The 47279-nt window shown below is 72.3% G+C and carries 44 protein-coding genes, 3 tRNA genes and 1 pseudogene; 30 read left to right on the top strand and 18 right to left on the bottom strand.

Annotated elements, in window-relative coordinates:
- The 10 genes and pseudogenes from JWQ92_RS07650 to JWQ92_RS07605 all read left to right on the top strand — a co-directional run.
- A pseudogene (locus JWQ92_RS07650) lies at window positions 1-202 on the top strand (DNA polymerase III subunit beta); the annotation flags it as partial.
- Between the two features lie 26 nt (window positions 203-228).
- Window positions 229-1146, top strand: coding sequence for a phosphogluconate dehydrogenase (NAD(+)-dependent, decarboxylating) (gnd, locus tag JWQ92_RS07645; protein ID WP_297343865.1), 918 nt, complete (start codon window positions 229-231; stop codon window positions 1144-1146).
- 44 nt (window positions 1147-1190) lie between these two features.
- Complete coding sequence (gene recF / locus JWQ92_RS07640) at window positions 1191-2300, top strand: DNA replication/repair protein RecF (protein WP_297343864.1); 1110 nt, start codon at window positions 1191-1193, stop codon at window positions 2298-2300.
- Window positions 2297-2785, top strand: coding sequence for a DUF721 domain-containing protein (locus JWQ92_RS07635; protein ID WP_297343863.1), 489 nt, complete (start codon window positions 2297-2299; stop codon window positions 2783-2785). Before recF ends, JWQ92_RS07635 begins: the two co-directional genes overlap by 4 nt.
- A gap of 110 nt (window positions 2786-2895) precedes the next feature.
- Window positions 2896-4983, top strand: a complete 2088-nt coding sequence (gyrB, locus tag JWQ92_RS07630; RefSeq protein WP_297343862.1) for a DNA topoisomerase (ATP-hydrolyzing) subunit B — start codon at window positions 2896-2898, stop codon at window positions 4981-4983.
- 123 nt (window positions 4984-5106) lie between these two features.
- Window positions 5107-7617, top strand: coding sequence for a DNA gyrase subunit A (gyrA, locus tag JWQ92_RS07625; protein ID WP_297343861.1), 2511 nt, complete (start codon window positions 5107-5109; stop codon window positions 7615-7617).
- Window positions 7562-8017, top strand: a complete 456-nt coding sequence (locus JWQ92_RS07620; protein WP_297343860.1) for a DUF3566 domain-containing protein — start codon at window positions 7562-7564, stop codon at window positions 8015-8017. The genes gyrA and JWQ92_RS07620 overlap by 56 nt, the downstream gene beginning before the upstream one ends.
- Window positions 8018-8074: 57 nt before the next feature.
- Window positions 8075-8148 (top strand) — tRNA-Ile (locus JWQ92_RS07615).
- Between the two features lie 242 nt (window positions 8149-8390).
- A tRNA-Ala gene (locus JWQ92_RS07610) sits at window positions 8391-8463 on the top strand.
- 325 nt (window positions 8464-8788) lie between these two features.
- Complete coding sequence (locus JWQ92_RS07605; RefSeq protein WP_297343859.1) at window positions 8789-9763, top strand: fibronectin type III domain-containing protein; 975 nt, start codon at window positions 8789-8791, stop codon at window positions 9761-9763.
- 92 nt (window positions 9764-9855) lie between these two features.
- Here JWQ92_RS07605 and JWQ92_RS07600 read toward each other — a convergent pair whose 3' ends face one another.
- Complete coding sequence (locus tag JWQ92_RS07600; RefSeq protein ID WP_297343858.1) at window positions 9856-13251, bottom strand: proline dehydrogenase family protein; 3396 nt, start codon at window positions 13249-13251, stop codon at window positions 9856-9858.
- A gap of 127 nt (window positions 13252-13378) precedes the next feature.
- On the bottom strand, window positions 13379-14059 hold the full coding sequence (locus JWQ92_RS07595; RefSeq protein WP_297343857.1) for a hypothetical protein: 681 nt from the start codon (window positions 14057-14059) through the stop codon (window positions 13379-13381).
- Between the two features lie 155 nt (window positions 14060-14214).
- On the opposite strand from JWQ92_RS07595, the gene JWQ92_RS07590 reads away from it, so the two are divergent.
- Together JWQ92_RS07590 and JWQ92_RS07585 are read left to right on the top strand one after the other, a co-directional pair.
- Window positions 14215-14754, top strand: a complete 540-nt coding sequence (locus tag JWQ92_RS07590; protein ID WP_297343856.1) for a peptidylprolyl isomerase — start codon at window positions 14215-14217, stop codon at window positions 14752-14754.
- The gene (locus JWQ92_RS07585) at window positions 14751-15491 is read left to right on the top strand and encodes a rhomboid family intramembrane serine protease (protein ID WP_297343855.1); all 741 of its coding nucleotides are present in this window, start codon (window positions 14751-14753) and stop codon (window positions 15489-15491) included. The genes JWQ92_RS07590 and JWQ92_RS07585 overlap by 4 nt, the downstream gene beginning before the upstream one ends.
- Window positions 15492-15678: 187 nt before the next feature.
- Here JWQ92_RS07585 and JWQ92_RS07580 read toward each other — a convergent pair whose 3' ends face one another.
- Window positions 15679-16317, bottom strand: a complete 639-nt coding sequence (locus JWQ92_RS07580) for a class I SAM-dependent methyltransferase (protein ID WP_297343854.1) — start codon at window positions 16315-16317, stop codon at window positions 15679-15681.
- A gap of 23 nt (window positions 16318-16340) precedes the next feature.
- A complete protein-coding gene (locus JWQ92_RS07575) occupies window positions 16341-16589 on the bottom strand; it encodes a cell division protein CrgA (protein WP_297343853.1) in 249 nt (82 codons plus the stop codon).
- 89 nt (window positions 16590-16678) lie between these two features.
- Here JWQ92_RS07575 and JWQ92_RS07570 point away from each other — a divergent pair, with 89 nt between their 5' ends.
- A complete protein-coding gene (locus tag JWQ92_RS07570; protein ID WP_297343852.1) occupies window positions 16679-17332 on the top strand; it encodes an aminodeoxychorismate/anthranilate synthase component II in 654 nt (217 codons plus the stop codon).
- On the opposite strand, the gene pknB is transcribed toward JWQ92_RS07570, so the two are convergent.
- From pknB to JWQ92_RS07535, 7 genes are read right to left on the bottom strand one after another with little or no spacing between them, the layout of a single operon-like run.
- Window positions 17304-19034 carry a Stk1 family PASTA domain-containing Ser/Thr kinase gene (gene pknB, locus JWQ92_RS07565; RefSeq protein WP_297343870.1) on the bottom strand — a complete coding sequence of 577 codons (1731 nt, stop codon included), beginning with the start codon at window positions 19032-19034 and terminating at the stop codon, window positions 17304-17306. The two genes, JWQ92_RS07570 and pknB, sit on opposite strands and share 29 nt — an antisense overlap.
- A gap of 2 nt (window positions 19035-19036) precedes the next feature.
- Window positions 19037-20869, bottom strand: a complete 1833-nt coding sequence (locus JWQ92_RS07560) for a serine/threonine-protein kinase (protein ID WP_297343851.1) — start codon at window positions 20867-20869, stop codon at window positions 19037-19039.
- Entirely contained in the window at window positions 20866-22323 is a 1458-nt protein-coding gene (locus JWQ92_RS07555; RefSeq protein ID WP_297343850.1) for a penicillin-binding protein 2, read from the bottom strand. Before JWQ92_RS07555 ends, JWQ92_RS07560 begins: the two co-directional genes overlap by 4 nt.
- Window positions 22323-23687: an FtsW/RodA/SpoVE family cell cycle protein gene (locus tag JWQ92_RS07550; RefSeq protein WP_297343869.1), complete on the bottom strand. Its 1365-nt coding sequence runs from the start codon at window positions 23685-23687 to the stop codon at window positions 22323-22325. Before JWQ92_RS07550 ends, JWQ92_RS07555 begins: the two co-directional genes overlap by 1 nt.
- Window positions 23688-23706: 19 nt before the next feature.
- Window positions 23707-24951 carry a Stp1/IreP family PP2C-type Ser/Thr phosphatase gene (locus JWQ92_RS07545; protein WP_297343849.1) on the bottom strand — a complete coding sequence of 415 codons (1245 nt, stop codon included), beginning with the start codon at window positions 24949-24951 and terminating at the stop codon, window positions 23707-23709.
- Between the two features lie 4 nt (window positions 24952-24955).
- Entirely contained in the window at window positions 24956-25489 is a 534-nt protein-coding gene (locus JWQ92_RS07540) for an FHA domain-containing protein (protein ID WP_297343848.1), read from the bottom strand.
- Window positions 25486-26160 carry a DUF3662 and FHA domain-containing protein gene (locus JWQ92_RS07535; RefSeq protein WP_297343847.1) on the bottom strand — a complete coding sequence of 225 codons (675 nt, stop codon included), beginning with the start codon at window positions 26158-26160 and terminating at the stop codon, window positions 25486-25488. Before JWQ92_RS07535 ends, JWQ92_RS07540 begins: the two co-directional genes overlap by 4 nt.
- 167 nt (window positions 26161-26327) lie before the next feature.
- Here JWQ92_RS07535 and JWQ92_RS07530 point away from each other — a divergent pair.
- The 3 genes from JWQ92_RS07530 (at window position 26328) to JWQ92_RS07520 (ending at window position 27126) form a co-directional block, all read left to right on the top strand.
- A tRNA-Leu gene (locus JWQ92_RS07530) sits at window positions 26328-26411 on the top strand.
- Window positions 26412-26542: 131 nt separating this feature from the next.
- Window positions 26543-26797, top strand: a complete 255-nt coding sequence (locus tag JWQ92_RS07525) for a DUF6458 family protein (RefSeq protein WP_297343846.1) — start codon at window positions 26543-26545, stop codon at window positions 26795-26797.
- Window positions 26798-26820: 23 nt separating this feature from the next.
- Window positions 26821-27126, top strand: coding sequence for a Dabb family protein (locus tag JWQ92_RS07520; protein ID WP_297343845.1), 306 nt, complete (start codon window positions 26821-26823; stop codon window positions 27124-27126).
- Window positions 27127-27140: 14 nt separating this feature from the next.
- On the opposite strand, the gene JWQ92_RS07515 is transcribed toward JWQ92_RS07520, so the two are convergent.
- From JWQ92_RS07515 to nucS, 6 genes are all read right to left on the bottom strand, one after another.
- Window positions 27141-27359: a hypothetical protein gene (locus JWQ92_RS07515; RefSeq protein ID WP_297343844.1), complete on the bottom strand. Its 219-nt coding sequence runs from the start codon at window positions 27357-27359 to the stop codon at window positions 27141-27143.
- Between the two features lie 9 nt (window positions 27360-27368).
- A complete protein-coding gene (locus JWQ92_RS07510; protein ID WP_297343843.1) occupies window positions 27369-27632 on the bottom strand; it encodes a hypothetical protein in 264 nt (87 codons plus the stop codon).
- Between the two features lie 120 nt (window positions 27633-27752).
- Window positions 27753-29027 carry a serine/threonine-protein kinase gene (locus tag JWQ92_RS07505; protein ID WP_297343842.1) on the bottom strand — a complete coding sequence of 425 codons (1275 nt, stop codon included), beginning with the start codon at window positions 29025-29027 and terminating at the stop codon, window positions 27753-27755.
- A 31-nt stretch (window positions 29028-29058) separates the two neighbouring features.
- Window positions 29059-30525 (bottom strand): glucose-6-phosphate dehydrogenase, encoded by a 1467-nt coding sequence (gene zwf, locus JWQ92_RS07500; protein WP_297343868.1) that lies wholly within the window; start codon window positions 30523-30525, stop codon window positions 29059-29061.
- 69 nt (window positions 30526-30594) lie between these two features.
- Window positions 30595-31266, bottom strand: a complete 672-nt coding sequence (locus JWQ92_RS07495; RefSeq protein WP_297343841.1) for an HAD hydrolase-like protein — start codon at window positions 31264-31266, stop codon at window positions 30595-30597.
- A gap of 164 nt (window positions 31267-31430) precedes the next feature.
- Window positions 31431-32126: an endonuclease NucS gene (gene nucS, locus JWQ92_RS07490; protein ID WP_297343840.1), complete on the bottom strand. Its 696-nt coding sequence runs from the start codon at window positions 32124-32126 to the stop codon at window positions 31431-31433.
- Between the two features lie 190 nt (window positions 32127-32316).
- Between nucS and JWQ92_RS07485 the strand changes: the two genes are divergently transcribed.
- From JWQ92_RS07485 to JWQ92_RS07475, 3 genes are read left to right on the top strand one after another with little or no spacing between them, the layout of a single operon-like run.
- Entirely contained in the window at window positions 32317-34269 is a 1953-nt protein-coding gene (locus JWQ92_RS07485; protein WP_297343867.1) for a M13-type metalloendopeptidase, read from the top strand.
- On the top strand, window positions 34233-35177 hold the full coding sequence (locus tag JWQ92_RS07480) for a serine hydrolase (protein WP_297343839.1): 945 nt from the start codon (window positions 34233-34235) through the stop codon (window positions 35175-35177). The genes JWQ92_RS07485 and JWQ92_RS07480 overlap by 37 nt, the downstream gene beginning before the upstream one ends.
- A 53-nt stretch (window positions 35178-35230) precedes the next feature.
- Window positions 35231-35878, top strand: a complete 648-nt coding sequence (locus JWQ92_RS07475) for a dihydrofolate reductase family protein (RefSeq protein WP_297343838.1) — start codon at window positions 35231-35233, stop codon at window positions 35876-35878.
- 174 nt (window positions 35879-36052) lie between these two features.
- Here the strand turns inward: JWQ92_RS07475 and JWQ92_RS07470 are convergent, their stop codons facing one another.
- Window positions 36053-37333: a glutamyl-tRNA reductase gene (locus JWQ92_RS07470; protein ID WP_297343837.1), complete on the bottom strand. Its 1281-nt coding sequence runs from the start codon at window positions 37331-37333 to the stop codon at window positions 36053-36055.
- 97 nt (window positions 37334-37430) lie between these two features.
- On the opposite strand from JWQ92_RS07470, the gene hemE reads away from it, so the two are divergent.
- The 11 genes from hemE (at window position 37431) to hemL (ending at window position 47098) form a co-directional block, all read left to right on the top strand.
- Window positions 37431-38447 carry a uroporphyrinogen decarboxylase gene (hemE, locus tag JWQ92_RS07465; protein WP_297343866.1) on the top strand — a complete coding sequence of 339 codons (1017 nt, stop codon included), beginning with the start codon at window positions 37431-37433 and terminating at the stop codon, window positions 38445-38447.
- A complete protein-coding gene (locus JWQ92_RS07460) occupies window positions 38444-39784 on the top strand; it encodes an FAD-dependent oxidoreductase (protein ID WP_297343836.1) in 1341 nt (446 codons plus the stop codon). The genes hemE and JWQ92_RS07460 overlap by 4 nt, the downstream gene beginning before the upstream one ends.
- Before the next feature lie 187 nt (window positions 39785-39971).
- Entirely contained in the window at window positions 39972-40301 is a 330-nt protein-coding gene (locus tag JWQ92_RS07455) for a YtxH domain-containing protein (RefSeq protein ID WP_297343835.1), read from the top strand.
- A gap of 10 nt (window positions 40302-40311) precedes the next feature.
- The gene (locus JWQ92_RS07450; protein WP_297343834.1) at window positions 40312-40761 is read left to right on the top strand and encodes a phage holin family protein; all 450 of its coding nucleotides are present in this window, start codon (window positions 40312-40314) and stop codon (window positions 40759-40761) included.
- Entirely contained in the window at window positions 40751-41020 is a 270-nt protein-coding gene (locus JWQ92_RS07445) for a DUF3618 domain-containing protein (RefSeq protein WP_297343833.1), read from the top strand. The genes JWQ92_RS07450 and JWQ92_RS07445 overlap by 11 nt, the downstream gene beginning before the upstream one ends.
- A gap of 206 nt (window positions 41021-41226) precedes the next feature.
- Window positions 41227-41892 (top strand): hydrogen peroxide-dependent heme synthase, encoded by a 666-nt coding sequence (gene hemQ / locus JWQ92_RS07440; protein WP_297343832.1) that lies wholly within the window; start codon window positions 41227-41229, stop codon window positions 41890-41892.
- Window positions 41892-43061, top strand: a complete 1170-nt coding sequence (locus JWQ92_RS07435; RefSeq protein ID WP_297343831.1) for a ferrochelatase — start codon at window positions 41892-41894, stop codon at window positions 43059-43061. Before hemQ ends, JWQ92_RS07435 begins: the two co-directional genes overlap by 1 nt.
- Window positions 43058-44014 (top strand): hydroxymethylbilane synthase, encoded by a 957-nt coding sequence (gene hemC / locus JWQ92_RS07430; RefSeq protein ID WP_297343830.1) that lies wholly within the window; start codon window positions 43058-43060, stop codon window positions 44012-44014. The genes JWQ92_RS07435 and hemC overlap by 4 nt, the downstream gene beginning before the upstream one ends.
- Window positions 44011-44811 (top strand): uroporphyrinogen-III synthase, encoded by an 801-nt coding sequence (locus JWQ92_RS07425; RefSeq protein ID WP_297343829.1) that lies wholly within the window; start codon window positions 44011-44013, stop codon window positions 44809-44811. Before hemC ends, JWQ92_RS07425 begins: the two co-directional genes overlap by 4 nt.
- The gene (gene hemB / locus JWQ92_RS07420) at window positions 44808-45788 is read left to right on the top strand and encodes a porphobilinogen synthase (RefSeq protein ID WP_297343828.1); all 981 of its coding nucleotides are present in this window, start codon (window positions 44808-44810) and stop codon (window positions 45786-45788) included. The genes JWQ92_RS07425 and hemB overlap by 4 nt, the downstream gene beginning before the upstream one ends.
- Window positions 45785-47098: a glutamate-1-semialdehyde 2,1-aminomutase gene (gene hemL / locus JWQ92_RS07415; protein ID WP_297343827.1), complete on the top strand. Its 1314-nt coding sequence runs from the start codon at window positions 45785-45787 to the stop codon at window positions 47096-47098. The genes hemB and hemL overlap by 4 nt, the downstream gene beginning before the upstream one ends.
- The last annotated feature ends 181 nt before the right edge of the window (window positions 47099-47279 follow it).

Raw genomic sequence — 47279 nt, 5'->3', positions numbered from 1 at the left:
AGACATGGTCGTCTCGCTGAAGCCCCAGTTCCTGCTCGACGGACTCTCGGGAGTGCACACCGAGTTCGTGCGACTCTCGTTCACGAAGACGGAGAACCCGAACAAGCCCGGGCCGGTGCTCATCACCGGTCAGCGCTCGAAGGACGAGGCCGGCGCGGAGGACTACCGCTACCTCCTCCAGCCGAACCTGCTGCTCCGTTGAACCGCCCCACGGATACGGAGAACGGTATGAAGATCGGCCTGGTCGGGCTCGGCAAGATGGGCAACAACATGCGCGCCCGCCTCAAGAAGGCGGGGATCGACGTGGTGGGCTACGACACCAACCCCGACGTCAGCGACGTGGAGGACTACGCGGCGCTCGCCGAAGCCCTTCCCGCGCCCCGGATCGTCTGGGTGATGGTGCCGGCCGGCCGGATCACGGACTCCGTGGTCGACTCCCTCGCCGGGGTGCTCCAGCCGGGCGATCTCGTCATCGACGGCGGTAACACGAAGTTCACCGACGACGAGAAGCATGCGGAGCAGCTCCACGAGCTCGGCATCGACTTCATGGACGTCGGCGTCTCGGGTGGCGTGTGGGGGCTCCAGAACGGCTACGGCCTCATGGTCGGGGGCAGCGACGAGCAGGTGGCGAACGTTCTGCCCGTCTTCGACGCGCTCCGTCCCGAGGGACCGCGCGAGGAGGGCTTCGTGCACGCCGGCCCGGTCGGCGCCGGCCACTACACGAAGATGGTCCACAACGGCATCGAGTACGCGATCATGCAGGCGTACGCCGAGGGCTACGAGCTGCTGCACGCGTCGCCGCACGTCGCCGACGTGCCCGGCACCTTCAAGGCCTGGCAGCGCGGCACGGTCATCCGGTCCTGGCTGCTCGAGCTCATGGTGCGGGCCCTCGACCAGGACCCCGACTTCGAGGACATCGACGGATGGGTCGACGACTCGGGCGAGGGACGCTGGACGCTCGAGGAGGCGATCGAGAACGCGGTGCCCATGCCCGCCATCAGCGCGGCGATCTTCGCGCGGTTCGTCTCCCGCCAGGACGACTCGCCCTCCATGAAGGCGGTCGCGGCCCTCCGCAACCAGTTCGGCGGCCACGCGGTGAAGGCGCACGAGGCGAAGATCGCCCAGGACCTGCATCCGACCAAGTAGGACGGCACCACGGTCGACGCGAGGAGGACGAGGAAGGAGGCGGAGTGCGAGTACTCCGCCTGAGCCTCACCGACTGGCGCAACTACCGCACCGCCGAGATCGAGTTCGTTCCCGGGGCGAACGTGCTCGCCGGCAGCAACGGCCAGGGCAAGACCAACCTCGTCGAGGCCGTCGGCTACCTCACGACCCTGTCCTCGCACCGGGTCGCGGGCGACGCCGCGCTGATCCGGGCGGGCCAGGACAGCGCCGTGATCCGCGCCGTCGTCGTCGCCGGTGACCGGGAGGTGCTGGCGGAGGTGCTGCTCAACCGGACGGGACCGAACAGGGCGCAGGTCAACCGGAGTGCGGTGCGGCCGCGCGAGGTCACGCGGAACGTCTCGAGCGTGCTGTTCGCGCCGGAGGACCTCGCACTCGTGCGTGGCGAGCCGTCGGCCCGCCGGCGGTTCCTCGACGAGCTGCTCGTGCAGCGCACGCCGCGGCTCGCCGGAGTGGTCGCCGACTACGAGCGCGCTGTCAAGCAGCGCAACGGGCTGCTCCGGATCGCACGTGGCGGCGGTGACTTCGGCACCCTCGACATCTGGGACGAACGGCTGATCGCCACCGGCGCGGAGCTGCTCGACGCCCGAACCGAGCTGGCCGCCGAGCTGCAGCCCTACGTGGCCGAGCAGTACGCCGTGCTCGCGGGCGACGACGAGCGCGTGGCGCTCGCGCCGATCCGGTCCATCGACGCCGACGGCACGGAGGGGACGACCGCCGAGCGGTTCGCCGCCGCACTCGCCGCGGCGCGGCGCCGGGAGCTCGACCGCGGGATCACGCTCGTCGGGCCGCACCGCGACGACGTGGCGATCACGGTCAACGAGCTGCCGGCCCGCAGCCACGCGAGCCACGGGGAGTCGTGGTCCGTCGCGCTCGCGCTCCGGCTCGGCTCGGTCGAGCTGCTGCGCCGGGTCCTGCCGACGGGCGACCCCATCGTGATCCTCGACGACGTCTTCGCCGAGCTCGACGAGAAGCGCCGCACCCGCCTGGCCGGCCAGGTCGGTTCCTACGAGCAGGTGCTCATCACCGCGGCCGTGGAGGGGGACATCCCCGGCGTGCTCGCGGGCCGCGTCACGCAGATCCGTGCGGGTGAGATCGTGGGGGAGGTGCCCGCGTGACGGAGACGCCCGGCGGCCCGATGGACGAGGGTCAGCGCGTCTGGCTGCGGCTCCGCGCCGTGTTCGGCGCACCTCGCAAGCGCCGGGAGCCCGCGAAGCCCAAGGGCGAGAGCCTTCCGTTCGGTCGGGGCCGGGATCCGCTGCCGGCCGCGTCGGTGCTCGCCGGCGTCACGGAGGCGCTCGGCTGGCGAACCCCGCTGGCCCAGACCGACCTCACCGCCGCATGGCGGTCGATCGCCGGCGAGGAGACCTCGCGCCACGCGGAGGTCGAGGGCTTCCAGGACGGCGTGCTGCTCGTCCGGTGCGACTCGACGGCCTGGGCGACCCAGCTCGGTCTGATGCGCTCGCAGATCGCGGAACGCATCGCCGCCGACTTCCCGGACGCCGGTGTCGAGAGCATCCGCTTCCTGGGCCCCAACACCCCCAGCTGGAATCACGGTCGCAGATCGGTCCCAGGGCGCGGTCCGCGCGATACCTACGGCTGAGTGGGCTGATTCGGTCACTGCCGGATTTCCGTGGCCGCAGACGGCCGAATCGGGTCGGCCCGGACACGCTGAGGCGGTAGACTGGAGCCGACGATCGGAGTACGGATTCGATGACGGATGACGGACGCGCCGGGCTCGGCGGAGACGGCCTCGAGGACCTCGAAGACACCCGCCAGGACGGTGCGACCGTCGAGGGCGCCCCGAGCGGCGAACCTCTCGCACCGGTGCGACCGGGCGACGACTACGGCGCCGGTTCGATCCAGGTGCTCGAAGGGCTCGAGGCGGTTCGCAAGCGCCCGGGCATGTACATCGGCTCGACGGGCCCCCGCGGACTGCACCACCTCGTGTACGAGATCGTGGACAACGCGGTCGACGAGGCCCTCGCCGGCTACTGCGACACCATCGACGTGCGCATCCTCGCCGACGGCGGGGTGCGGGTCGAGGACAACGGCCGAGGCATCCCCGTCGACGTGCATCCCGTCGAGGGACGCTCCACCGTCGAGGTCGTGCTCACCGTGCTGCACGCAGGCGGCAAGTTCGGTGGCGGCGGATACGCGGTCTCCGGCGGCCTGCACGGCGTGGGCAGCTCCGTGGTCAACGCGCTTTCGGCGCGGCTCCACGTCGAGGTGAAGCGGCAGGGCCACGTCTGGCGGCAGTGGTACGAGAACGGCGTGCCGCTCGCACCGCTCCAGGCCGACGAGGAGGCCGAGGGCACAGGAACCACCGTCACGTTCTGGCCCAACGGCGAGATCTTCGAGACCGTCGAGTTCGACTACGAGACGCTCCGCACCCGGTTCCAGCAGTACGCGTTCCTCAACAAGGGCCTCACCATCCGGCTCGCCGACGAGCGCACGACGCAGCCCGTCGAGGGCGAGGTGGACGAGAACCGGATCGACCGCTCCGTCGTGTTCCGCTACGAGCGCGGCCTCGTCGACTACGTCGAGTACCTCAACTCCACGAAGAAGACGGATCTGGTCAACCCCGAGGTCATCTCCTTCGAGTCCGAGGACACCGAGCGGCGCATCTCGCTCGAGGTCGCCATGCAGTGGACCACCGCGTACAGCGAGAGCGTCCACACCTACGCGAACACGATCAACACGCACGAGGGCGGCACGCACGAGGAGGGCTTCCGTGCGGCGCTCACCACGTTGATGAACCGGTACGCCCGCGAGAAGGGCCTGCTCAAGGAGAAGGACGACAACCTCTCCGGCGACGACGTGCGCGAGGGCCTCACCGCGGTCATCTCCGTGAAGCTCGGCGAGCCGCAGTTCGAGGGGCAGACCAAGACGAAGCTCGGCAACACCGAGGCGAAGACCTTCGTGCAGCGCGTCGTGAGCTCCCAGCTCGTCGACTGGTTCGACAGCCATCCGGTGCAGGCGAAGGACATCATCCGCAAGGCCCAGCAGGCCGCGACCGCGCGGCTCGCCGCGCGCAAGGCGCGGGACGCCACCCGCCGCAAGGGCGTGCTCGAGAGCGCGTCGATGCCCGGGAAGCTGAAGGACTGCCAGACACGGGACGCCTCCCAGGCGGAGATCTTCCTCGTCGAGGGCGACTCGGCCGGCGGCTCGGCGGTGCGTGGCCGCAATCCGGAGAACCAGGCGATCCTCGCCCTCCGCGGCAAGATCCTGAACGTCGAGAAGGCGCGGCTCGACCGCGCGCTCGCGAACCAGGAGATCCAGGCGATGATCACGGCGTTCGGTTGCGGTATCGGCGACGACTTCGTGGCCGAGAAGGCGCGGTACCACAAGATCGTGCTGATGGCGGATGCCGACGTCGACGGCCAGCACATCACCACGCTGCTGCTCACGCTGGTCTTCCGATTCATGCGGCCGCTGATCGAGCTCGGCTACGTGTACCTCGCGCAGCCGCCGCTGTACCGGCTGAAGTGGAGCAACTCCGCGCACGAGTACGTCTACAGCGACCGGGAGCGCGACGCGATGCTCGCCGACGGCGTCGGCCGGGGCAAGCGGATCCCGAAGGAGAACGGGATCCAGCGCTACAAGGGCCTCGGTGAGATGGACTACCAGGAGCTGTGGGAGACCACGATGAACCCCGAGACGCGCACGCTGCTCCAGGTGACGCTCGAGGACGCGGCGGCCGCGGACGAGACCTTCTCGACCCTCATGGGCGAGGACGTGGAGTCGCGTCGCACCTTCATCCAGAAGAACGCGAAGGACGTGCGCTTTCTGGACATCTGAACGCGGACAGCGTTCAGGCATCCAGGGGTCGAGGAGCGGCGCACGATCGCGCCGCGTCACGAAACCCGGAAGGCCGAGCCCCGTCATCAGCGACCACGGCTCTAGAGCAACGAAGGAACTCTCATGACCGACCGCATCGAACAGGTCGACCTGCAGCTCGAGATGCAGCGGTCGTACCTCGACTACGCGATGAGCGTGATCGTGCAGCGCGCGCTGCCCGAGGTGCGCGACGGCCTGAAGCCCGTGCACCGCCGCGTCATCTACGCGATGTACGACGGCGGCTACCGGCCCGACCGGGCGTTCAGCAAGTGCGCCCGCGTGGTCGGCGACGTGATGGCGCAGTTCCACCCGCACGGCGACAGCGCGATCTACGACACCCTCGTGCGGCTCGTGCAGGACTGGAGCCTGCGCTACCCGCTCGCGCTCGGGCAGGGCAACTTCGGCTCACCCGGCAACGACCCGGCGGCCGCCCCGCGGTACACCGAGACGAAGATGGCCCCGCTCGCGCTCGAGATGGTGCGGGACATCGAAGAGGACACGGTCGACTTCCAGGACAACTACGACGGCCGCACCCAGGAGCCCGTCGTCCTGCCGAGCCGGTTCCCGAACCTGCTCGTGAACGGGTCCGCCGGCATCGCCGTCGGCATGGCCACGAACATCCCGCCCCACAACCTCCGCGAGGTCGCGGCCGGTGCGCAGTGGGCGCTCGAGCACCCCGACGCCACTCGCGAGGAGCTGCTCGCGGCGCTGATGGAGCGCATCAAGGGCCCGGACTTCCCGACCGCCGCCCAGATCCTCGGCACCAAGGGGATCCAGGACGCGTACCGCACCGGCCGCGGCTCGATCACGATGCGGGCTGTCGTCAACGTGGAGGAGATCCACGGGCGCACCTGCCTCGTCGTCACGGAGCTGCCCTACCAGGTGAACCCGGACAACCTCGCGATCAAGATCGCGGAGCTCGTGAACGACGGCCGGATCAACGGGATCGCCGACATCCGTGATGAGACCTCCGGCCGCACCGGGCAGCGGCTCGTCATCGTGCTCAAGCGCGACGCCGTGCCGAAGGTCGTGCTGAACAACCTCTACAAGCACACCCCGCTGCAGGACAACTTCGGCGCCAACATGCTCGCTCTCGTCGACGGGGTGCCGCGCACCCTCGCCCTCGACGGCTTCATCAGCGCCTGGGTCGACCACCAGGTCGAGGTCGTCGTGCGGCGCACGAGGTTCCGGCTGCAGAAGGCCGAGGCGGACGCCCACATCCTGCGCGGCTACCTCAAGGCGCTCGACATGCTCGACGAGGTCATCGCGCTCATCCGCCGGTCGCCGACCGCGGACGAGGCCCGCGACGGCCTGATGACCCTCCTCGACGTCGACCAGGTGCAGGCGACCGCGATCCTCAGCCTCCAGCTGCGCCGGCTCGCCGCCCTCGAGCGGCAGCGGATCATGGACCAGGCCGCCGAGCTCGAGCGGCTCATCGCCGAGTACCAGGCGATCCTCGCGTCGCCGAGCCGCCAGCGGGAGATCATCTCGGAGGAGCTCCAGGCGATCACGGACCGGTTCGGCGACGAGCGGCGCACCGAGATCCAGTACGGCTTCGACGGCGACATGACCATCGAGGACCTCATCCCGGACGAGGAGGTCGTGGTCACCGTCACCCGCGGTGGCTACATCAAGCGCACGCGCAGCGACCAGTACCGGTCGCAGCGGCGCGGAGGCCGTGGCGTGCGCGGCGCGCAGCTGCGGGCCGACGACGTCGTCGAGCACCTCTTCGTCACCTCGACGCACCACTGGCTGCTGGTCTTCACGAACGCGGGCCGCGTCTACCGGGTGAAGACCTGGGAGGTGCAGGAGTCGAGCCGCGACGCGAAGGGGCAGCACATCGCGAACCTGCTCGCGATGCAGCCGGACGAGCGCGTCGCGCAGATCCTCGACATCCGCGACTACACCGTCGCGCCGTACCTCGTGCTCGCCACCCGCGGCGGCCTCGTCAAGAAGACCGCCCTCGCGGAGTACGACACGAACCGAACCGGCGGCATCATCGCGCTCAACCTGCGCGAGGGCGACGAGCTGATCCAGGCGTTGCTCGTGGGCGAGGCGTCGGACGTGCTGCTCGTGTCCCGCAAGGGCATGTCGGTGCGGTTCCGCGCCGACGACGACGCCCTGCGCGCCATGGGACGCAGCACCTCCGGTGTGATCGGCATGCACTTCCGGGGCGACGACCAGCTGCTCGCCGCCCGCGTCGTGTCGGACGAGGGCTTCGTCTTCGTCGTCACGGAGGGCGGGTTCGCCAAGCGCACGGCCGTCGACCAGTACCGGCTGCAGGGTCGCGGCGGGCTCGGGATCAAGGTCGCGAAGCTCGCCGAAGCGCGGGGCGATCTGGCTGGCGCCCTGATCGTCGACGAGACGGACGAGGTGCTCGTCGTGCTCGAAAGCGGTAAGGTCGTGCGCTCGGCTGTCTCCGAAGTTCCCGCCAAGGGCCGCGACACGATGGGCGTGGTGTTTGCGCGGTTCGCTGAGGATGACAGAATCATCGCCATCGCCCGGAACAGCGATTCGACACTGGAGGCGCGCGAACCTGATGACCTCGGTCAAGACGTCAAGTCGCCCGTCGGGCACGACCTCGTCGGCGAGTAGTGTCGGCGAGAAGCTCTCGCTGAAGTCGTCGAAGCCGATGCCGCCCAAGCAGGTGCGCCTGAAGCTGGTGTACATCGACTTCTGGTCGGCGGTGAAGTTCTCCTTCCTGATCTCCGCCGCGATCGGTGTCGTGATCTTCGTCGCGGTCATCCTGATCTGGACCGTGCTCGCCTCCACCGGCATCTTCGACTCCATCAGCAAGCTCGCCGGCGACGTCTCGGGGCAGAAGAACTTCTCGCTGAACAGCGTGATCTCCTTCGCGCAGGTGATGGGCTTCACGCTCGTCATCGCGGCCCTCAACGTCGTCGTCGGCACCGTGCTCGGCGCGATCGCCTGCCTGCTCTACAACCTGAGCGTGCGGGTCTCCGGCGGGATCCTCGTCGGTTTCACCAACCAGTGACGGACTGGTAGATTCGATTCCCGGCCCGCGAGGGCCGCGCGGCTCCCAGCCGCACTCGGGGCTATAGCTCAGGCGGTTAGAGCGCTTCGCTGATAACGAAGAGGTCCCAGGTTCAAGTCCTGGTAGCCCCACGCGTTGATGGTCTTCGATCCGTACACGGATCGAAGACGTCGCGGGCAGTCCGCTTCGGGCCGGCGCGGCGGCCCTCCGCTCCTATCGCTAGGACGGCACACGGTATCGCTCGGTGCTCTTCTCCTTCGTGGTGGCTGGTGGCCGGAACGTATGCTGGGTCCGTAGGTCGAGCGACTTGTTCGCTCGACCGGAGTGCCGACGACGTCTTGGACGCGCTTGCGTGTCCAAGACCGACAAGCACGGGGGCATAGCTCAGTTGGTAGAGCACCTGCTTTGCAAGCAGGGGGTCAGGGGTTCGAGTCCCCTTGTCTCCACCGGTCGGTTCTTCGGGTCTCGGAGATGCGGCCGCCGCGTCGGTCGCATCGGAGCGTCGGCGGCGTGCGCCGCAGGAGCGGCGGCGCACCGGTCGGCGCAGTGCACCTGCTTTGCAAGCAGGGGGTCAGGGGTTCGAGTCCCCTTGTCTCCACCGCGGGACGGCCGTCCGGAAGGGCGGCCGTCCCGCGGTGGTCGCGAGTGATCGAGAAGCGTGGGTCACGGCGTCAGTCGATCCACCGTCGACCCGCCTGCACGGGTTGCCCTTTGCCGATCCCCTCGTCATGCTCGAAGTCCGTCTCCCGTCGACCGCGAAGAGGAATCGAGATGTCCCGACTCGCGTGGGTGGCGCCCGCGTGCGTCCTCGCCGCCGTCGTGGCCGTACCCCTGCTCGGGACCCCGGCGTTCGCGGACGATCCGGCGTCCTCGCCGTCGCCGTCGGTGACCTCGTCGGCACCGCCGGTTCCCGTGCTGCCCACGCCGTCGCCCAGCGCGTCGCCGGCGGCCCCGGTCACGCAGCTGCGGGCGGCCGTCGACACGGCAGGCAACCTCGTCGTGACCTGGCACGCCGGACCCGGTGACACCTCGTTCACGGTCACGGCGACGGCCGCCGCCCACCGCCATCGCGTCGACGCGACCGGCACCAGCGCGTCCTTCTCCGGACTCCCGGCCGGAGCGACGGTGCAGGTGGCGGTCGTCGCCCACGGCGCCGGCGGCGACTCCGCGCCCGTGATGATCACGGGCGCGATGCCGTCCGCCGTGCCCGTCGTGACCGGTGCGACGATGAAGGCGGTGGCCGCAGGCCTGCTCGTCTCCTGGCAGCCGTCCCCGCACGTGGCCGTGGGCACGCGCTACCTCGTCGAGCTCCACGGCGCCGACGGCACGGTGCGCTCGCGCATGGTGACCGGCACCGGCGTCACCGTCACCGGGCTGACCCCCGGGCGCCTCTACACCGGCGCGGTCACGGCGGTCACGGATTCGGGGCGGAGCTCCGCCGTGCCGCTCGACGGCGTCGTCTGGGCCCCTCCGACCGCGCCCGCGGCAGGACCGATCGCCGCGCAGCCCCCGTCCGCGACTGCGGCCCCGTCCGCGACTGCGGCTCCGCACACCGCGGCCCCGGCGCTCGCGGACGCTCCCACCCGGCGCACCCTGGTCTCGTCGCCACTCGCCGCCGCTGGTCTCGCCGGCCTGGCGGTGCTGCTCGGCGGCATCGCGATCGGCCTGCTGCTGCGCCGACCGAGGAGCGGTCCGTCCACCCCCGCAACAGGGACGAGCCCGCTCGTCCGCGCACCGCACCCCTGACCCGTCGCCTGCTCGACGGAGATCCTGCCGTCGATCGGATCGGCTCCGAGCGTCGCCGTGCGGCAGGATCTCCGCCGGTTGCGGGCAGCGGCTCAGATCAGGGCGTCGGTGAGGTGGTTCGGGGTGCCGAAGCGGTGCGCCGTGATGCTGATCGACTGCTCGTGCAGGAACGGCAGCAGCTCGAGACGTCCGGCGGTCGTGACGGGATCGGCCCAGACGGCGAGATCCGGATCACCCCGGGCCGCGGTGAGCAGCGCGGTGGCCGTCCCACCGATCACCCGCACGCGGCCGGTGAGCACCGGCGACTCCTCCACCGGGTGGGAGATGTGGAGTCCGTCCAGCAGCGCGGTGACGGCGGCCGGGAGCGGCGTCGCGCTCGACACGGCGAGCGCAGCGCCGGACCGGGCACCTGCCGCCAGCACGCGCAGCACGTCGCGCTGCGCCGCTTCCGCCTCGATGCGCACGGTGACCGGCACCGGACGGTACCGGAGCAGGTTGCGCTCCGCGGAGAGCCCCTGCAGCTCGCGCGCGACCCCGAACTCCTGCCGCCAGGCCTGCTCGTCCGAGCGGGCGCCCGCGGCGACGAACTCGTCGGCGGCCACGGTCACGATGCGCTTCACGGGACCGGCGAGGGTCACCTCCGGCACATCGGCGACGCCGTCCGGCGCCCAGGAGCCGAGACCGATGAGATAGTTCGGACCGCCCGCCTTGGTGCCGGGGCCCACCGAGGAGCGCTTCCAGCCCCCGAACGGCTGGCGGCCGACGATCGCACCGGTCGTGCCCCGGTTGACGTAGCAGTTGCCCGCCTGCACCGCGTCGAGCCAGGTGGCGATCTCCTGCGGCTCCAGGGACTGGATTCCCGCCGTGAGACCGAACGCCACAGCGTTCTGCAGCGCCACCGCCTCCTCCACGGAGCCGGCGGTCATGAGGCCGAGCACAGGGCCGAAGTACTCGGTGCGGTGGAAGGGCGATCCGGGACGGACCCCGGTCCGGATGCCGGGGGACCAGAGCCGGCCCTCGGCATCGAGCTGCTTCGGCTTCAGCAGCCACCGCTCGCCGGGACCGAGCCGGGTGAGCCCCTCCAGCAGCTTGCCCACGGCGGGCTCGATCACGGGGCCCATCTGCGCCGTCGGCTCCCACGCCGGTCCGACGGTGAGCGAGCCGACGGCGTCGACGAGCTGCCCGAGGAAGCGCTTCGACTCGGCGACCGGTCCGACGAGGATCGCGAGGCTCGCCGCGCTGCACTTCTGGCCGGCGTGGCCGAAGGCGCTGCTCACCATATCCTTGACGGCGAGGTCGAGGTCGGCGGACGGCGTGATCACCATCGCGTTCTTGCCGCTCGTCTCGGCGAGCAGGCGCAGATCCGGTCGGAACGAGCGGAACAGCTGCGCGGTCTCCCACGCGCCGGTGAGGATGACCCGGTCGACCCGCGGATCCGCGATCAGCGACGATCCGAGCTGCTGCTCCTCGACCTGCACGAAGGCGAGGACGTCCTCCGGGACGCCCGCCGCCCAGAGCGCCTCCGCGAGCACCGCTCCGCACCGGCTGGCGGGGCCGGCCGGTTTCAGCACGACCGCGCTACCGGCGGCGAGGGCCGCCAGCACGCCGCCGGCCGGGATCGCGACGGGGAAGTTCCAGGGCGGAGCGACGACGGTGAGCCGCGCCGGGGTGAACCGGGCGCCGTCCACCGCCTCGAGCTCGAGCGCGGTCGCGGCGTAGTAGCGGGCGAAGTCGGTCGCCTCGCTCACCTCGGGGTCGGCCTGGTCGATGGTCTTCCCGGCCTCGCTCATCATCACCTCGACGAGCTCGCCGCGGCGCTCCGCGAGGAGGTCGCCGGCGCGCTGGAGGACCGCGGCCCGCTCGGCTGCGGGCCGGGCTCCCCAGGCCTCACCTGCCGCACGAGTGCGGTCGAGCACGGCGTCGAGCCGCGCCTGCTCGGTCACGGTGTGCGATTCGAGGGTCTCGACCCCGAGCCGTGAGTCCTTCGCGCGGCCGTGGATCCCCTTCGCCCAGTCGCGGTGCTCGTCGACGGACGGGTCCGTGTCGACGGCGTTCCTGAAGGGGTCGTCGACGCCGTGCGGCCGGTCCTGACGGGGCACGCGATGCGGCGCCGGCACCTGCTCGTCGAGCAGGGCGAGGGAGGTGAGGAAGCGCTGCCGCTCGCGCTCGAAGAGGTCTTCGCGGGTTGCGAGGTCGAACACCGAGGACATGAAGTTCTCGTCGCTCGCCCCCTCCTCGAGGCGGCGGATGAGGTAGGCGATGGCCACGTCGAACTCGCGCGGGTGCACGACGGGTGTGTAGACGAGCAGCCCGCCGACGTCCCGGCGAACCGCGTCGGCCTGGCCGGTCGCCATGCCGAGCAGCATCTCGAAGTCGATGCCGTCGCGCACGCCACGATCGCCCGCGAGCAGCCAGGCGTGGGCGACGTCGAAGAGGTTGTGCCCGGCGACCCCGACCTTGACGGCGTCGATCCGCTCCGGCGTGAGGGCCCAGTCGAGCACGCGTTTGTAGTTGGCGTCGGTCTCGGCCTTCGTGTGCCAGGTGGCGAGCGGCCAGTCGTGCAGCGACGACTCGACGCGCTCCATCGGCAGGTTGGCGCCCTTGACGAGCCGCACCTTGACGGGCGCTCCGCCGCGGCCGCGCCGTGCGGTCGACCAGTCCTGGAGCCGGATCATCGCGCCGAGGGCGTCGGGCAGGTACGCCTGGAGCACGATGCCGGCGGAGTAGCCGAGGAACTCGGGCTCGTCGAGGAGGCGCTGGAAGACCGCGAGCGTGAGGTCGAGGTCCTTGTACTCCTCCATGTCCAGGTTGATGAAGGTGCTGCGGCGCTGGGCCTCCCGGTAGAGCGGGCGGAGGCGGTCGACGATGTCGGCGACCGCGGCGTCGAACGCCCATGGGCTGTGCGGCGTCACGGCGGCCGAGACCTTGATCGACACGTAGTCGACGTCGGGCCGCTGCACGAGCGCCGTCGTGCCCGCCAGGCGCCGGTCGGCCTCGGCGGCGCCGAGGACCGCCTCGCCGAGGAGGTTGAGGTTCAGGCGCACGCCACGGGAGCGGATCCGCTCGATGGCCGGTCCGAGCCGCTTCGGCGTCGCGTCGATGATGAGATGCGACACCATGCCGCGCAGGGCGATCCGCGCGGCAGGCACGACGATGCCGGGGAGCACCGGCGCCAGGAGGCCGCCGAGACGGACGGCCAGCTTCAGCGGCAGCGGCAGGAACGACGGCACGTCCGGCGCGATCGCCGCCAGCCGCTTGGCCGCAGCCCTGAGGTCCTCCGGCCGCACCACGCCGTCCACGAACCCGACGGTGAAGCCGAGCCCCTTCGGGTCGCGCAGCACGCCGGCCAGCCGCGCCGCGGACGCGTCGGGCTTCTCGGCCGCAGCACGAGCGAGCCAGCTGCGGACGAGCTCCGTCGATCGGGCGGCGAGGTCCTGCTCGGACTCAGGGACGTCTGATGAGGCGCGCGGGCCCGAGACGGTCGTCATGCATCCATTGTGCGATGCCGGAGGTGGAGGCGCTGAACACCGGGCACGTTCCTGCCGCGCGGCGCAACGGAACGTCCGATCGAGGTCGGATCGCGATGTTTCGTGGCGCGGCCGGAACCGCTGCGGATCAGGCCGCGGGCGTGGTCGGCGCGGAGGTGTCGGGCTCGTCGTCGGCGACCCAGAGGTCGTCGTCCGCGCGGAGCGTCTGCCACACGGCGTAGGCGATGCCGGCGATCGCGGCGATGCCGAGCAGGACGCCGATCGTGCCGCCGACGCCGAGGCCGCCACCCGACCGGCCCTTGGCCGCCTTGGCGGCACCCTTCGCGGCCAGAACGGCCGCCGCGGTCTTCGCCGCGGCCTTCTTGTCGGCCTTGTGGCCCTGCTTCGTGATCGCGCTGACGGCGGCCGCGGCCTTCTTCGCCCTGTCGCCGGTGAAGCCGAGACGGTTGGACGCCTCGTCGGCGAGCGTGAGGGCCGCTGCGGCGGCGCTGCTGACAGCCGGCACGACCGTGCCGAAGACCGTGTCCTTCGCGGTCGAGGCCGCGACCTTGCCGGCGGCCGCGCCGACGACGGCGCCCCGCTCGACGAGCGGCCTCACCCGGTCCTCGTAGACCGTCGCGGCGGTGGGCCCGACGCGACCCTTCGCGTACTCCGTGGCGTGCGGCCAGGCCACCTTCGCGACGACGTTGGCCCGATTGAGCAGACGCTGCTGATCGCTCCACAGCTGCTGCTGGTCGGCCCAGAGCTGCTGGGCGTCGTGCCTCAGCTGCTTGAGCTGCTTCTGCTTCTGCTTCTCGCGCGAGGCCATGACATCTCCTGCTTCCTCGTCGGTGCCGTGGGCACGGCGTGGCGATCGATCGAACCCATCCTGGCATCGAGGCCGCTGCGCGGCACCTGAAAGTTCCGGATCCGTATCGACTGCTCGCGCGGGACGCTACCCCGCCCGGATGGGAGACTGACCGCATGACGAACACCACCGCCACCGCTGTGCTGCACACCACCCAGGGTGACATCCGGGTGAACCTGTTCGGCCTCCATGCGCCGAAGACCGTCAAGAACTTCGTCGGCCTCGCGACGGGCACGCAGTCGTGGCGCGACCCCCGCACGGGCGAGGAGCAGACCGGACCGCTCTACAAGGACCTGGTGTTCCACCGCATCATCCCCAACTTCATGATCCAGGGCGGCGACCCGATCGGCACCGGTACCGGCGGCCCCGGCTACGAGTTCGACGACGAGATCACCTCGGAGCTCGACTTCACGAAGCCGTACATGCTCGCGATGGCGAACGCCGGCAAGCGCGGCGGTCGCGGCACGAACGGCTCCCAGTTCTTCATCACGACTGCAGCCACGACCTGGCTGCAGGGCGCGCACACGATCTTCGGCGAGGTCGCCGATGCCGAGAGCCGCGCGGTGGTCGACAAGCTCGCCGCCGTTCCCACGGACCGCTCCGACCGACCGCTCGAGCCGCAGATGCTGTCCGGCGTCACCGTCGATCCGACGTGAGCGGCGTCCGCGCCGACGCCCGGCGGGCCTGGCGTCGCAGCGCGAAGTACCGCCCGCACACCGCGACCGGCTGGATCGTGGTGATCACGATCGTCGCCTACCTGATCGAGCTCGCCGCGGTCGGCCCCGTCCTCGGCGCCTTCACCTACGCCCCGGCGTACTCGCTGCCGTCGACGGGTGTGCCGTTCGAACCGTGGCGGATGCTCACCTCCGTGCTGCTGCACGCGCCGATCGGCCCAGGGCTCGGGGTGATCGGGCTCACCCACATCGGCTTCAACATGTACGCCGTCTACCTGTTCGGCCGGCCGCTCGAGAACCTGATCGGCTCGGGCCGCCTCGTGGCCCTCTACGTGCTCTCGGGCCTCGGGGGCTCGGTCGCCGTGCTGTACGCCGCCTTCGTCGGGCTCATCGGCGCGGGCACCAGCGTGTACGGCGCATCCGGCGCCGTGTTCGGCATCCTGGGGGCCTCGGCCGTCATCCAGCGGCGCCTCGGCATCGACGTGCGCTACCTGTACCTGCTGATCGCCATCAACTTCGCGCTCGCGTTCTTCGTGCCCGGCATCGCCTGGCAGGCGCACGTGGGCGGCCTCGTCGTGGGGGCGGTCACCGGCTGGGTGTTCGTCGCCAACCGCGGTCCACGGCGGCGCAACCGCGCCGCGCTCGCCGGCGCGGCGATCGGGGCCGTCCTGGTCGTCCTGGCGGTGGCCCCCGCGGTCGTGTCCGCGGCCGTCGCCTGATCGGTCTCCACGGCGGTTCCCCAGCCCGTCCACGAAGTTATCCACAGGTCCACCCACAGTGTGGACGGAATCACAGGGCTGGGATTCGACCCCTGTTCGAGGGGCCGCCGCCGCTTCGGTCGGGGGAACCTCGCACGGCACAGGCCGGAGACCGGGCCGTTCCGCCGGGGAAGGGGAGCTACGCCGGTCACGCGCCGGCGAGGTGGGCGCGCACGAAGCCCTGGTCGTGCCGTTCCCGGGCCGCCGCGCGGCGCACGACCTCATCCACAGCGAATCCGCCCCCGCCGAGGCGGTTCGCGACGTCCTGTGGATCGTGCAGCACGGCGGTGGTCGTCGCCTCGGTGCCGTACCCGCGCTCGATCCTGCGGGTGCCGGTCCCTGCCTGGAACCCCAGCAGCACGACACCGCCCGGCCGGAGCACCCGGGCCAGCTCGCTGACCACCGGGTCGAGCCGCGCGGCTGGGGTGTGGATGATCGAGTACCAGGCGAGGACGCCGTCGACGGTCGCATCGGGGACCGGCAGCGCGGCGAGCCCGCCGACCTCGAACCGCGTCTCGGGGAACCGAGCTCGGGCGATCGCGAGCATGCCCGGGGACGGGTCGAACCCGATCGAGCGCAGCCCGGCGTCCTGGAGCAGCCGGGTGAGGCGGCCCGTCCCGCAGCCCGCGTCGAGCACCACCGCGTCCGCCGTCGCGGCGACGTCGCGGGCGAACGCCGTCAGGAGACCGAGATCGACCGGTTGCTCCGCCGTGGGTCCCGGGAGCAGCTCGGCGTACCGCGGTGCCACGGCGTCGTAGAACCGCCGGACCTCGTCCTCCGAGCGCATCCCTCAGCGAGGGTGCAGGACGGTCAGCGCCACCAGAGGGTCATCAGGAACCCGACGAAGGCGATCCCGAACCCGACGAGGATGTTCCAGCTGCCGATGCCCGCGATCGGGAACTGCGCGCTGCTGATGTAGAAGACGACGATCCAGGCGAGCCCGATGAGCATGAAGCCGAACATGATCGGCTTGAACCACACCGGGTTGGGCGCGTCGTCGCCGGCGAACCGGCGCTCGTCCCGCTTCGCGGGCGCTGTCGTCCGAGGGGTGCGGGCCATGACGGGGAGTGTAGCAACGCCCCCGGAGGGGGTCGCGGGCACGGCTCGTGCGTGTCCGGCCCTCGAAGGGGGCGCCTACGATGGCGAGGATGACCCGGGTGCTCGTGATCGACAACTACGACAGCTTCGTCTACACGTTGAACGGGTACCTCCGGCAGCTCGGCGCCGAGACCGAGGTCGTCCGGAACGACGTGCTCGCGGCGGACGGGCTCGCCGTCGCCCTGCACGACTTCGACGGCGTCCTCGTCTCACCCGGACCGGGCAGGCCTGCGGACGCCGGCGTCTCCGTGCCGATGGTGCACGCGGCGGTCGAGGCGGCGGTGCCGCTGCTCGGCGTCTGCCTCGGCCATCAGGCGATCGCCGAGGCCTTCGGCGGCGTCGTGACCAACGCCGAGGAGCTCATGCACGGCAAGACGAGTCAGGTCGTCCACGACGACAGCCGGCTCTTCGACGGCGTCCCGCAGCACTTCACGGCGACTCGGTACCACTCCCTCGCGGTCGTCGACGGCACCGTACCCGACGAGCTCACCGTCACGGCCCGCACCGAGGGCGGCGTGATCATGGGGCTGCAGCACCGCAGCGCCCCCGTCTACGGCGTCCAGTTCCACCCGGAGTCGGTGATGACCGAGGGCGGCCACCGGCTGCTCGCCAACTGGCTCGCGGCGGTCGGGGACGATCAGGCGGTCGCGCGCGCCGAAGGGCTCGACCCGCGGCTCACGAGCCGTCGCAGACGTTCAGCGTGACCGTCGAGCCCTGCGGCACGGCGCCCGCAGGCTGCTGCTGACCGATGATGACGTCGGAGGCGGCGCCGCAGCCCCCGATCCCCACGACGTCCGGCGTGAGGCCGAGGTCGGTGAGGTCGGCCGAGGCCTCGCTCTTCGGCTTGCCGATCTCGCTGCTCAGCTGCACCTGACCGTCGGAGATCGTGAGGTTCACGGACGACCCGGTCGGTACCGACGTGCCGTCGGAGGGATCGGCGCCGATGACCACGTTCTTCGGCACATCGGGCGAGTGCTGCGTCGTGATCGACCCGTTCGTGAGGCCCGCGGTGGTGATCGCCTGCTGGGCGGCCTCGAGGGAGAGGCTCTTCAGGGTCGGGACGGTGACCTTGGGCACCCCGGTCGACACCCACACCTCGACGGTCGTGTTCTGCTGCACCGCCGCGCCGCCGCCGGGACTGGTGCGCACCACCTCGCCCGACGGCACCTCGGTGTTCGCCGTGTGATGGACGAGCGGATGCAGGTCGAGCTTGTCGAGGGCCGTCACGGCGCTCGTCTCGGTGGACCCGGCGAGGCCGGACGGGACCGTGCGCCGATCCGCCCCGAACCCGCCGGTGGAGAGGCTGATCACCCAGAGCGCGACCGCGAGCACGACGACGGCGACGCAGAGCACGCCCGCCCAGATCCACGCGATCGGCGGCCGGTTCGACGTGGTCACGTGCTCGAAGTCGTCGAACGCGAGCTGGCGCACCGTGGACTCCGGCGTCTCCACCGCGCCGCCGAAGAGGTCCGTGGTCGGATCGATGACGGGCAGCCGGGCCGCGGGTGTCCGGCCGGCGACGACGGCCTCCACATCCGCCCGGAACTCGTCCGCCGACTGGTAGCGGTGGTTCTTGTCCTTCTCGAGCGCCCGGAGCACGACGGCGTCCATGCCCTCGGTGACGCGCGGGTTCAGCGCGGAGGGCGGCATGGGCGGCTCGCTCACGTGCTGGTAGGCCACGGCGATCGGGCTGTCGCCGCGGAACGGCGGCACCCCGGTGAGCATCTCGGAGAGCACGATGCCGGTCGAGTAGAGGTCGCTGCGAGGATCGACCGTCTCGCCCTTGGCCTGCTCGGGCGAGAAGTACTGGGCCGTGCCGAGGATGGCGGTCGTCTGGGCGACCGTCGCCGACGAGTCGCTGATGGCCCTCGCGATGCCGAAGTCCATGACCTTGACCTGCCCGGACCGGGTGACCATCACGTTGCCGGGCTTGATGTCGCGGTGCACGACGCCGGCCTCGTGGGAGTACTCGAGGGCGGTGAGGATGCCCGACACGATGTGCCCGGCCTCGGCGGCCGTCATCGGACCGTCCTTGATGAGGTCCTTCAGCAGCTTGCCGTCGACGAACTCCATCACGATGAACGGCAGCTGGGCCTCGCCGCCGCCGGACTCGAGCACCGTCTCCTCGCCCGCATCGAAGACGCGGACGATCGTCGGATGCGTCATGCGGGACGCGGACTGGGCCTCCTGGCGGAACCGGAGGCGGAAGGTCGGGTCGTTCGCGAGGGACGAGCGCAGCAGCTTGATCGCGACCCGCCGGCCGAGCCGCTGGTCCATGCCGAGGTGCACCTCGGCCATGCCGCCGCGCCCGAGGAGCTGCTCGACGCGGTAGCGGCCGGCGAGCAGCCGTTCGCCGGATTCGAGGTGCGCGATCCGCCCGCCGGGTGCGCTCCCGAGATCGCTCATGCTCACTTGGGGAGGATGCCGTCGGACTTGCTCGGGGCGGGGGTCGGCGTGGTGGGCGCCGGGGTGCTGGCCGGCTGCTCGACCTGCACCGAGAGGGGGGGCGAGTAGGCCGAGTCCTTCGATCCGCAGTAGACCTTGTACTTGACCTTGATCGGGCCGCTGCCGGCGTTCCCGGTCGGGATCGTGATCTCGGTCGCGTTCCGGCCCTCGGCCGTGTCACCGTTCGACGCCGCACCGCTCACCGTGACCGTGTAGCCGGAGCGGGACTGCCCGGCCGGGCAGGCGTTGTAGACGGGCCAGGAGACCGTGATGCTGCTGTTCGCCTTCACGGGCTGGGACGACGGGTCGGCCAGGACCGGCGCGGAGGACGGCGCCTGCGCGGTGGCGGTCTCGCCGTAGTAGGTCACCGTGATGGAGGACCCCTTCGGTACGTTGCCGGACCGGCTCAGGTCGTAGACGTTCCCGACATCGGCATCGGTGGGCGCCGCGTCGCCCTTCTGCGGCGTCGGGTCGAGGCCGAGGGCCTTGAGGTTCGACACGACCTGCGCGTAGGGCTTGCCCACGTAGTCGGCCTGGTTGATGGTGACGTTGCCCGAGCCGGTCGAGCTGGCAGAGACGCTCGCGGATGCGGACGGGCGGGTGGAGGCGGACGGCGAGGTGGAGTTCTTCGCCGCCGTGTTCGAACCCGCGAACTGCGACACCGCCCACGCGATCACGACGATCACGAGCAGCAGGATGAGCGCGACGAGCGGCCAGGTCCACGGGCTGCGGCGGCGCCGCGGCTCCTCGGGTCCGCCGTCCGCGGGGAACGGGCTCGTCGTCGTCGCCGTCGGCGGTCCGGCGTACGCCGCACCCGCCCCGGCGGCGCCCGCCGCCGGCACACCGAGCAGCGTGGTCTCGAACCCCGGCGCCTGCGTGGGCAGCACGGTGGTGGCACCCTCGGCCTGCAGCGCCATCGTGGGTGCGGCGACACCGGCGGGCAGCACCGCGGGCACGGCGGAGGCGGCGGCGAGCACGTCGCCGCGACGCAGGGCCTGCGCCGCCCGGGCGAGCAGCGCGGTCGTGGTGGGCCGCTCGGACGGGGCCTTGGCGATGCACGCCATGACGAGCCGGCGGACGGGCTCGGGAATGCTCGTGGGCAGATCGGGCGGGGTGTCGTTGATCTGGGCCATCGCGATCGCGACCTGCGACTCCCCGGTGAAGGGGCGGTGGCCCGCGAGGGCCTCGTAGGCGACGATGCCGAGGGAGTAGATGTCCGTCGCGGGTGACGCGGGCTGGCCGCTCGCCTGCTCCGGCGACAGGTACTGCACCGTGCCCATCACCTGGCCCGTGGCGGTGAGCGGCACCTGGTCCGTGATGCGGGCGATGCCGAAGTCGGTGATCTTCACGCGGCCGTCGGGCGTGACGAGCAGGTTGCCCGGCTTGATGTCGCGGTGCACGAGGCCCGCGGCATGCGCGGCCTGCAGGGCCATCGCGGTCTGCGCGACCACGTCGAGCACGCGGTCCGGCGGCAGGGTGTGCTCCCGCTCGAGGATCGAGGACAGCGGCTCACCGGGCACGAGCTCCATGACGAGGAACGCGGAGCCGTCCTCCTCGCCGTAGTCGTAGACGTTGGCGATGCCCTCGTGGTTCACGAGTGCGGCGTGGCGCGCCTCCGCCCGGAAGCGCTCGAGGAACCCCGGGTCGCCGAGGTACTCGTCCTTCAGGATCTTGATGGCGACGGGACGCCCGATGACGAGGTCCGTGGCCTCCCACACCTCGCCCATGCCGCCGATGGCGACGCGGGACGACAGCTCGTAGCGGCCCCCGAAGGTGAGCCCGGCGACCGGTCTCATTTGTTCAGCACCGCCTCCATGACCTTCTTGGCGATGGGCGCGGCAACGAGGTTGCCGTACCCGGACTGGCCGAGCCCGCCACCGTTCTCGATCACGACCGCGACCGCGACCTTCGGGCTCTTCGCCGGAGCGAAGCCCGTGAACCAGAGCGTGTAGGGATCGTTCGCCCCGTTCTGCGCGGTGCCCGTCTTGCCGGCCACGTCGACCCCGTTGATTCTGCCATTGGTCGCCGCCCCCGTGGCCACCGACGAGACCATCATGTCGGTCACGGCGTTCGCCGTCGCGGAACTCACCGGTTGCGAGAGCTGCTGGGGCGTCATCTGCTCCACCGTGTCGAGGGTCGGGCTCAGCACGCGCTTCACCAGGTTCGGCTTCATCAGCACGCCATCGTTGCCGATCGCGGCCGAGACCATGGCCATCTGCATCGGCGTGACGCGATCCTCGAACTGGCCGAAGGCGGTCTGGGCGAGCTGAGCCTTGTCGAGGCCCTTCGGGTACACCGACGGCGTGACGCTCAGGGGGATGGACAGCGGCTTGCCGAATCCGAACTTCGCGGCCTGCTGGGCGATGGCCTGCTCGCCGAGCTGGTCGCCGAGCTCGGCGAAGGGGATGTTGCAGGAGAGGCTCAGGGCCAGCTTGAGGGTCGCCTTCGGGCCGGTGCCGCACACCTCGCCCTGGGAGTTCTGGATCACGAGCGAGGTGCCCGGCAGCGTCAGGGAGTTCGGGCTGTCGAACTGGCTCGACTCGGTGTACTTCCCGCTCTCGAGCGCGGCGGACGACACGACGAGCTTGAAGGTCGATCCCGGCGGGTTGAGGGCCCCGGCGATCGCCCGGTTCGTCAGGGGGCTCGGGCTCTGGTTCAGCAGCTGGTTGTAGGCCTTCAACGCGGCCGAGTCGTGCACCGCGATGCGGTTCGGGTCGAAGGACGGCTTGGACACCATCGCGAGCACCGCTCCGGTCGACGGGTCGAGCGCCACGACCGCGCCGCGCTGCGTGCCGAGCGCGTCGAAGGCGGCCTTCTGCACCTTCGGATCGATCGTCAGCTCCACCGAGTCGCCCTTCGGATCCTGTCCGGTGACGATGCTCTGCAGCCGGTCGAAGACCTGGTTGCTGCCGGTGCCCGCGAGCTTCGCGTCGAGCGCGCCCTCGATCCCGGTCGGTGCACCGTTCACCGGGAAGTAGCCCGTCACGGCGGAGTAGAGCGGCCCGTCGAGATAGGTGCGCTGGAACTGATACTCGTCCTTCGACTCCTTCTTCGACACGACGATCGCCTTGCCGTCCGACGTGAGGATCTGGCCGCGCTGGATCTTGTACTCGTCTGCGCGGGCCCGGGCGTTGCGGGAGTCGGAGCCGAGGGCGTCGGCCTGGAAGACCTGGATGATCGACGAGGCCGCGAAGAGGGCCACGAACATCACGATCACGAGGGCGCTGATGCGCTTGAGTTCCCGATTCATCAGATCACCGTCCTGGGGGAGCTGCGGATGGTGTCGGAGATGCGCAGCAGCAGCGCCGCGATCATCCAGTTCGCGACGAGCGAGGAGCCGCCCGCCGCGAGGAAGGGTGTGGTGAGCCCGGTCTCGGGGATCACCCGCATCACGCCGCCGATGACGATGAAGCACTGCAGCGCGAACACGAAGGACAGGCCGACGGCGAAGAGCTTGCCGAAGTCGTCCGGCCCCGAGAACCCGATGCGGAGGCCGCGGGAGACGAAGAGCAGGTACAGGCAGAGCACCGCGAAGAGCCCGACGAGCCCGATCTCCTCGCCCAGGGAGGCGATGATGAAGTCGCTGTCCGCAGCAGGCGTGAGGTCGGGACGGCCCTGGCCGAGGCCCGTGCCGAAGAGGCCGCCGTGGGCGAGGCCGAAGATCCCGTTCACGATCTGGTAGCTGCCGCCCACCTCGTTGTAGAGGTTCCCGGAGAACGCGTCGAGCCAGTTCGTCACCCGGCCCTGCACGTAGGTGAGCACCTGCGCAGCGGCCCACGCGCCGGCGCCGGCGAGCAGCAGGCCCAGGACGATCCAGCTCGTGCGGCCGGTCGCGACGTAGAGCATCGCGACGAACATGCCGAACAGCAGCAGACCGGTGCCGAGGTCGTGCTCGAACACGATCACGGCGAGGGCGAGCGCCCACACCACGACGATCGGGCCGAGGTCGCGGCCGCGCGGCAGGCGGACGCCGAGCACCTTGCGGCCGACCATCGCCAGGGAGTCCCGGCGCGCGACGAGGAAGCCCGCGAAGAACATCGCCAGTGCGATCTTCGCGATCTCGCCCGGCTGGAAGTTCAGGGGTCCGACGTGGATCCACACCGCGGCGGTCACGTTCGACAGCTTCAGGCCCGGCACGAGCGGAAGCAGCAGCAGCACGATGGCCACGAGCATCGCGATGTACGTGTAGCGCTGCAGAGCGCGATGGTTGCGCACGAGCAGGACGGTGACGATCGCCGCGCCGACGCCGAGCGCGGTCCAGAGGATCTGCCTCGTGCCGTCGTCCGAGTGGTTCGCGACGCCGGTCGGCGTGAGGTCGATCCGGTAGATCTCGGCGATGCCGAGCCCGTTCAGCGTGGTCGCGATCGGCAGGATGAACGGGTCCGCATCCCTGGCCGTGAATCGCAGCACGACGTGCATCGCGAGCACGAGGCCGGCGAGGCCCGCGGCGAGGGTCAGCAGATGGGTGTCGATGTGGCCGCGGGCGCCGAGCTGCACCAGCAGGATCGCCGACGCCGACACCGCGAGGGCGAGCAGCAGCAGGCCGAGCTCGATGTTCCGCAGCCGGGTCGACGGCTTGGTGACCGGGACGCGGTCGTCCGCGACCCTCGTCAGCGTGGTGGTGGCTCCCGGGTCAACCACTCGAGCCCTCCCTCGCGTTCTCGACGATGCGCTGGGCGGCCGCGAGGCTGTCGGCGCTGATGGTGCCGTCGATCTGCTCGAGCGCGTAGCCCGACAGGGCCGACCGGGTGAGGTCGGTGTCCTGCACGACGTGGCTCAGCGCGACGGGACCGACCGACGCCTGCACGCCCTGGTAGATCGCCACACGGTCGCCGTCGAACCCGACGTAGTACCGGGTCTGGGTGTAGCGGTAGGCGGTGACGACGCCGACGACGAGCGCCGCGAGCAGCGCGGCGATCGCCGCCAGCCAGATCAGGCGGCGTCGCCAGATGCGGCGGCGGTCCTCGCGGACGAGGGCGTCGAGGTAGTCCTCCGAGTCGGGCACGAAGCTCGCCTCCGGCGGCTGCGCCCGAAGCGGGTGGAGGAGCAGGGCCGGCAGGCGCCCGTGCTGCCGGGCGCCGTCGCCGGTGTCGAACTCGAGAGGCTCTGCCGCCGCGCCGACGATCGCCGCCCGCGACGCGTCCTCGCCGCCGTGGTCGATGTCGACGACGATCGCCGTGACGTTGTCGGGGGCGCCGCGGTCGAGCGCCTCCTCGACGAGGGCCTCGCAGGCGCCGCGGGCCGAGTCGGCGTCGGCGAGGAGCGCACGGATCCGCTCCTCGCTCACGTAGCTGGACAGGCCGTCGGAGCAGAGCATCCAGCGATCGCCCGGAACCGTGCCGAGGATGCCGGTGTCGATCTCGGGGGACTGGTCGATGTCGCCGAGCACGCGCATCAGCACGCTGCGGCGCGGATGCACGGCCGCCTCCTCCGGCGTGATGCGGCCCGTCTCGACGAGGCGCTGCACGAACGTGTGGTCGTTCGTGATCTGGCTGAGCTCGCCGTCACGGAGCAGGTAGATGCGGGAGTCGCCGATGTGGGCAGTGGCGACCGCGTCGCCCACGCGCACGAGGGCGCTCACCGTGGTGCCCATGCCCGTGAGCTCGGGATGCTCGTAGACGGCCTCGCTGATGAGCTGGTTCGCGGCGACGAGCGACGCCTGCAGGGCGAACTCGGCCTCCTGCGGGTTCGCGAAGTCGAGCCGGTCGGTCTGCGCGATGCGGTTCACCGCGATCGCGGAGGCGACGTCGCCGCCCGCGTGCCCGCCCATGCCGTCCGCGACCACGAACAGCTGGACCCCGGCGTATCCGGAGTCCTGGTTGTTCGTCCGCACGCGACCGACGTGCGAGACCGCTGCGCCTGCGGTGACGATGGTCATGCCCTCACGCACGGAGCTCGAACGTGGTCGCGCCCACCTTCACCGGTACGCCGAGGGGCACCTGCGTCGGCGAGTCGATGCGCTGCCCGTCGACGAACGTGCCGTTCGTCGAGTCGAGGTCCTGGACCACCCAGTCGGACCCCCAGAGGAGCAGCCGGGCGTGGTGGGTGGACGTGTAGTCGTCGCGGATCTGCAGGCCCGCGTCGCTCGCCCGGCCGATCGTGAGGGGCTCGGCGCCGAGCGGGATCTCGAGTCCCGCCTTGCCCCCGGACGTGATGACGAGCCGGGTCGCCGGGCCGGTGTGCGCGGGCTCCTGGACGGGGATGCCGGCGCCCGGTGTGACGGGCGAGGTGGGCAGGGACTGCACCGCCGGCGGGGCGGCGGCGGGGGCCGCGCCTGCGAACCGCGCCTGCTCGGGGAGCCGGCGCACCCGGCCGCCGAAGAGGTCGCTGCGCAGCGCGTACACGACGGCGAACACGAACACCCAGAGCAGTGCCAGGAACGCCACCCGGAGCACGAGCAGCGTGAGCTCGCTCACCGGCCGCTCCGGGGGTGCGCGACGAGCCGGAACACGATCGTGGTGCGGCCGATCTGGAGCACGGAGTCGTTCGGCAGCGCGGCCCGCGTGAGCCGGGCGCCGTTGAGTGTGGAGCCGTTCGTGGACCCGAGGTCGCGGGCCTCCGCCTGCCGTCCGTTCCACAGGACCTCGAGGTGCTTGCGGCTGATGCCGGTGTCCTCGACGGTGATGTCGGCGTCCGTGCCCCGCCCGATGACGGTGCGCGCGCCGATGGGGTAGCGCCGGCCGTCGATCTCGAGCACGGGCGCCCAGTCGACCTCGACCCGCTCGGTGGACGACTCCACCTCGAGCATCCCGACGGCGAACGACTCCGTCGGCTCGAGGGTGATGACGGGCGGGGAGGCCATCTGGTAGCGCTGCTCGGCCACGTAGCGGGTGAGCAGCTCGGTGAGCTCGTCGATCAGCGGCTGCCCGAGCGCGGCCATCGCCAGATGGTCGGCCTCGCTCATCCGCACGACGAACCGGTTCGGCACGAGGATGCGGTCGCGTGCCACCGGTGACGCGTGCGTGTCGACCTCGCGGCGCAGCGCGGCGGTGATCTCCACGGGCTGCAGCCCGGAGCGGAACGTCCGGGCGAAGGCGCCGTTGACGGCACGTTCGAGCCCGCGCTCGAAGCTGTCGAGGATGCCCACCGTCGTCGAGTCCCTGTCCTGTCGCCGCGGCCGCTCCCGCGATTTCGGTCGGGACAGGGTAGCGCGGGCACCTCTGGCGGACCGCTGGTGGACCCCGCGCGCCTCAAGGAGGAATCGGCCGCCGTGCTACTCTCGTCGACCGGCGCCGCGCGAGCGGGGTCGGCCACGCGCGAGTGGCGGAATAGGCAGACGCGCACGGTTCAGGTCCGTGTGCCCGAAAGGGCGTGGGGGTTCAACTCCCCCCTCGCGCACGACACGGAGGCCTCGGGGCGACCCGGGGCCTTCGTCGTTCCCGGCGGTCACGGCCCGTTCGCGGTCGCTGCGGCTACGGTTCGCGGTGATCCGGTGCGCGCGAGGCGACCGGCGGAGGATCGGAGCCCGCATGAGCATCGGAACCGGTGTCGTACTCGTCGTGATCGGCGCGATCCTCTACTTCGCGGTCCACGTGACGGTCTCGGGGATCGATCTCCCGACGGTCGGCCTCATCCTGATGGCCGCCGGCGCGATCGTCTTCGTGATCGGGCTCATCCTGCTGTTCAGCCGGCGCCGCACCGTCTCCGTGGCCCGGTCGAGCGTGGATCCGGCGACCGGCTCCCGGGTCGAGCGCCGGGACGTCGACGGCGGCCCGCTCGCCTGAGCGGCGAACAGGAGGACAGGGCGATGCCAGCCGTGACCCATGTCGTGCTCGTCCGCTGGCGGGCGGATGCGGACGACGCCACCCGTGCGGCGGTGCGCGCAGGCGTCCGCGGGCTCGCCGGCCCGATCCCCGGTGTCCTCGGGATCGTGGAGGGCCCCAGCGTCAGCCCGGAGGGCCTCGAGCAGGGCCACGGCTACGGGTTCGTGGTCACCTTCGCCGATGCGGCGGCCCGCGACGCGTACCTGCCGCATCCGGCGCACCTCGAGGTCGCGGCGGCGATCGGACGGGCGGCGGACGGCGTCACCGTCTTCGACATCGCCGCCGGCTGACCGCCGCGACGCCGTCAGACGCTCGGTTCGAGCTCGTCGACCTCGCCCGCGAGATCGCCCACGGCGTTGCAGAGCGCCGCGCTGAAGTCGATGAGCAGCGCGACCTGCTGCTGCAGGTGGACGGTGGCCGCCTGCACGTCGCCGGGCGCGGCGTTCGCGAAGCCCGCGTTCACCTCGTCGAGGCGCGCGGTGAAGGTGCTGAGGGCGGCGACGAGATCGGTCTGAACGCTCATGCCCCAACGCTAGAGGCTCGAGGTGCGCCCGTGATCGCCGCTGTCGACGCGGTTCACCCAGTCCGCCACGCTGCCCGGTTCGGAGTCCAGCAGCTCCCAGGGCAGCGGCGACGCGAGCTCCACCGGTTCGGGCGGGGGCACGTCGAACGGACCCTGCCGCCGGACGGTGCCGTACACGTCGATCTGGGCCGCGTTGCGCAGGCTCTGCGACACCACGCCGCCGCGCGCGCCCTCGATGCCGACGAGGCGGCGCAGGCGGGCGTTGAACGACACCGCCTCAGTCTGCCCTGCGGGGCAGCGGCCACGCGACGTCGAAGCGTTCGATCGCCGACGTGGGGACGAGCTCGAATCCGCCGCCGCGATCGTATGCGGGCAGCTCGGGAGTCGGCCGGGTCAGCCCTTGTCGTGGCCTCTCCCCCTGCCGGACCCCTTCTGGGAGCCTCTGCCCTTGCCGGGTGACGCCTTCTTCGGCGCGACCACCTCGCGCGCGGGCACGGGCGTGGCGTTCTGCGTGGCGGTCGGCTTCGCCGTCACGGAGTGGGCCGGCTCCGGGGTGTGCGTGACCGCCACGGTCGTGGGTCCTGCGCTCGTGGTGTGCCGTGCGGGTGACGGCGCCCCGGCGGCCGCCCCGAGCAGTGCCGCGCCCCCGCCGGCGAGTCCGAGCACGACCGCGATCGCGGCCGCGAGCGGCAGCAGCCCGGGACGCCCGCTCGGCACCGGCTCGACCGGGATCCGTGCGCCGACGGCGGGCAGCACCGCCGTGGGGAGCAGCGCCTCGGCGGCCACCGTCCGACCGTCCGGGTCCGGGTCCGCCACCTCCGGGACCGGCCCGGCCGGCACGAGCGCCGGCAGGGGAGCGGCCGTGGCCGCGACCACCTGCTCAGCGGTCGGACGGAGGGCGGGGTCGATGGCCGTCATGGCCTCGAGCAGCATGCGCCAGCCGCCGGTGATCCACCGCGGCAGCTCCGGGGCCCTGACCAGGCGGGCGGTCGCCGACTCCACGGCGCCGCCGGGGAAGGGGTGCTTCCCGGCCAGGGCCACGAGGGCGAGCAGGCCGAGCGAGTAGACGTCCGAGGCGGCGTCGACGGCCGCCCCGGACACCTGCTCGGGGCTCAGGTAGGCGGCGGTGCCCATGACCTGGCCGGTCGTCGTCATCGCGGTCGCGTCCTCGGTCAGCGCGATGCCGAGGTCCGCCACCTTCACGTGCCACGGGCCGGGGCCGGGCTCCCGCGTCAGCAGCAGGTTCGCCGGCTTCAGGTCGCGGTGGACGACCCCGGCGGCATGCAGCGCGGCGATCGCGGCGGCCGCGTCGTGCACGATCCGTCGCACGTCCTCGGAGGCCAGGCGCCCGCGGTGGGCCAGCAGCACGCCGAGGTCCGGGCCCCGCACGAGCTCCATCGCGAGCCAGAGCAGCGGGCCGTCGGGAGTGAGGTCGATGCCGGTGTCGTAGGCCGCGACGAGGTTCGGGTGCTGGAGCGCACCGAGCAGGCGCGCCTCCCGCCGCATCCGCTCCTGGTGCCGCGGATCGGCGGCCGTGCGCAGCAGCTTGACGGCGACGTCCCGGTCGAACCGCACGTCGCGGGCGCGGCGCACGGTGCCCATCCCGCCCGACCCGATCGCGGGACCGAGGCGGTAGCGCCCGCCGATCAGCTCGTTCGCTTCGGGCATCCGGGCAGACTAGACCGCACCCTCCCGGGGATCAGTGGTGCGACTCGCGCCAGACCCGTTCGAAGGGCAGGCGCCACGCGTACGGGGCGATGAGCTGGTGGATGGCGTTCGGGCCCCAGCTGCTGACCGCGTAGGGCCGCACGGGTGGCGGGTCGTCGAGCAGCGGCTGCGAGACCTCCCAGAGCCGCTCGATGCCCTCCGCGGTGGTGAACAGCGTGTGGTCGCCGCGCATCGCGTCCAGGATCAGGCGCTCGTAGGCCTCGAGCACGTCGCCGGCGTTCGCCTGCTCCTGCATCGAGAACTGCATCGAGATCTTGTCGAGCCGCATGCCGGGGCCGGGCCGCTTGCCGTAGAACGACAGCGACATCTTGGAGGCGTCCGCGAGGTCGAACGTGAGGTGGTCGGGCCCTTTCGCGCCGACGCCGCTGCCCGCCGGGAACATGCTGCGGGGCGGCTCCTTGAACGCGATCGAGATGATCCGCTGCCCCTCGGCCATCTTCTTGCCGGTGCGGAGGTAGAAGGGCACGCCCGCCCAGCGCCAGTTGTCGATGAAGCACTTCAGCGCGACGAAGGTCTCCGTCTCGCTCTCGGGGGAGACGCCGGGGATGTCCTTGTAGCCGACGTACTGGCCGCGGACGACGTTGTCGGGGTCGATCGGCGTCATCGAGCGGAAGACCTTGTTCTTCTCCTCGCTGATGGCCTGAGGCTCGAGGGCGGTCGGCGCCTCCATCGCGACGAACGCGAGGATCTGGAACAGGTGCGTGACCACCATGTCGCGGTAGGCGCCCGTCGACTCGTAGAAGGCGGCGCGCTGCTCGATGCCGAGGGTCTCCGGCACGTCGATCTGGATCTGCTGGATGAAGTTGCGGTTCCAGATCGGCTCGAAGAGGCCGTTGCCGAACCGGATGGCGAGGATGTTCTGCGCCGGCTCCTTGCCGAGGAAGTGGTCGATCCGGAAGATCTGCTGCTCGGTGAACGTCTGGTGCAGCCGCCGGTTCAGCTCGACCGCCGACGCGAGGTCCGTGCCGAACGGCTTCTCCATGATGATGCGGGAGCCCTCGACGAGCCGCGCGGACGCGATCGCCTCGACAGCGGCGAGCGCCGCCTTCGGCGGGACGCTCAGGTAGTGGATGCGGCGGGCATCGGGCCCGAGCCGCTCCTCGGCCTGGTGCACGGCGTGGGCGAGCGCGTCGGGACCCGCCGAGCTCGGCACGTAGTGGAGCTTCGAGGCGAAGTCGTCCCACTCCGAGTCGCTGAGGCGGCGCCGATCGAACTCGTCGAGCGCGGCCTTCGCCTGGGCGCGGTACGAGTCGTCGTCGAGCTCCTCGAGGGAGGTGCCCACGATCTCGATGTCGGGAGCGAGGGACGAGAGCACCAGGTTCGCCATCCCGGGCAGCAGCTTGCGCTTGGCGAGGTCACCGGCGGCTCCGAACAGGACGACGACGTGCGGTGCGGTCGCCTGAGCGGCCTTGACGTACTGCCGCTCCACCTGCGTCATGGTCATGGCACCAGTCTGGCCCACACCCAGGTTGCGGACAGGCGGTCCGGGCCGCCGAGGGGGGAACGCTCAGCGGGTTGTGACGATCTCCGGCAGCTCGGCGGGCGACGACGCGACCGCGATCGACCCGGCCGCCTCCGCCGGGTCGCCGTAGCCCCACGCCGCGAAGACGACCGGGATGCCGTGGACCGCCGCCCCCTCGACGTCGTGGATCCGGTCGCCGATCATCACCGGTCGGCTCGCGTCGACGCCCGCCTCGGCGAGCAGGCAGAGGGCCCACGTGATGACGTCGGCCTTCTCGCTGCGCGTCTCGTCCTCCGAGGCACCCGCGATGACGGTGAAGAGGTCGTCGAGACCGAAGTGGGCGAGGATCCGCTTCGCCTGCTGCTCCGGCTTCGAGGTCGCGACGGCGAGGGTCGGCCCCGCCGCGCGGATCGTCTCGAGCGCCTCGCGGATGCCCGGATAGGGCTGGGCGTCGAACGCGCCGGTCTCCCGGTACTCCGTGCGGTACAGGCGGAGCGCGGTCTGCGACTGCTCGGGGTCGAGGCCGGCGAGGTCGCGCAGGCCGTCGAGGATCGGCGGCCCGACGAACTCGACGAGGCGCGAGGGCGGCGGGACCGGCAGGCCCATCCGCTCGAGGGTGCGCGTCAGGGTGCTGGTGATCCCGGGGGCGGAGTCCATGATCGTGCCGTCGAGGTCGACGAGCGCGACCGTGAACGGCGCGGTCGTCTCCTCGGGCACGCCGCCACCCTAGGTGGGCGTACCTGACCGTCCGTTCCCCCAGTCCGGGCGCCGGGCGACGCGGACGGAGAGCTCTCGTCCGACTGCCGATCTCCGGAACGGGAGCGGGCTGCTTACGACCCTCCCCGGCCCCTCCGGCCGGTGACGGCGGCGCGGTGATCGATTCAGAACAGCCGGGCGGGCCCGGCCTCGACGCCGCGCATGGCGTCGTAGTCGAGGGTGAGGCAGCGGATGCCCCGGTCCTCGGCGAGCGTGCGGGCCTGCGGCTTGATCTCCTGGGCGGCGAAGACGCCGCTCACCGGCGCGAGGTGCGGATCCCGGTTCATCAGCTCGAGGTAGCGGGTGAGCTGCTCGACGCCGTCGATCTCGCCGCGGCGCTTGATCTCGACCGCGACCGCGGCGCCCTCCGGGTCCCTGGCGAGGATGTCGACCGGCCCGATCGCGGTCATGTGCTCGCGGCGGACGAGCGTGTGACCCGTGCCCAGCAGCTCGATCTGCTCGGCGAGGAGTTTCTGCAGGTCGGCCTCGACGCCGTCCTTCACGAGCCCCGGGTCCTGGCCGAGCTCGACGGTCTCGTCGACGAGGAGCTCGTGGATGCGGAGCAGCAGCACGTCGCCCGTCTTCGCGTGCCGGACGCGCCACACCTCGCGCACACCGCTGCTCAGGAGGTCCGCGTCGGGCTCCTCCGTCTCGACGGAGCAGGGCGGGCTCATCCAGTTCAGGGGCTTGTACGAGCCGCCGTCCGCGTGCACGAGCACGCTGCCGTCGGCCTTCAGCATGATCAGCCGCCGGGCGAGGGGGAGGTGCGCCGAGAGGCGCCCCGCGTAGTCGACCGAACACTCCGCCACCACGAGTCGCACGGCGAACGAGCCTAGGCCGCGTCTCCCGACCGCGCTCCGCGGGCCTGCCGGGAGCCCGGCGCACGCCGCGCCGTGAGTCAGGCGGGAGCCGCGCGAGCCACCCGGCCGGCGCGGAGCTCGGATCATAGACTCAGCCATCGTGGTCGACACCAGCTCTCGCGCACCCGTGGATCCGAACGCCGGGAGCGCCCTGCCCGCGGGGCTCGACACCGCGTCCTGGGACCCCGCCGTCCGGGTGCAGGACGACCTCTACCGCCATGTCAACGGCCGCTGGATCGCCGAGGCGACCATCCCCCCCGACCGGGCCAGGTCCGGGGCGTTCCTCGACCTGGTCGACGGCGCCGAGGCGGCCGTCCGCGAGCTGGTCGAGGAGTCGCAGCAGGCGGAGCCCGGCACCGAGTCGCGGAAGATCGGCGACCTCTACGCCTCCTTCATGGCCGAGGACCGCGTCGAGGCGCTCGGCGCCGGTCCCCTCGCCGAGCCGCTCGCGCTCGTGGCCGCCAGCCATTCCATCGCCGAGGTGCTCGACGTGCTGGGGTCGCTCGAGCGCACCGGCGCAGGCAGCCTCGTGCAGCTCTTCGTCGACAACGATCCCGGCGATCCCGGCCGCTACCTCGTCTTCTTCGAGCAGGGCGGGCTCGGCCTGCCCGACGAGCGCTACTACCGCGACGACGCCTTCCAGCCGCACCGCGACGCCTACCGCACCTTCCTCGCCACGATCTACTCGCTCGCTGGCCTCTCCGACGCGGAGACGCGCGCGGACCGCGTGCTCGCCCTCGAGACCGATATCGCCGCGCAGCACTGGGACGCCGTGCGCACCAGGGACGTGCAGGCCACCTACAACCCGATGAGCTGGGCGGCGCTCGTCGCCGAGGCCGGCGATCGCGGCGCCCTGCTCGAGTCGTGGGCGGCGGGACTGTCCGCGCCGGTCGGGGCGCTGAAGGAGATCGTCGTGCGGGAGCCGAGCTTCCTCACCGGCGTGCTGGGACTGCTCACCGCCGATCGGCTCGACGCGTGGCGCGACTGGCTCGCGGCTCGCGTCATCCGGCCGCTCGCCCCGTACCTCTCGTCCGCGTTCGTGGACGCGCACTTCGCCTTCACGGGCACGGCGCTCACCGGCGCCGAGGAGGTCAAGGCCCGGTGGAAGCGCGGTGTGGCGCTCGCCGAGGGCGTGCTCGGCGAGGCCGTCGGCCGGCTCTACGTGGAACGGCACTTCCCGCCGATCGCGAAGGTGCGGATGGACGTGCTCGTCGCGAACCTCGTCGCCGCCTACCGCTCGTCGATCGGTTCGCTGGAGTGGCTCGGCGACGAGACGCGGGCGAAGGCCCTGACCAAGCTCGCCAAGTTCACCCCGAAGATCGGCTACCCCGTCAAGTGGCGCGACTACTCGCGCCTCGAGGTCGACCCGGGCGACCTCGTCGGCAACGTGCGGCGGGCGTCCGCATTCGAGTTCGACCGCGAGCTCGGCAAGATCGGGCGCCCCGTCGACCGCGACGAGTGGTTCATGACGCCGCAGACGGTGAACGCCTACTACAACCCGGGACTCAACGAGATCGTGTTCCCGGCCGCCATCCTGCAGCCCCCGTTCTTCGATCCGGATCGGGACGACGCCGCGAACTACGGCGGCATCGGGGCGGTCATCGGCCACGAGGTCGGCCACGGCTTCGACGACCAGGGCTCGCAGTTCGACGGCGACGGTCGGCTCGAGAACTGGTGGAGCGAGGCGGACCGCTCGGCGTTCGAGGAGCGCACGAAGGCGCTCGTCGCGCAGTACGACGAGCTCGTGCCGGACGGGCTCACCGACCACGTGAACGGCGCCCTCACGATCGGCGAGAACATCGGCGACCTCGGCGGCCTCACGATCGCGTGGAAGGCCTACCTCCTGTCGCTCGAGGGCCGCGAGGCGCCGGTCGTCGACGGGTTGACGGGCGCCGAGCGCTTCTTCCTGTCCTGGGCCGCGGTCTGGCGCGAGAAGCGCCGCCAGGCCGAGGCGATCCGGCTGCTCACGATCGACCCGCACTCGCCGCCCGAGTTCCGCTGCAACCAGATCGTGCGCAACCTGGACGAGTTCCACTCCGCATTCGACGTGACCGACAAGGACGCGCTGTGGCTGGATCCGACGAAGCGGGTCACGATCTGGTGACCGCCGCGCAGGCGGAGCCCTCTCGACGGGCCCGGCTGCGCGGCGGCGATCCGGGGGCGCGCCACAAGGGCGAGGTGGTGCGCTCCGACTTCACCGACGGCTTCACCGCCCTGGCGCACCTCGCGCTCACGGGCGCGCAGGTGTCGGCGCGCGTCATCGACGTGCGCACCGGGAAGGCCCTGTTCTCGGTGGACGACCACGTCGTGCTGCCGACGGCGAGCGTCGGCAAGGTGCTGCTGCTCCTCGAGATCGCCGCGCGCCTCGACGAGCAGGTGCACTCCCGCTACGACCTGCTCGACCGCACGCCGGAGGACCTCGTCGGCGACTCCGGGGTCTGGCAGTACCTGCACGCTCCGAGCCTGCCGCTCACGGACCTCGCCGCCCTGGTCGCCGCGACGAGCGACAACCTCGCGACCAACGTGCTCCTGCGAGCGGTCGGGCTCGATGCGGTGCACGCCCGCGGGGAGTCGCTCGGGCTCAAGCGGACCGCCCTGCTCGACCGGGTGCGGGACCGCAGGGGGCCGGACGACGCCCCGCAGCTGTCCGTCGGATCCGCCGCGGAGCTCACGACCCTCTTCGCCCGCGTCGCGCGGGGCGAGGCGGTGAACCGCGCCGTGTCGTCGCGCGTCTCGGACTGGCTCGCGCTGAACACCGACCTCTCGATGGTCGCGAGCGCGTTCGCCCTCGATCCGCTGAGCCACGTGCGCAGCGACCACGGGCTCAGCCTCTTCAACAAGACCGGCAGCGACGTCGGCGTGCGCGCCGATGCCGGCGTGCTGCGCGGCCCCCGTGCCTCCGTCGCCTACACGGTGACGGTGCAGTTCGAGGACGACGTGCACATGAACCGCCTCGCGGTGCTGCAGGCGATGCGCACGATCGGGCTGGACATCCTCGAGTACGTGCACTGACGTCCTTGGCGGCCGTCGGCCCCGCTGCCTAGGGTGGCGATGAAGGAGGCGCCATGTCCCGCGTCCGTATCCACAACTTCGGTATCTCGCTCGACGGCTTCGGCACCGGTGAGGACCAGACGCTCGAGGCGCCGTTCGGGCACGCCGGCGGCCGGCTGATGTCGTGGTTCATGGCCACGTCGACCTTCCAGGCGATGCAGGGCGCGACGGGCGGCACGACCGGTTTCGACGACGCCCTGGCCGCTTCCTGGGGGCCGGACATCGCCGTCGAGATCATGGGCCGCAACAAGTTCGGGCCGCAGCGCGGCCCCTGGACCGACGACGAGTGGCGGGGATGGTGGGGCGACGAGCCGCCGTTCCACACGCCGGTGATCGTGCTCACCCACCACGCACGGCCGCCCATCGAGATGGCGGGCGGCACGACGTTCCACTTCCTCGACGCCTCACCGGAGGAGGCGCTCACCGCCGCGCGCGAGCTGGCCGACGGCGGGGACGTGCGGATCGGCGGCGGCGTGGCCACCGCGCGGCAGTTCCTCGCGGCCGGCCTGGTCGACCTGGCCCACCTCGCGGTGGTGCCGATCGTGCTCGGGCGAGGCGAACGGCTCTGGGACGGCCTGGAGGGGCTCGAGGAGCGGTACACGTTCGAGACGATCGTGGCGCCCAGCGGCGTCACCCACCTGCTCCTGCAGAGGCGCCCCTGAATCCGGTCGCCGACACGATCCGGCCGCTCGGCCCGGACACCTGGGACGCGTTCGCCGAGCTCCTCGAGCCGACGATCGCGCGGATCCGGAGATCCTGCACGACACGCCGAGCCGAAGTGCGCCGGGGCGGCGTGTCGTTCGGTTTCTCCGGAACGGCGTGAGGGGCCGCGGGTCTCAGCCGGCGAGCTCGTCCTCGCCCGGCGTCACGGCCGCACGCGTCGGCGCCTCGATGCCGAACACCGTGCCGAGGGCGTCCGTGAACCTGTCCGCCTCGCCTGCGGCCGCGAGGGCGCGGGCCCGGGTCGAGGGGGTGTGGACGAGCACGCTCGCGAGGTGCCGCATCGCGCGTTCCGTGGCGGCCGTCAGCTCGTCGCGACCGCGGAGCCGCTCGATCTCCGCCTCGACCAGCTCGAGCACGTGCGCGCGGAACGCGACCACGGCCGGGGTCACCACCGTCGCCTGCTGGTCGGCACGGTACTCCGCGACGGCCTCGGCGATGATCTCGCGCGCCTCGTCCGTCGCCTGCAGCTCGGGCAGCGGCGCGTGCAGGCTGATCGTCTCGAGGTCGAGCAGGGCGACGCCCGGCACGTCCACCACGTCGGGATCGATGTTGCGCGGCAGACCGAGGTCCACGATGAGCTGCGCGCCCTCCGTGCCGGCGGCCCTGCGCGCACGGCCGAGCCGAGCCGCGTCGAGGATCGGCGTCGTGGCGATGCTGCAGGCGAGAACCACGTCCGCGGTCGCGAGGCGCGCGGGCAGGTCCGCCGTCGCCACCGCGGTGACGCCCTCACGCCGCGCGAACCGCTCGGCGCGGCCGCTCGGCGAGTACACGCCGACCTCGGTGACGCCCCGCTCGCGGAGCGCGGCGAGCGTGGCGCCCGCGTAGGTGCCGGTGCCGATGAGCAGCACGGAGACGTCGGCCCAGTCGTCGAGCCGGCTCTCCGCGAGGTCGAGGGCGAGGCGCACGATGCTGCGGCCTGCGAGTCCGACCCGGGTGCGGTTCTGCACGCTGCTCGACGTGCGGGAGGCGCGCTGGAAGAGGCGTTCGAGGTCGCTCGTGGTGCTGCCGGAGCGGCGGGCGGCCTCGAGCGCGCGGGAGACCTGCCCCGCGATCTCGGCCTCGCCGACGACGAGGGACTCGAGGCCGCTCGAGACGGCGAACAGGTGCCCGGCGACCTCGGACCCGCTTCGCGCCGTGATCGCGGCGGCGACCGCGTCTGGCGTGACGCCGGCGGCGGACGCCGCCGCCCGGACCAACGCCTCCTCGGCCGACGAGCCGTCGTCGGTCACGTCCAGGTACGCCTCGAACCGGTTGCAGGTGGCGAGCAGCACGACGCCCTCGACGTCGGGGCGCTCGGCGGCGAAGCGCGCCATGGCCTCGGGTGAGACGATCGACAGGCGTTCGAGGAGATCGAACCCTGCGGCGCGGTAGTCCGCGGTGAGGGCTCTGAGCACCTAGGCAGTGTAGGTCGGCCGTCTCGGCGGACTGCGCGGTCAGCGGGTGCCCCGGATGGGAGGATTCCCTGTCGTGCCCGCGAATCCCTCCGAAGTGATGCCGCCGCTGCTCGCCGCGTACGCCGGCAGGCGGCAGGCGACGCCTCCGGTCTGGTTCATGCGGCAGGCGGGCCGGTCCCTCCCCGAGTACCGCGCCTCGCGGGCCCGCACGGCCATGTTGGACGCCTGCCTCGAGCCGGAGCTCGCCGCCGAGATCACGGTGCAGCCGGTGCGCCGGCACGGGGTCGACGCGGCGATCCTCTTCAGCGACATCGTCGTCCCGCTGAAGCTGGCGGGAGTCGACGTCGACATCGTGCCCGGCAGGGGACCCGTGTTCGCGCGGCCCGTGCGCACGCCCGCCGACCTGGACCACCTCGTCGCGCACGAGCTGCACCCCGAAGCGCTGGCCCCGATCGAGGCGGCCGTCGCGCGGACGGTCGAGCGGCTCGGCGCGACGCCGCTGATCGGCTTCGCCGGCGCGCCCTTCACCCTGGCGAGCTACGTCGTCGAGGGCGGCCCGTCGAAGGACCAGCTCCGCGCCCGCACGCTGCTGCACGCCGATCCGGTCGCCTGGGGGCGGTTGACGGCCTGGCTCGCGGGCGTCAGCGGAGCCTTCCTTGCCGCCCAGGTGCGGGCCGGCGCCCGGGCCGTGCAGCTGTTCGACTCGTGGGCGGGTGCACTGTCCGAAGGCGACTATCGCGCCGCGGTGCTGCCGGCATCCGCCCGCGCTCTCGCGGCCGTGCCCGGCGGGGTGCCGAAGGTGCACTTCGGCACGGGAACCGCCCTGCTGCTGCCCGCGATGCGGGACGCGGGCGCCGACGTGATCGGCGTCGACCACAGGCTGCCGCTCGACGCGGCATCCGCTCTGCTCGAGCACCGGGTGCCGCTGCAGGGCAACGTCGACCCGGCGCTGCTCGCCGCGCCCTGGCCGGTGCTCGAGCGGCATCTCGAGCAGGTGGTCACCGCCGGGGCGGCGGCACCCGCGCATGTGCTGAACCTCGGGCACGGCGTGCCGCCGACCACCGACCCGGGTGTGCTGACCCGGATCGTCGACTGGATGCACTCGCGGGTATGAGCGGCACGGCGGTCGTCGTGGGCGGCGGGGTCGGTGGCCTCGTCGCCGCCCGTCGCCTCGCCCTGCACGGCCGGCAGGTGGTGCTGCTCGAGCGGTCGGCCACGGTCGGCGGCCGCGTCGCGCGCGGCACGATCGCGGGGGTGACGGCCGACACCGGCGCGGAGAGCTTCGCGGTGCGGGGCGGGACCGTGCGGGCCCTCATCGACGACCTCGGGCTCCGTGGCGCCCTGGCCGAGCCGCGGGGGAGCGCCTGGGTGGCGCTCGCCGACCGGACGGTGCCGCTGCCCGCCGGCGGTGTGCTCGGCATCCCCGGCTCCCCCCTCGCCGAGGACGTGCGCCGGGTGATCGACGGTCACGGGGCGGCCCGGGCCTACGCCGACCGGCTGCTGCCCGTGCTCAAGGTCGGCCGCTACGAGCGTCTGGGGCCGCTGGTGCGCGGCCGGATGGGCCGGCGGGTGCTCGACCGACTCGTCGCCCCCGTCGTCGAGTCGGTGTACGGCGTCGATGCGGAGACCGTGCCGGTCGACGCGATCGCTCCGCAGCTGAACGCCGCCATCACGGTCGCCGGCTCGCTCTCCGCCGCGGTGCTGCGGCTGCGGAGTGCGGCTCCCGCCGGCAGCGCGGTGCAGGGCCTCAGGGGCGGCGTCACCCGGCTCGTGGACGCGCTCCTCGCCGACCTCGAGCGGCTCGGGGTGGACGTCCGGCTCGACGCGGAGGTGATCGGCGTGCATCCCGCGCCGGTCGGACCGGGATTCACGGTGGTCACGCCTCGTGAGGACGTCGTGGCGGACGTCGCGGTGATCGCCGTGGACGGCGCGGCCGCCCTCGACCTGCTCCGCGACGCCGCTCCGGACGTCGCCCACCTGCCCCGGCCGGAACCGTCGGTGTCTAGGTCGGTGCTGCTCGCGGTCGACGACCCCCGCCTCGACGCGATGCCGCGGGGCAGCGGGGTGCTCCGCGCATCCGGGCGCACCGATGTCACCGCGGTGGCGCTCACCCACGTGACGGCGAAGTGGGCGTGGTCGGCGGACGCGCTGCCGGCCGGCCGGCACCTGCTGCGGCTCGCCTACCGCGCTGCCGACCTCCCGGCCGAGACCCGGGTCGCGGCCGACGCGGCGGCGCTCCTCGGCCTCGTCCCGACCACGATCGTCGACCGGCTCGACACGGTCTGGGTCGACACGGCCCCGCCGCTCGCACCCGAGACGCGGGCCGCGCACCAGGCCCTGTCCGCGGCCCCGCTGCCGCAGGGCCTCGCGGTCACCGGGTCCTGGCGCTCCGGCACCGGGCTCGCGTCGGTGGTCGCGGGCGCCGAGACGGCGGCACGCGGCCTGGGCTGAGCCCCTGCCGGCGCCGCATCGTCGCGCACGGAGGATCCTGCCGGCGGCGGAGGATCCGGCGGCCCGTTCCGTCCTCCGTCCGCGACGAGATCCTCCGTTCGCGACCGCAGGCCCCGGCCGGCAGGGCCCCGGCGAGGGCGTGCACGCCGTTCGGCCCGCTCCCTGGTGATCATCGGAGAACTCCCTGATGACCGGCAGGGCCGCCGATACAGTTGGCGGACTGAACCGCGAGGGAAGGGTGGACAGCATGCAGGGCAGGATCGTGTTTCTCGCCGGTGCGGCGATCGGGTACGTCCTCGGCGCCCGCGCCGGTCGGCGTCGTTACGAGCAGATCAAGGCCGCCGGTGAGCGCCTCTGGAACGACGAGAAGGTGCAGAGCAGGGTCGACCAGGTGGTCGAGACCGTGCAAGGCTTCGTCAAGGACAAGGCGCCCGACGTCCAGGACGCGGTCGTCGGCGGAGCGAAGAAGGTGGTGTCGCAGGTGACGAAGCGCAAGAGCGACGCCAACGCGGCTTGAGGCGGGTCGGATGAGCACGACCCCACCGGACCCCGTCCGTGCTGCGCGCCCGGGACGGGACCACAGGGACGACAAGAAGTCGGTCTTCACGCTGATCGGCGAGCTTCCGAACCTGATCACGACGCTGATCCGCGACGAGATCGAGCAGATCAGGCGTGAAGCGGTCACCCGGCTGAAGACCGCGGGCATCGGCGTCGGCCTGTTCGTGGGTGCGGCGGTCTTCGCCTACTTCGCGCTCTGGGTGCTCATCGCGACGGCCATCCTCGGCATCGCGACGGCGCTCCCGCCCTGGCTCTCGGCGCTCATCGTGGGCGTCGCGCTGCTGCTGATCGCCGTGGTGCTCGGTCTGCTCGGTCTCTCGCGCGTCAAGCGCGGGGTCCCGCCGGTGCCGAAGGAAGCGGTCGACAGCGTGAAGGACGACGTGAAGGCATTCAAGGGGGTTGGGCACTATGACCGCTGACGGCAGTGACAAGGACCGCGCGCTCTCGGAGATCCGCTCCGACATCGAGGTGACGCGCCAGCGTCTCGCACAGACCCTCGACGAGATCGAGGAGCGCCTCGACGTGCCCAAGCGCGTGAAGAAGGCGGTCGCCGAAGGGCGTGAGCGCTTCGACACGATGCGCGAGGACAACCCGGCGCTCGTCTACGGCGTGCTGGGCGGAGCGGCCGCCGTGGTGGTCGGCCTGGGAGCGCTCGTGATCCGTGGCGCACGGCGCTGATCCGCTGATCCGATCCGAGAACGAGGGCGCCCCCACGCGGGGGCGCCCTCGTTCTGCGCGGACCCCCGGTCGTCGTGGGGCACACTGGACGGTGCCCCCCGCACCGCAGCGGTGGCGGGCGGGTGCCGCGACGGCGTCCTCCGCCCCTGACCCCGCCGATCGGCGGCAGCGCGATCCGCGCCGCCGGAAAGAGGACCGAACGCACCATGACCGATTCCGGGTACACGCTCTGGGCCGTGCTGCGTCGTGATCCGGCCGCAAGCGACCAGGGCACGGACGCCGCGGTGGCGGAGCTCGAGAGGGCCGTCGAGGAGCTCTCCGGCTCGGGTGTGACGCTGCGCGGCCTCTACGACGTCTCCGGCCTCCGCGCGGACGCCGACCTCATGGTCTGGCTGCACGGCGACGAACCGGCCGGCCTGCAGGCCGCGCTGCGCCGGCTCCGCCGCACGGCGCTGCTGAAGCCCCTGCTCCCGACGTGGAACGCGATGGGCGTGCACCGCGACGCCGAGTTCAACCGCAGCCACGTGCCCGGATTCCTGCGCGGGGAGGCGGCTCGGGGCTGGCTCGTCGTCTACCCGTTCAACCGGTCCTACGACTGGTACGTGCTGCCCGAGGCCGACCGGTCCCGGATGCTCGCCGAGCACGGGCGCAAGGGCGCGGCGTACCGGTCCGTGGTCGCGAACACCGTCGCGGCCTTCGCGCTGGGCGACTACGAGTGGATCCTGCCCATGGAGTCGGACTCCCTCACCGACCTCGTCGACATGATGCGCGACCTGCGGGCCACCGATGCGCGTCTGCACGTGCGCGAGGAGGTCCCGTTCTTCACGGGCCGCCGCATCGCCGTCGCCGAGGTGCCGGAGGTGCTGCGCTGATGGCCGCCGAGCACGTCGTCCGCGCCGCGAGCGACGCCGCGAAGCACGGGCCGGAGCACACCGATCGGCCGGTCGCGTACGACGCGATCCTGCTCGCGAGCTTCGGGGGCCCGGAGGGGCAGGACGACGTCCTGCCTTTCCTCCGCAACGTGACCCGCGGCCGCGGCATCCCGGACGAGCGCCTCGAGGAGGTCGCTCACCACTACCGGGCCTTCGGCGGCGTGAGCCCGATCAACGGGCAGAACCGCGCGCTCAAGGCCGCGCTCGAGTCCGAGCTCGCGCGGCGCGGGGTCGACCTGCCCGTCTACTGGGGCAACCGCAACTGGGATCCGTACCTGAACGGTGCTCTGCTGCAGGCCGTCGCGGACGGCCGCCGAACGGTGATCGCCATCGCGACGAGCGCCTACAGCTCGTACTCGTCGTGCCGGCAGTACCGGGAGGACTTCGCCAGGGCGCTCGACGAGACCGGACTCGAGGGCGAGCTCGTGATCGACAAGGTGCGGCAGTACTTCGACCACCCCGGATTCGTCGCGCCGTTCGTCACGGGCGTGGAGCGCGGCCTCGCCGAGGTCGAGGAGCGGCTGCCCGGTGTCGAGCTGACGCACGAGGTACGGGTGCTGTTCTCGACCCACTCGATCCCCTCCGCCGACGCCGAGCGCAGCGGACCTGCGTTCCGGGGGTTCGGTGCGGGCGGCGCCTACGAGGCGCAGCACCGCGCCGTCGCCGACGTCGTCATGCAGCGTGCGGGCCGGGGGGTCGAGTGGGAGCTCGTCTTCCAGTCGCGCAGCGGGCCGCCCAGCCAGCCCTGGCTCGAGCCCGACGTGAACGACGCGATCCGCCGGCTCGCCGGCGAGGGCGTGCGTGCCGTCGTGATCGTCCCGCTCGGCTTCGTGTCGGACCACATGGAGGTCATGTGGGACCTCGACACGGAGGCGATGAGGACCGCGGACGAGGTCGGCGTGATCGCCGTGCGCACGCCGACGCCGGGGATCGACCCCGCCTACGTGTCCGGGCTCGTCGATCTCGTGCTCGAGCGCCGCGACGGGCTGCCCGCCGCCGAGCGGCCGGCCGAGACCGACCTCGGCCCCTGGTACGACGTGTGCCGATCCGGATGCTGCGAGAACGCGCGGCTCGGGTTCCGGCCGGTGGTGGCCGGCCTCACGCCGTGACCATCCGCATCGGTACCCGCGGCAGCGCCCTCGCCCTCGCGCAGGCGAATGCCGTGGCGACCGCGATCGAGGCGCAGGGCGAGGCGTGCGAGCTCGTCGTCGTGCGGACCGAGGGCGACGTGTCGCAGGCGTCGCTCGCGCAGATCGGCGGCACGGGAGTCTTCGCGGGTGCCCTGCGCCGCAGCCTCGCCGCCGGGGAGTGCGACCTGGTGGTGCACTCCCTGAAGGACCTGCCGGTGCTGCCCGTGCCCGGGCTCGTCGTCGCCGGGATCCCCGCGCGGGAGGACGCCCGCGACGCGCTCTGCGCCCGCGACGGCCTCACCCTCGACACGCTCCCCGTCGGCGCGGTCGTCGGCACGGGTTCTCCCCGCCGCCGTGCCCAGCTGATCGAGAGGCGCCCCGACCTCGACGTGCGCGACCTGCGCGGCAACGTGGACACCCGCCTGGCGCGGGTCGCCGAGGGCCGGCTCGACGCGGTCGTGCTCTCGCTCGCCGGCCTGACTCGGCTGGGGCGCACGGCGGCGGTGACCGAGGTCCTGCCGCTCGAGACCTGGCCGACGGCGGCCGGGCAGGGGGCGCTCGGCCTCGAGATCCGCGCCGACGACGCCGCCTCGCTCGACACCGCGCACCCGGCGCCCGTCGCCGTGGCGGTGCGGCGGCTCACGGATCCGCTCGACATGGCGGCCGCGACGGCGGAACGGGCCGTGCTCGGCCGGCTGGAGGCCGGCTGCGTCGCGCCGATCGGCGTGGCGAGCGCGGTCGAGGACGGCGGCATCGCCCTCTGGGCCAGCGTGCACGAGCCCGGCGGCGGGCGGCGGCTGGACCGCCGCATCGAACGTCCCGCGAGCGCCACGGACCGGGTCGCCGTGCTGACCGCCGCGGCGCATCGACTCGCCGACGACCTGCTCGACGCGGGCGCAGGTGCGCTCGCACCCCTTGGAGGTGCCGCATGACCACGGACAAACCGCTGCGCGGCTGGACCGTGCTCGTGCCCCGCGGAGGACCGTGGGGCGACGGGGTCGCCGCTGAGCTCCGAGCGCGTGGCGCCTCACCCGTCGTCGCGCCGTCCATCAACTTCGCCGGCACCGACGACTCCACCGCGCTCACCGGCGCGCTCGAGCGGCTCGAGGCCGGCGAGTTCCACTGGATGAGCGTCACGAGCGCCACGACCGTCGACGTGCTCTCGGCCCACGGCGTGCGCATCCCGGAGAGCACGAAGGTCGCCGCCGTGGGGGAGACCACGGCCGCGGCGCTCACCGCCGCCGGCTACCGCGTCGACTTCACCCCGCGCCGCGACAACTCCGCCGCCGGGCTGCTCGCCGAGTGGGCGGACGCCACGGGCGGCGCCGAGCACCTGAAGATCCTCGCGCTGCGCAGCGACATCGCGAAGCCGGTGCTCACCGACGGCCTCCGCGCCGCGGGTCACGACGTCGCGTCGGTCGTCGCCTACCGCACCGTCGGCGTGCCGATCGCGCCGGACATCGTCGCGGACGTGGCCGCCGGCCGCTTCGACGCGATCCTCGTCACGTCCGGCAGCGTCGCGAACCAGATCGCGCTGCAGATCGGCCTCGTGCCTTCGCGCACGGTCCTCGCCTGCATCGGGCCGCGCACGTCGGCGGATGCGGAGGCCGCGGGCCTGCGTGTGGACCTCGTCGCCCGAGAGCGGTCGAGCGCGTCGCTCATCCGCACGCTCGAGGAGCTCGCGGCGCACCGCAAGGACCAGATCCAGGAGCCGGGGCGCCTCGCATGAACCCGCTGACCGTCCGCCCGCGGCGCCTGCGGCAGTCCGCCGCCGTGCGCCGCCTGATGGCCGAGACCCGGCTCGATCCGGCGCAGCTCGTGCTGCCGATGTTCGTGAAGGAGGGCATCGACGAGCCGAGACCGATCGCGTCCATGCCGGGGGTCGGGCACCACTCGCTCGACAGCCTGCGCGCGGCCGCGGTCGAGGCGGCGGAGGCCGGCCTCGGCGGTCTCATGCTGTTCGGCATCCCGCGGGAGCGGGACGCGGTCGGATCCGGTGCGACCGATCCCGACGGGATCCTCAACGTCGCGACCCGCGTCGTCGCGGCCGAGGTCGGCGACGCCCTCGTCGTGCAGACGGACCTCTGCCTCGACGAGTTCACCGACCACGGCCACTGCGGCGTGCTCGCCGACGACGGCTCCGTCGACAACGACGCGACGCTCGAGCGGTACAGCGACATGGCGCTCGCCCAGGCCGAGGCGGGCTCGGCGCTGCTCGGCCTCTCCGGGATGATGGACGGCCAGGTCGCGGCGGTGCGGGAGGCGCTCGACGCCGCGGGCCGCAGCGACGTGCTGCTGCTCGGCTACGCCGCGAAGTACGCCTCGAGCTTCTTCGGGCCGTTCCGCGAGGCCGTGGAGTCCGCGCTGGAGGGTGATCGCCGCACCTACCAGCTCGACCCCGCCAACCGGCGGGAGGGCCGCCGCGAGGCGGTGCTCGACATCGAGCAGGGTGCCGACGTCGTGATGGTGAAGCCGGCGATGAGCTACCTCGACGTGCTCGCCGACGTGGCCGCCACCAGCCCCGTGCCGGTGTGGGCCTACCAGGTGTCCGGCGAGTACGCGATGGTCGAGGCGGCCGCGGCGAACGGCTGGATCGATCGCGAGCGCACGGTGCTCGAGACGATCACGGGCATCCGACGGGCCGGTGCCGACGCCGTGCTCACCTACTGGGCCGTCGAGGTGGCCGGCTGGCTGCGGGCACGATGACGCCGACGAACGCGGAGCTCTTCGACCGCGCGCGCAAGGTCATCCCCGGCGGCGTGAACTCGCCGGTGCGGGCCTACGGGTCCGTCGGCGGCACGCCGCGGTTTCTCGCCGCAGCGAGGGGCCCGCACGTGATCGACGCCGCCGGGCGGGAGTACGTCGACCTCGTGGCGAGCTGGGGTCCCGCGATCCTGGGCCACGCCCACCCCGCCGTCGTCGAGGCGGTGCAGCGGGCCGCCGAGCGCGGCCTCTCGTTCGGCGCACCGACCGAGGGCGAGGTCGAGCTGGCGGAGCTGGTGCGCGGCCGGGTCGTCCGCGACGGGCGGGCGCCGATCGAGCGCCTCCGCCTCGTCTCGACGGGCACCGAGGCGACGATGACCGCCATCCGGCTCGCTCGCGGGTTCACGGGCCGCGACCTGATCGTCAAGTTCGCGGGCCACTACCACGGGCACTCCGACGGCCTGCTCGCCGAGGCGGGCTCCGGCGTCGCGACGCTCGCCCTGCCGGCCTCGGCGGGCGTGCCGGCCGCGATCGCGGCGCAGACGCTGGTGCTGCCCTACAACGACGAGGCGGCGCTGCGCCTGGCGTTCGCCACGCATGCCGGACGCATCGCCGCCGTGATCACGGAGGCGGCCGCCGCGAACATGGGCGTCGTCGTGCCGGAGCCCGGCTTCAACCGGACGATCGCGGAGATCGCGCACGCCGACGGCGCGCTGCTCGTCTCCGACGAGGTGCTGACCGGGTTCCGGGTCTCGCCGGGCGGCTGGTGGGCGCTCGAGCCCGGCGGACCGGTCGACGTCGACCTCATCACCTTCGGCAAGGTGATCGGCGGCGGCATGCCGCTCGCCGCGCTCGGCGGCCGCGCGGATGTCATGGAGTGGCTCGCGCCGCAGGGACCCGTGTACCAGGCGGGGACGCTGTCCGGGAACCCGGTGGCCGTCGCCGCCGGCCTCGCGACCCTGCGGGCCGCCGACGCGGACGTCTACGCGCGGATCGACGCGGCCGCCGAACGCCTCATCGGTGCGGTGGACCGGGCACTCACCGACGCCGGTGTGCCGCACGCCGTCCCGCGCGCGGGCAACCTCTTCAGCGTCGTGTTCGGCGCCACCGAGCCGCCGAAGGACTACGACCAGGTGCGTGCCCAGGAGGGGTGGCGGTATCCGCCGTTCTTCCACGCGATGCTCGACGCCGGCGTGAGCCTGCCGCCGAGCGTGTTCGAGGCGTGGTTCGTCACGGCCGCCCACGACGAGGCGGCGCTCGGGCGCATCGTCGAGGCGCTCCCGTCGGCGGCGCGAGCGGCCGCGTCGGCATAGGGCGCAACCCGGCGGCCTCGTGAGAGGGTCGCAGCATGGCGACCTCGAGGGTGCTTGCAGACGACGACCGGTTCCGCATCGTCGAGTGGACCGTCGAGCCCGGTGACGCGATCGAGATGCACACGCACGAGCTCGACTACGCGGTCATCGGCGTCGAGCGCTCGGCGATGTGGGCGATCTC

It is taken from the genome of Amnibacterium sp., from assembly GCF_025463795.1.
Taxonomy (GTDB): domain Bacteria; phylum Actinomycetota; class Actinomycetes; order Actinomycetales; family Microbacteriaceae; genus Amnibacterium.
The sequence above is the reverse complement of the archived record's forward strand: the minus strand, read 5'-3'. Positions and strand labels throughout refer to the sequence as shown.

What these genes read in the sequence shown, in the direction of transcription:
- gnd (WP_297343865.1), top strand. Translation starts at nt 229, where the DNA reads ATGAAGATCGGCCTGGTCGGGCTCGGCAAGATGGGCAACAACATGCGC.
- gyrB (WP_297343862.1), top strand. Translation starts at nt 2,896, where the DNA reads ATGACGGATGACGGACGCGCCGGGCTCGGCGGAGACGGCCTCGAGGAC.
- gyrA (WP_297343861.1), top strand. Translation starts at nt 5,107, where the DNA reads ATGACCGACCGCATCGAACAGGTCGACCTGCAGCTCGAGATGCAGCGG.
- JWQ92_RS07620 (WP_297343860.1), top strand. Translation starts at nt 7,562, where the DNA reads ATGACCTCGGTCAAGACGTCAAGTCGCCCGTCGGGCACGACCTCGTCG.
- JWQ92_RS07605 (WP_297343859.1), top strand. Translation starts at nt 8,789, where the DNA reads ATGTCCCGACTCGCGTGGGTGGCGCCCGCGTGCGTCCTCGCCGCCGTC.
- JWQ92_RS07600 (WP_297343858.1), bottom strand. Translation starts at nt 13,251, where the DNA reads ATGACGACCGTCTCGGGCCCGCGCGCCTCATCAGACGTCCCTGAGTCC.
- JWQ92_RS07595 (WP_297343857.1), bottom strand. Translation starts at nt 14,059, where the DNA reads ATGGCCTCGCGCGAGAAGCAGAAGCAGAAGCAGCTCAAGCAGCTGAGG.
- JWQ92_RS07590 (WP_297343856.1), top strand. Translation starts at nt 14,215, where the DNA reads ATGACGAACACCACCGCCACCGCTGTGCTGCACACCACCCAGGGTGAC.
- JWQ92_RS07580 (WP_297343854.1), bottom strand. Translation starts at nt 16,317, where the DNA reads ATGCGCTCGGAGGACGAGGTCCGGCGGTTCTACGACGCCGTGGCACCG.
- JWQ92_RS07575 (WP_297343853.1), bottom strand. Translation starts at nt 16,589, where the DNA reads ATGGCCCGCACCCCTCGGACGACAGCGCCCGCGAAGCGGGACGAGCGC.
- JWQ92_RS07570 (WP_297343852.1), top strand. Translation starts at nt 16,679, where the DNA reads ATGACCCGGGTGCTCGTGATCGACAACTACGACAGCTTCGTCTACACG.
- pknB (WP_297343870.1), bottom strand. Translation starts at nt 19,034, where the DNA reads ATGAGCGATCTCGGGAGCGCACCCGGCGGGCGGATCGCGCACCTCGAA.
- JWQ92_RS07560 (WP_297343851.1), bottom strand. Translation starts at nt 20,869, where the DNA reads ATGAGACCGGTCGCCGGGCTCACCTTCGGGGGCCGCTACGAGCTGTCG.
- JWQ92_RS07555 (WP_297343850.1), bottom strand. Translation starts at nt 22,323, where the DNA reads ATGAATCGGGAACTCAAGCGCATCAGCGCCCTCGTGATCGTGATGTTC.
- JWQ92_RS07545 (WP_297343849.1), bottom strand. Translation starts at nt 24,951, where the DNA reads ATGACCATCGTCACCGCAGGCGCAGCGGTCTCGCACGTCGGTCGCGTG.
- JWQ92_RS07525 (WP_297343846.1), top strand. Translation starts at nt 26,543, where the DNA reads ATGAGCATCGGAACCGGTGTCGTACTCGTCGTGATCGGCGCGATCCTC.
- JWQ92_RS07520 (WP_297343845.1), top strand. Translation starts at nt 26,821, where the DNA reads ATGCCAGCCGTGACCCATGTCGTGCTCGTCCGCTGGCGGGCGGATGCG.
- JWQ92_RS07515 (WP_297343844.1), bottom strand. Translation starts at nt 27,359, where the DNA reads ATGAGCGTTCAGACCGATCTCGTCGCCGCCCTCAGCACCTTCACCGCG.
- JWQ92_RS07505 (WP_297343842.1), bottom strand. Translation starts at nt 29,027, where the DNA reads ATGCCCGAAGCGAACGAGCTGATCGGCGGGCGCTACCGCCTCGGTCCC.
- zwf (WP_297343868.1), bottom strand. Translation starts at nt 30,525, where the DNA reads ATGACGCAGGTGGAGCGGCAGTACGTCAAGGCCGCTCAGGCGACCGCA.
- JWQ92_RS07475 (WP_297343838.1), top strand. Translation starts at nt 35,231, where the DNA reads ATGTCCCGCGTCCGTATCCACAACTTCGGTATCTCGCTCGACGGCTTC.
- hemE (WP_297343866.1), top strand. Translation starts at nt 37,431, where the DNA reads ATGCCGCCGCTGCTCGCCGCGTACGCCGGCAGGCGGCAGGCGACGCCT.
- JWQ92_RS07460 (WP_297343836.1), top strand. Translation starts at nt 38,444, where the DNA reads ATGAGCGGCACGGCGGTCGTCGTGGGCGGCGGGGTCGGTGGCCTCGTC.
- JWQ92_RS07455 (WP_297343835.1), top strand. Translation starts at nt 39,972, where the DNA reads ATGACCGGCAGGGCCGCCGATACAGTTGGCGGACTGAACCGCGAGGGA.
- JWQ92_RS07450 (WP_297343834.1), top strand. Translation starts at nt 40,312, where the DNA reads ATGAGCACGACCCCACCGGACCCCGTCCGTGCTGCGCGCCCGGGACGG.
- JWQ92_RS07445 (WP_297343833.1), top strand. Translation starts at nt 40,751, where the DNA reads ATGACCGCTGACGGCAGTGACAAGGACCGCGCGCTCTCGGAGATCCGC.
- hemQ (WP_297343832.1), top strand. Translation starts at nt 41,227, where the DNA reads ATGACCGATTCCGGGTACACGCTCTGGGCCGTGCTGCGTCGTGATCCG.
- JWQ92_RS07435 (WP_297343831.1), top strand. Translation starts at nt 41,892, where the DNA reads ATGGCCGCCGAGCACGTCGTCCGCGCCGCGAGCGACGCCGCGAAGCAC.
- JWQ92_RS07425 (WP_297343829.1), top strand. Translation starts at nt 44,011, where the DNA reads ATGACCACGGACAAACCGCTGCGCGGCTGGACCGTGCTCGTGCCCCGC.
- hemB (WP_297343828.1), top strand. Translation starts at nt 44,808, where the DNA reads ATGAACCCGCTGACCGTCCGCCCGCGGCGCCTGCGGCAGTCCGCCGCC.
- hemL (WP_297343827.1), top strand. Translation starts at nt 45,785, where the DNA reads ATGACGCCGACGAACGCGGAGCTCTTCGACCGCGCGCGCAAGGTCATC.